Origin of the sequence: uncultured Microbacterium sp. (assembly GCF_963524805.1) — a bacterium.
Classification (GTDB): Bacteria; Actinomycetota; Actinomycetes; order Actinomycetales; family Microbacteriaceae; genus Microbacterium.
Genome location: NZ_CAURGG010000001.1, coordinates 510,631 through 566,207 on the forward strand (window position 1 = coordinate 510,631; position 55,577 = coordinate 566,207).

A 55,577-nucleotide genomic window follows, 5' to 3' on the forward strand; every position below is an offset into this window, starting at 1 on the left:
GGGGCTCGTACACCAGGCAGCACGCCAGAGTCGCCAGCGCCGGCGCATCCAGCTCTTCCCAGATGCCCGTGCGCAGCGATTCGCTCACGAGCAGGTCGCGCTCGCCGTAGATGCGCCTCATGGTCCGCCCGGCGGGGGTGAGAGCGGTCTGACCGTCGTCGTCGATCGCGACGTAGTCGAGGTCGCGGAGCACGTCGACCACGCGGTCGAAGATGCGCGCGACGGTGCCGGTGCGGTTGTCGATTTCCTTGCGGACCTTGTCGACGGTGCGCTTGAGCTTCCAGTACCGCTCGGCCCACCGGGCGTGGTCCTCGCGGTCGGGGCACTGGTGGCAGGGGTGGCGCAGCATCCGGGTGCGAAGGCCGGCGATCTGCTTCTGGCGGGCATCGCGGGTCGACCGCGACGCACCCGCGTCCTTCCGGTTCAGGCGCTCGAGGTCGCTGAGCTCCCGACGGATTCCGGAGTACTCGGTGAAGTCTCCGCGGTCGCACGTCATCGCCGTGGCGTAGCCGGCGAGGGACTGCTCCTGCTCGCGCACCTGGCGGGCCAGACCCACGACCGCGCGGTCGGCCTGGAACTGCGCGAACGAGGACTCCAGGATCTCGCGGGCCCTGGGCCGACCGAACTGGTCGATCAGGTTCACTGCCATGTTGTACGTCGGTCGGAAGCTCGAATTCAACGGATAGGTGCGGCGCGAGGCGAGGGCGGCGACCTGCTGGGGGTCGACGCCTTCGGTCCACTGGATGACCGCGTGGCCCTCCACGTCGATGCCGCGGCGGCCGGCCCGGCCGGTCAGCTGGGTGTACTCCCCCGAGGTGATGGCCACGCGAGCCTCGCCGTTGAACTTCTCGAGCTTCTCCAGCACCACCGTCCGCGCCGGCATGTTGATGCCCAGCGCCAGTGTCTCGGTGGCGAAGACGATCTTGACGAGTTTGCGCTTGAAGAGGTCTTCCACGACCTCCTTGAAGGCGGGCAGCAATCCGGCATGGTGCGAAGCGACCCCGCGCTCGAGGTTGTCCAGCCACTCGTAGTAGCCGAGGACGGCGAGGTCCTCATCCAGCAGCGCCCGGGTGCGCTCTTCCACCAGCGTGCGGATCTCCGCGCGTTCCTCCGGCGTGGTCAGCTTGACCCCCGATCGGCGCACCTGCTGCACTGCGGCATCGCAGCCGACGCGGCTGAAGATGAAGAAGATCGCCGGCAGCAGGTTGGATCGCTGCAGGAGCTTCACGACCTCCGGCCTGTCCAGGCGCTCGATGCGCTGCGCATTCGCCGAACGCACCGGGCGCTGGGCGCCCTTCGGCGGTCGTCGTCCCGAGCCCCGGTAACCCGCGCCCTCGTAGCGGCCTCCGCTCTTGGCGGCGTCGCTGCGCATCGACTGTGCACGCCTGTTGTTCTCGAAGTTCGCACCCTTGAACGAGCGGATGCGCATGAGCTCCTGGTTGACCTGCGCGGTCGCGATGCCGGCTCGGTCATCGAACAGCGGCAGCAGGTCGCCGCGCACCAGAACGTGCTGTTCGAGCGGCACAGGGCGGATCTCCGAGACGATCACCTCGGTGTCCCCGCGCACGGTGTCCAGCCAGTCGCCGAACTCCTCGGCGTTGGAGACCGTCGCACTGAGCGAGATCAGCCGCACCGCCGGCGGCAGGTGGATGATGATCTCCTCCCACACCGCCCCGCGGAAGCGGTCGGCGAGGTAGTGCACCTCGTCCATGACGACGTACCGCAGTCCGCGCAGCGCCGCCGAGTCCGCATACAGCATGTTGCGCAGCACCTCGGTGGTCATCACGACGATGCGCGCGTTCCCGTTGATGTTCGTGTCGCCGGTCAGCAGCCCGACCTCGTCCACGCCGTACACGTCCTGCAGCTCGCGGAACTTCTGGTTCGACAGCGCTTTGATCGGCGTGGTGTAGAACGCCTTGTCGCCGTGCCCGCCGGCCGCGGGCTCGCGCATCGCGAGGTGGATCGCGAACTCTCCGACGATCGTCTTTCCCGCTCCCGTGGGCGCTGCCACCAGGACGCTCCGACCCTCTTCGAGAGCATGACAGCCGGCGATCTGGAACGGATCCAGCTCGAACCGCTGGGATGCCGCGAATGCAGTGGTCAGGGGATGTGAGCGGTCCTGCGAAGCTCGTGCGTACCGCTCAGCCGGGCTCGGTCCCGTCACGGGCGGGATTCGCTCACGCGATGGCCTCCGGCGGGAGGATGGTGGCGGCACGCTTGGCGCGGCGCCGATCGAACAGCATCGACAGCGCTGCGGCGGCGAAGAACAGGACGACGAGCATGCCCGCGAGCATCAGCATGCTCACCACGTCCGCGGCGGGCGTCGCGAGAGCGGAGAACACGATCGCGATCAGGACGGCGACGCGCCAGCCCTTGAGGATCGCCTTGCCGCTCATGACGCCGGCGAGGTTCAGCGCCACCAGGAACACCGGCAGGACGAACGACACCCCCACGACGATCAGCAGCTTGAAGACGAAGTCGTAGTAGTAGCCGGCCTCGAAGAAGGAGGCGCCGCCGTCGGGCACGAAGCCGGCCATCAGCTCGACGATGTGCGGCATGACCAGCAGGCCCACGTAGCAGCCGGCGAAGAACAGCGGAACGGCAGCGCCGATGAAGCCGATCGTGTACTTGATCTCCTTGCGCGTGAGTCCGGGCATGATGAACGCCCAGATCTGCCAGAGCCAGATCGGCGCGGAGATCAGGATGCCGATCGCGAACGACATGCGCAGTCTCAGGTCGAAAGCGCCGGTCACCGTGCTGAACATCAGCTCGACCTTCGCGGTCTCGCCCTCCGTGGCCGCGATCTGGCGAAGCGGCTCGGTGATGAGGTAGATGACCGCGTCGGTGATGAAGAACGCGACGATCATCCCCACGACCAACGCGAGCGCAGCGAACATGAGTCGCTTGCGAAGCTCGACCAGATGCTGGCCGAGCGACATCCGCTTGTCGCGCTTGGGCTCGCCGGGATCGGCGACGCGCGGCGGTCCTACCGTGGCCACGCGCGCGTCAGGACTTGGTATCAGCAGCCCTGCTCGCGTCGGCGCTGGTCGCGGTGACCGATGCTTCGCTTGCGGGGGTTGCGACCGATTCCGTCTTGCCCTCGGTCGTGTCCTCGTCCTTCATGGCCTTCATCTCGCCCTTGAAGACGCGAGCAGACTGGCCCATGCTCTTCGCGAGCGCGGGGAGCTTCGCGGCACCGAACAGCAGGAGGATGACCGCGAGGATGATCAGGAAATGCCATCCTGTGAGACCTTGAAACATGTCGGGCCCTTCCCGTTCGTCATACAAGTGTATCCCGCGCACGGCCCGATAGCTGCCCGGCCGGGGATCGTCACGTCATCTCAACGGTACTGCACGAGGCCGGCCTCGGCCCACGCCGCCGCAGCAGCCCGCGCGGACTCCGGCTCGAGGATCTCCACCGCACCGGCCCGTCGGGCCGCAAGGCGCCGGAGGCTGTTCTCGTCTGCGATGCGCATCGTCGCGGTCGAGACCCCACCGGTCGTCTCCACGAGCGCGCGGTCGAGATACTCCCCCAGCAACGGAGCGACCGATGCCGGGAACCGGATGCGGGCGACGATGTCGCCGCCGCCGGTCTCGAACCATGCCGGGACCGGGTCCTGACCGTGTTCGATCGGGATGTCGGTCAGTTCGATGTCGCTCACGCGGTCCAGGTGGAACGTGCGCATCGCCTCGCGGAGATGGCACCAGCCCTGCAGGTACCACTCGCCCGTCGCGATGAGCACTTTCACCGGGTCGACGGTGCGCGTCGTGGGGGCGGCGTCCGGAGCCTTGTACGTGAAGGACACCGCGACTCCGCGTTGCAGCGCCTCGGCGACCGCATCGCGCACGGCGTCGACCGGCCCGGGCGCGAGGATGACGTCGGCGGGGGCGCTGGACGCGCCGCGCGCGAGCTTGGCGAGAAGGCCGGCGAACAGCTCCGTGTCGCCGACGCCGGGGATGGCACGGGCCATCTGGAGCCCGGTCAGCAGCGCCGCGGCCTCCCGGGCGGTGAGCTTCGGAGCGCGCTCGAGGGCGACCGAGTTGGTGATCACGACGATGTCGCGCTCATCCAGGAGGTCCCAGTCGATGTCGAACAGGTCGTTGGCCATCTGCCAGTAGCCGCCGTCGCCGGGGAGCCCGATGACGGTGAGCGTCTCCACCATCGCTCGCATCTGATCGGAGGTGACGTCGAATTCGTCGGCCGCCTCGGCGATCGACACCTCCCCCTTGCCGATGAGGTACGGCACGAGCTGCAGCATGAGCGCGGCGCGATCGGTCGCCACGAGGGGCTTGCGGGCTTTCATGCGGATCCTCCATGAGCGGCGCGCGCGGCTTCGAGGCGCGCGATGACCTGGGTGCGCAGTTCGACGGGCTCCACGACCCGCACCTCCGGACCGTAGGAGGCGAGCTCGTCGGCGAACACGTGCACATCGACGAAGGGCACGCGGATGCCCTGATCTGCGGGCAGGGCACGCCGGCTGAGGCGGAGCGCGGCCTCGGTGCCCGGTGTCACCTCCAGCAGCGCGTGGCTGCGCTCGGCGACGGCCGTCAGCCCCGCCAGAGCCCTCTCCCCCGCTCCGTCTCGCAATGCGGCATCGAAGTTCTCGCGGGTGATCTCGACGTCGTCCACCACACGCTGGAGCAGGAACGTCCGCTCCGCACCCACTCCCAGATCGACGCCGAAGACGTGCCAGCGACCCTCGTACTCCACCAGGGCGAGAGGCTGCACGCGCCGCGTCCGCGGAGCTCGCTCGCCGGGTTTGAGGTAGCCGAACGTCACGACGCGCGAGAGCTCGATCGCCTGCTGCAGCGCGGCGAAAGCGGGGTCGCGCAGGCTGATCCGCGGCGAGTAGCCGATGATGGGCTCGTCCACGGTCATGCCGAGTGCGCGGATCTTGCGCAGCCCGCTGCGTGCCTGATCCGACATCGAGCTCTCGCTCCACACACCGCCCGCGAGGTTGAGCAGTGCCAGCTCGGCGGAGGTGAACACGATGTCCTCGGGAAGCTCGTACTCCGCGGTGGGGATGCGGTAGCGGGCCTCGCGCAGATCGTCGGGGTCGGCCCAGTCGCCGATCGTCTCGATCGGCACGCCCAGGCGGCGCAGGCTCTCCTTGTCGCGCTCGAACATCTTCTCGAGGGCGTCCTTGGAGGCACCCGCGCCGGACTGCTCGCGATACCCCGAAACCGAGCTGAGGATCGTGTCCTTCGTCAGTCCCTGCTCGGTCGCGACCAGGGCGACGACGAGGTTGACGAGGCGCTCCTCAGGCGGGTTCTTCGCAGAAGCGTTCGCAGGCACGCCCTTCATCCTAGGCGTCGATTCGAAACCGTCGAAGTGCCCTTGACGTCCCCCGCGCGTATGTGCCGCGCGTCCGGACCGACGGCGCGGTCCCGGCTCAGCCCGCGTCGGAGGTCGCGGCAGCCTGGTCGACGCCGAGGATGTCGACGACGAACACCAACGTGGAGTCGGCCGGGATCGGGCCCTGCGCCTGGTCGCCGTATGCCTGATCGGCCGGGATGACCACGAGAACCTGCGAGCCCACCGTCTGACCCTTCAGCGCTTCGGCGAACCCCGGCAGCATCGTGTCGAGATCGACCGACTTCGGCTCGGCATCCCACGTCGTCTCGAACACGCTGCGATCCGCCCAGGTCAGCCCCGTGTAGTGCACGCGAACGGGCTGGTCGCCGGTCACCTCCTCGCCGTCTCCCTTGATGAGCGTCTGGACCACCAGCTCGCTCGGCGCAACGGCATCCGGAATGATCACCCCGGGTCGTCCGTCGGGTGCGCGCACGACACTGGGCAGCCCGTTGCCGGCGTTGAACTGCAGGGCACCCGCGGCCTGAGACAGGAAGACCTTGCGGATGTCCAGGACGGCCACGGCCGAGTCATCGGCGCCCAGCTCGAGGCTCGTCGCGGTGGATTCCTCGACGCCGCCCGGAGGCAGCGCCACGACGATGCGTGAGCCCTCAGTGGCGCAGTCCAGCACGCCGTCCAGACCGGGAAGGACCTCCATCCAGCGCGACGCCGGCGAGACGCGCGAGAGGTCGCCGTCATAGTCGGTCTTGACCAGGGTCTCGCCCGTTTCGCCGCTGGCGATGCTGATGTCCATGACGATCAGCTGGTCTTCGCTGGTGATGCGGGTCCCTTCGCCGACCGCGAGATCCTCGAACGCGGTGTCGGAGGTGCGGAACGGCGTGTAGACCTCGATGTCGGGCGCCGTGTCCGTGTCGCCCGTCACGGAGACCGCGGACAGGGCTGATGCGTCGGATCCCGCCGCCCGGTCGCACGAGCTGGAACCGGGCAGGGAGCAGCCGACGAGTCCGACGGCGAGGAGTCCGAGGACCGCGACAGAAGCGGAGATCTTGCGCACCGGAACAGTCTAGATGCGGCTCCGGCTCCCCACTGCCCCGGTGCCTACTCGACGATCCCGAGATCGGATCCCTCGGCGGAATCGTCCGGTTCCGCGCTTCGGGCGGCGGTCCGCGCTCCGTCAGCCGCCCGCTCGGCCTCACGCACGCGCTTGCGCAGGTTCTTGTCGGTGATCTGACGATCCCCCACTGCGCCGGGCGTCCACAGCTCGACGTCCTCGTCGCCGTAGCTGGACTTCGACGCGCGCCGTCGCTGCTCGGGCGCGATGGCCTCCGGCGCCAGACGGCGCGCCCAGATCAGGAAGCCGGTGTGCGCCACCATGCGGTGGTCGGGTCGCACGGCGAGACCTTCCACGTGCCACCCTCGCACGATGGTCTCATTCGCGTCCGGCTCGGTGAACAGGCCCGTGCCGCGGATGTACTCCGCGACTCGACTCAGCTGGGTGGCCGTGGCGACGTAGCAGAGCACGACACCGCCGGGCTGCAGCGCGTCCGCGACGACGTCGATGCACTCCCACGGCGCGAGCATGTCCAGGACGACGCGATCCACGGATGCCGGTGCCACCGCGCCCGGAAGCTCCGCGACCAGGTCGCCCACCACGAGGCTCCAGTTCTCGGGCACACGCCCGAGGAACGTCTCGACGTTCGCTCGGGCGACATCGGCGAACTCGGCGCGGCGCTCGAACGAGACCAGTCGACCCTCCTGCCCGATCGCACGGATGAGCGAAAGCGCCAGGGCACCGGATCCGACCCCCGCCTCGACGACGACGCTGCCCGGGAACACATCGGCCTGGGCGATGATCTGAGCGGCATCCTTCGGGTAGACGATGGCGGCGCCACGGGGCATCGACATGACGAAGTCGCGCAGCAGCGGCCGCAGGGCGAGGTACTCGTGACCGCCGCTGTTGACGACGACGGAGCCGTCGGGTCGGCCGAGAAGCGCGGTGTGCCGCAGAACGCCGTGATGCGTGTGCAGTTCTCCGTCGGCGCGCAGGGTGATCGTGTGCATGCGGTTCTTCGGACCGGTGAGCTGCACGCGGTCGCCGATCCGGAAGGGGCCGCTCGGGCGGTCGACGGTCATGGTGTCTCTCCTCGGGTGCGGCCGTCCCTGCTGATGACGGTGCCGCGGTGAGCGGAATGGAACAGGGTGACATCCTCGGCGGTGCACCCCTCGAGCGTCGGCCACACCGCATGAGCTCCTGCGCCGGCGATCGAGACCATGAGCGGGACGCCGATCGTGGCGGCTCCCGAGGCGACCGCGGAGCGAAGCCCGTTCGGAGAGTCCTCGATCGCGACGGTCTCGGCGGGGGTGACTCCGAGCGCCGCGCAGGCCTGCAGGTAAGGATCGGGGAAGGGCTTGGGGCGGGTGGAGTCATCGCCGGCGATGATGACGTCGAACGCCTCGAAGTCGATCAGGTCGACGACGGTGGTGGCCATGCGGCGCAAGGACATCGTGACGAGGCCGGTCTGTATCCCGGCGGCACGGAGGTCCGCGAGCAGCTCTTTCGCGCCCGGCCGAAACGGGACGCCCTTGGTGGAGAGCTGACGCATGACGTCATCGGTCAGGTGATCGACGATGTCGTGGATCCCCATGCGCACGCCGGCGTCCTGGAAGATCCGGGCCGAGTCCTCCAGTCCGAGGCCGACCAGCCGCAGCGCCTGTTCGTGCGACCACGTGCCGCCGAAGCTCTCCACGAGCGGGGTCTCGGCCGCCATCCAGTACGGCTCGGTGTCCACGAGCGTCCCGTCCATGTCCCACAGGACCGCTTTCAGAGTGCTCGGGTTCACCGTCTCATGCTAGTCAGCGCCGGCCGATCGCCCTCGCGGGCAGCCCGCGTCGGGGCTCGCCGCGCGCGGACCCGCCCGCGATCGAGGTGCGGAGCCTATTCTGGATGGACCCTGTTCCGGCTCGACGCCGGGGGGCCGAGGAGGTCGTGTGGACGGACTGGGACGCAAGGTGCTCGTGGCCGCCTTCGACGGCTGGAACGACGCGGGCGAGGCGGCATCGGCGGCCGTGGCGCACCTGCGCGACAGCGGCGCCTACGAGCCTGTGTTCTCCGTGGACCCCGAACTGTACTTCGACTACCAGTACACGCGACCGCAGGTCGCGATCGACGGCGAGGGCAGGCGCGTCCTGACCTGGCCGGAGGCCACGATCCTCAAGCCGGTCAAGCCCACTCGCTCGACGCAGCTGTGGCTGCTGACCGGCGTGGAGCCGGCGCGAGCGTGGCAGGCCTTCGCCGGAGAGTTCGTCGACGTCGCGCTGCGCGAGGACATCACCGGATTCGTCGCACTGGGATCGATGATGTCCGATGTGCCGCACACCCGGCCGATCTCGGTGTTCGCCGGCAGTGACAGCGACCAGATCCGCACCTCGCTCGACCTCGAGCGCAGCACCTACGAGGGACCGGTGGGAATCCTCAGCGTGCTCTCCCACGCGGCCGATGCCGCCGGCATCCCCTCGGCGAGCCTGTGGGCGAGCGTCCCCCACTACGTCGCCGGACACACGCCGTCGCCCAAGGCGACCCTCGCACTGCTGGACCGCCTCGAAGACCTGACCGGCGCGCCGATCCCGCGCGGGGAGCTGTCCACCGAATCGGCGGCGTGGGAGGCATCGATCGATGCCGCGGCCGCCGACGACGAGGAGATGACGGAGTACATCCAGCAGCTCGAGCGCACGCGCGACACGTGGGACTCGCCGGAAGCGTCCGGTGATGCCATCGCCCAGGAGTTCGAGAAGTACCTGCGCCGGGGCGGAAGCGGCCCGGGAGGCGGTGCGCCCGGCAGCGGCGACGGGCCCACCAAGCCCGGCCGCGACGACCCGCGCCGCTGACCCGCGTCAGTACGCGGAGATCACTCCCAGACTGAGTAGCACCAGCAGCAGGGTCCCCAGCGCCACGCGGTAGATCACGAACGGCAGGAAGCTGCGCTTGGAGATGTAGGTCATGAAGAACGCGATCACGCCGAGGGCGACGAAGAAGGCGATCACGGTGGCCACCGCCGTCTCGCCGAGAGTGAAGACACCCGGCTCGTTCCAGCTCTTGGCCAGCTGGTAGAAGCCGCTGCCGAAGACGGCGGGGATCGCCAGCAGGAAGGCGTACCGAGCGGCGGCGGCGCGTTCGTAGCCCATGAAGAGCCCGGCGGTGATCGTGCCGCCCGAGCGCGAGACGCCGGGGATCAGCGCGAGCGCCTGCGCGAACCCGTAGATGATGCCGTGCGGAACGGTGAGGTCCTTGAGCTCCCGCTTCTTGGCTCCGACGTGGTCGGCGATGCCCAGCAGCACGCCGAAGAAGATCAGCATGCCGGCGATGAGCCACAGCGAGCGGAAAGTGGTCTCGATCTGGTTCTGGAAGAGCAGCCCGAGCACGACGATCGGGATGCTGCCGATGATGATGAGCCAGCCGAGCTTGGCATCGGAATCCCCCCGGGGGATCTTGCCGAACAGCGCCTGGAACCAGCGCGTCACGATGCGGACGATATCGCGCCAGAAGAACAGCACGACGGCGGCCTCGGTGCCGATCTGGGTGATCGCGGTGAAGGCCGCGCCGGGGTCCTGGGCCGCGGGCAGGAGCTCGCCGACGATGCGCAGATGGGCGCTGGAGGAGATGGGCAGGAACTCGGTGAGTCCCTGCACCAGACCGAGGATGATCGCCTCGATGAGCATGGGCGCGAGCCTTTCGTGCGGAGGTGATACGAGCGTCGTCGGTCGCGGGGGCGGTCGGTGGGGGCGGCGGAGTCAGTACGTGCGCAGCAGGTCGGTGAGGACCCGCTGTCCGAACACCAGGGCGTCGAGCGGCACACGCTCGTCGACGCCGTGGAACATGCCGGTGAAATCGAGCTCCGCCGGCAGTCTCAGCGGGGCGAACCCGAAGCCGGCGATGCCGAGCTCGGCAAGCGCCTTGTTGTCGGTGCCGCCTCCCATCAGGTACGGGATCACGGGCACACCGGGATCGGCGCGGTCCAGGGCCGCCACCATCGCGTCGACGAGGTCGCCGCCGAAGGGCACCTCGAGTCCGATGTCGCGGACCACGATCTCGATCTCGATGTCCTCGCCGACGATCCGGCGGATGTCCTCGAGCGCGGCGTCCTCCGTGCCCGGCAGCGTGCGGACGTCGATGAGCGCCTCCGCGACGTCGGGGATCACGTTGTGCTTGTAACCGGCGGTCAGACCGGTCGGGTTCGTGGTCGTCCGCAGGGTCGAGCGCAGGAACCCCTCGGCGGGGCCCGTGGCAGCGGCCAGAGCGTCGGGGTCCGCGTCGAGGTCGGACTCGCTCAGCGCGGCAAGTCCCGCCAGCATCGTCTCCGTCGTCGTTGTCAGCCGCACGGGCCACTCGGTGCGCCCGAGCGCCGCAACGGCTTCCGCCAGGCGGGTCACCGCGTTCTCGGGGTGCACCCGGCTTCCATGACCGGCACGGCCGCGCGCCCGCAGCCGGATCCAGATGAGGGCCTTCTCCCCCACCTGCAGCAGGTACGCCCGACGATCGCCGACGGCGATCGAATATCCGCCGACTTCGCTGATGGCCTCGGTCGCACCGGCGAACCATTCCGGATGCTGCTCCACGACGAGCTGGGAGCCCTCGATGCCTCCGTTCTCCTCATCGGCGAAGAACACCAGGACGAGGTCGCGTTCGGGCTGCTCACCCGCGCGCAGGATGTCGGCGACAGCGGTGAGGATCATGGCGTCCATGTCCTTCATGTCCACCGCACCCCGGCCCCACAGCATCCCGTCGCGGATCTCGCCGGCGAACGGATCGACCGACCAGTCCGCGGCCATCGCCGGGACGACATCGAGATGCCCGTGCAGCACGAGAGCCGGCTTCTCCCGGTTGCGACCGGGAACGCGGGCCATGACGTTCGTGCGCCGGGGAATCGGCTCGAAGTATTCCGGCTGCAGCCCCAGGGACTCGAGATAGGCGCCGACGTACTCGGCCGCCTCGCGTTCGCCCTCGGACCTGCCGCCGCCCCAGTTGGTGGTGTCGAAGCGGATCAGATCCCGCGCGATGCGAACGACCTCGGGCAGCTCGGAACCGGTCGGCGACATGCGCTCTAACCTACCGGCGACGATGGCGGGCTTTGGAACGGCCTCGTTACCGGTCCGAGTCGGAATGCCCTCGCGACAAAACGCAGAAGGCCCCCCGTGACCGGGGGGCCTTCTGCGTCGTGTGCGCGAGGGGGGACTTGAACCCCCACGCCCGTTAAAGGGCACTAGCACCTCAAGCTAGCGCGTCTACCTATTCCGCCACCCGCGCATGGGTGCGGTTGTCGCCAACCGAAGATCGACATTATCACGTTCGCTGCTCGCCCCGAAAACGGGCGTCACCCCAGCGAGACGCCGAACAGCCACCCCAGGACGTAGGTCACGGCGGCCGCACCGAACCCGATCGCGAGCTGGCGGAGAGCGCGCTTCAGCGGCGGAGCTCCTGACAGAAGTCCGACCATCGCGCCGGTCGCGAGCAGAGCCGCGCCCACCAGCACGAGGGCCGTGACGATCGCAGCCACCCCCGACAGGCCGAAGATCCACGGGAGCACCGGGACGACCGCTCCCGAGGCGAAGAAGAGGAAGCTCGAGATCGCGGCGTTCCAGGCGCCGCCCACGAGTTCGTGGTCGTTCGGCGGGTCCAGGGGCGCTCCGTGGGGCGTCGTTCCCTCCTGCGCCGCCGTGACGACGAGCCGTGCCCGGGCCATCGCCTCGTCGGGGCTCATCCCGCGCGTCCGGTAGACCAGCGCCAGCTCGTTGGCATCCAGGTCGAGGTCCGGCAGCGAGCTGTCCGCGTAATCGTTGGGCTCTGTGGCCGCCAGCAGCTCGCGCTGCGAGCGGACCGAGACGAACTCCCCCGCTCCCATCGACAGCGCGCCCGCGAGCAGCCCCGCGATGCCGCTGAAGAGCACGAACTGCGGCGCCACCCCCGTCGCGCCGATGCCCATCACCAGCGCAAGGTTCGAGACCAACCCGTCGTTGGCGCCGAAGACCGCCGCCCGGAACGTGCCGGACAGTCGCCGGCGCCCGCGCGCGGCGAGACCGCGCACCACCTCGTGGTGGATCTTCTCGTCGGCGGCCATCGTCGGGGTGGCGAACGGCTCGCTCTCGTACGGCGAGCGCGCTTCGGCGTTCTGAGCGAGCGCCAGGACGAAGATCGAGCCGAAGCGACGCGCCATCCAGCCCAGCAGCACCGTTCCGGCCGCGGGGCGCGGCAGTCGTCCAGGCTCACCGCCGAGCAGATTCAGCCAGTGCGCCTCGTGGCGCCCCTCGGCGTCGGCGAGCGCCAGGAGGATCGCCCGCTCCTCACCGTCTCGCCGTGCCGCGAGTTCTCGATACACCCGCGCCTCGGCCCGCTCGTCGACGAGATACTGCGCCCACCGACGTCGGTCGCGGGGGGTGGGTTCTGCGGGCGCGCTCACTGAAGCCTCCGGGGCGGGGGTGCGGGGACTCCTCCACGGTATCCAGCAGCCCGCCGAGGGCCACTCTCCAGACGCCGATTGCCAGCATTTCGGGGCTCCGAAGCAGCGCGGGAGCGACCGGGCCTACGACCGCACCCGGGAGCGCAGCACGTCGATGCGCGCCTGCAGCTGCGCGACCGTGGCGTGCGAGACCGCCGGCCCGCCGCACACGCGCCGCAATTCGGCGTGCACCATGCCGTGCGGATCACCGGTCTGCCGGGCGTAGAGGCCGACCAGGCTGTTGAGAAGCTGGCGCTGCTCCTTGAGCGTGCGGTGCAGCGCCTGCGGCGGTGCCGGCTCAGCGGCCGTGCCTCCGGTCGCGCCCTCGCGGGCCTCCCGCGCCCGCCGGTGCCTGCTCTGCCGCGCCTGGCGCTGCTGCAGCAGTTCGTGGACGTGTTCGGGCTCGAGCAGTCCCGGCAGGCCGAGGAACTCCTCCTCCTCGGGTGTGCCCGGCACGGCCAGCTCGCCGAACTCGCGCCCGTCGTACAGGACGCGGTCGAAGTGGGCCAGCGAGCCGAGCGCCTGGTAGGTGAACTCGTAGGTCAGGGCGTCGGATGCCGATTCCTCACGCTCGGCGGCATCCAGCGCATCCTCGTCGAGCGCCCACTCGTCTTCTGCCGTGCTGTCGCGATCCAGGGCATGATCGCGCTGCCGCTCCATCTCGCCCGCCAGAGCGAGCAGCTGGGGAACGTGGGGCAGGAAGATGCTCGCCGTCTCACCGCGCCTCCGGGCGCGCACGAACCGGCCGACCGCTTGCGCGAAGAACAGCGGCGTGGACGCCGAGGTCGCGTACACGCCCACCGAGAGCCGCGGGACGTCCACGCCCTCCGAGACCATCCGCACCGCGACCATCCAGCGACTCGTGCCCTTCGCGAAGGTCTCGATGCGCGAGGACGCCTCTGCCTCGTCCGAGAGGACCACGGTGGGGGCCTCGCCGGTGAGCCCCTGCAAGATCGCGGCGTACGCGCGGGCGGCGGTCTGATCCGTCGCGATCACCAGTCCCCCGGCATCCGGAACCTGCTCGCGGACCTCGCTGAGGCGGCGGTCCGCGGACCGCAGCACCGCGGGGATCCACTCCCCCTCCGGGTCGAGCGCGGTCCGCCAGGCCTGCGCCGTGATGTCCTTCGTGTTGTCCTGGCCGAGCTGGGCCTCCATCTCGTCGCCCGTGCGCGTGCGCCAGCGCATCTGACCGGCGTAGACCAGGAACATCACCGGCCGCACCACGCCGTCGGCGAGCGCGCGACCGTAGCCGTAGCTGTAGTCCGTGCGCGAAAGGCGGATGCCGTGCTCGTCCGGGTGGTACTCGACGAACGGGATCGGCGCCGTGTCGCTGCGGAACGGCGTTCCGGACAGCAGCAGTCGCCGCGTCGCCCGCCCGTACGCCTCCCGCAGCGCATCTCCCCAGCTGAGCGCGTCACCGCCGTGGTGGACCTCGTCGAGGATGACAAGGGTGCGGGCGTCCCCGGTCAGCCGCTGGTGGACGGCCGCCTTCACCGCGACCTGCGCGTAGGTCACCGCGACCCCGTGGTACTGCCGCGCCGGCGCGAAGTGCCGGTTGCTGAAAGCCGGGTCGAGCCTGAGGGAGACGCGCGCGGCGGCATCGGCCCACTGGGTCTTCAAATGCTCGGTGGGGGCGACCACGACGATCCGGTCGATGATGCGCCGGCGCATGAGCTCGGTGGCAAGACGCAGCGCGAACGTGGTCTTTCCGGCGCCCGGAGTCGCGGCCGTCAGGAAGTCGCGCGGGCCCGCGCCGACCCCGTCGGGACCCTCGAGGCTGAAGTAGCGGTCCAGCGCCTCGGCCTGCCAGGCCCGCAGGCGGTCCGCGGTGCCCCAGGGAGCACGCTGCGGGTACGTCGGCGAGAGGTGCTCCGCTGCGAAGCTGCCCAGATGGGGTCCCGGCGCTTCGAGGAGGGCGTCCTCTTCCATGCACCCTCCCTCATCCCCGGCTCGGCGCCCGGCATCGAGCACAACGAGTGACCACGATAGACGAGCCGGGCGACATCGCCTTCGTCGGCGGGTGTCGGCACGCGCGATAGCCTCGTATCGATCACGAACCGAGGAAGAACGATGCCCACGAGCGACGATCAGACTGTTCCGACCACCAATGTCGGCCCGCACCCCTGGCGGCGCTTCGTCGCGCTCGGAGACTCGTTCACCGAGGGCATCGGCGATCCCGAGCCCGCCTCCCCCGATGGTCATCGGGGCTGGGCCGACCGGGTCGCCGAGGTGCTGTCGCGGCAGGTGGACGATTTCGCGTACGCGAACCTCGCCGTGCGCGGCAAGCTCATCGCGCAGATCGTCGAGGGCCAGGTGGATGCCGCGCTGGAGCTCGAGCCCGACCTGATCACCTTCTCCGCCGGAGGCAACGACGTGATCCGGCCCGGCACCGATCCGGACGAGATCGCCGCGCAGTTCGAGGACGCCGTCGTCCGTCTGAGCCGTGACGGTGCGACCATCGTCGTGTTCACCGCGATCGACACCAACTTCACGCCCGTGTTCCGGCGCTTCCGCGGCAAGGCAGCGATCTACAACGAGAACATCCGCGCGATCGCCGACCGGTACGACTGCATCGTCGCCGATCAGTGGGGATTGAAGGAGGTGCAGGATCCCCGGTTCTTCGACCCCGATCGACTGCACTACAACCCGCTCGGGCACCACGAGGTCGCGCGCATGGTGCTGCGCGCGCTCAACGTCCCCAACGACCTGCAGCCGATGCAGCCCGATCCCCTGCCCGTCCGCACGTGGCGCGCCGCGCGCACCGAGGACTTCGTCTGGGCTCGGACGCACTTCGTCCCGTGGGTGCTCCGGCGGGTGCGCCACCAGTCCTCGGGCGATCAGATCACGGCCAAGCGCCCCGCCCCGACGCCGATCACGACACTCGCACCGGGCCGGGAGTCCTCGGATTCCCCGGACGAACCGGCCTGAGCGGACTAGTCCGGAACCCGCAGGGCCCAGAGTGCGACGGCCGCGGCGGCGGCGACGTTGAGCGAGTCGACACCGCCCGCCATCGGAATCGTCACGACGCTGTCGGCCGCCTGCATCGCCCGACGGCTCAAGCCGTCTCCCTCGGCTCCGAGGAGCATCGCGACGCGATCGGGCCGATCGGCGACGAATTCGTCCAGGCCGACGGCGCCGTCTGCGAGCGCCAGAGCCGCGATGTGGAACCCGAGGTCGCCGAGCAGTGCACGCGCCTCACGCCATTCGGGCAGGCGGGTCCACGGGATCTGGAAGACGGTGCCCATGCTGACGCGGACACTGCGGCGGTACAGCGGGTCGGCGCAGCGCGGCGAGATCAGCACCGCGTCGGCGCCGAGGGCCGCCGCGCTGCGGAAGACCGCGCCGACGTTGGTGTGATCCACGATGTCCTCGAGGATCACCACGGTGCGCGCACCCGCGACGACGTCCGCGACCGACCGAGGCGCGGGCCGGTGCATCGCTGCCAGCGCACCGCGGTGGACCGCGTATCCGGTGAGAGACTCGGCCACCTCCGCCGGGACGACGTAGACGGGCGTGTCGTCGCCGGTGTCGGCGAGCAGGGCGGTGACGTCCGGGACCCACTTCGGCTGCACCAGGATCGACCGGGGCCGATGGCCGGCCGCCAGCGCGCGGCCGATCACCTTCGCCGACTCGGCGATGTACAGACCGCCGTCCGGTTCGAGCACGCGACGCAGCGCGACATCGGTGAGATCCCGGTAGTCGGCCAGCCGGGGGTCTCCGGCATCGCCGATCTCGACGATTCGCATGAACGCTCCCCCTTCGCCGCCGCGCACGGGCCGCGCGGCTCCACTCTCGCAGGTGCGCGGGCGTCCGTAACCTGCCCGTAAAGCGCGCCGCCTACACTCTGAGCACACGGTGAACTCGAGGGGGTGATCGGATGGCGACCGTCGCCGACCAGGACGCCCGCACCGCGGAGTCCATCGCCGGAGCCATCGATGCGCTCGCCGGGCGCCGACTCGCGGTCCTCACCGGCGCCGGCGTGTCGACCGATTCCGGCATCCCCGACTATCGCGGCAAGGGTGCGCCGGTGCGCACGCCCATGACCGTCGACCAGTTCCTGGCCAGCGAAGACGCGCGCCGGCGCTACTGGGTGGGCAGCCACCTGGGCTGGCAGGCCTTCGCGGCCGCATCGCCCAACCCGGGCCACGTCGCCCTGGCCACCCTCGAGGCGCGCGGCATCGCGTCGGGCGTGATCACGCAGAACGTCGACGGACTGCACGTGCGCGCCGGCAGCCGGAGGGTCGTCGAGCTTCACGGCACGATGCGCCGCGTCTTCTGCACGCACTGCGGTCAGGTGTTCGACCGACGCGACCTCGCCCGGAGGGTCGAAGCCGACAATCCGTGGATCCAGGTGCCCGAGAACGTCCCGCTCGGCCCGGACGGCGACGTTCTTCCCGAGAGCACGACCGGCTTCCGCATTCCGGCGTGCACCGTGTGCGAGGGCATGCTGAAGCCCGATGTCGTGTTCTTCGGCGAATTCATCCCCGCCGAGAAGTTCCGCGAGGCCGAGCAGCTCGTCCAGCGCAGCGACGCGCTCGTGATCGCGGGATCGTCCCTCGTCGTCAATTCCGGCATCCGTCTGATGGAACGGGCCCGACGGCGGCGTCTGCCCATCGTGATCGTCAATCGCGGCGCGACGCGCGCCGATCACCGGGCGACGGTGAAGGTGGATGCCGGCACCAGCGAGGTCCTGCAGGCGCTGGCCGACCGCCTGCCCGAGGCCGCGTGAGGCGTCGCGATCTCGAGCGTCCGCGGCGCGCATAGGCTCGACGGGTGACACTGCTGACCCTGGTCCGCCACGGCGAGACCGACTGGAACCGCGACCGGCGCATCCAGGGATCCACCGACATCCCGCTGAATGACACCGGGCGGGCGCAGGCGCGCGCGGCGGCCGCCACGCTCAGCGGTGAGATCATCGTCTCGAGCGACCTGTCCCGTGCGCGCGAGACCGCGCAGATCATCGCGGCCGAACGGGGGCTGCCCGACCCGCGCACCTATCCCGAGCTGCGCGAGCGGTCGTACGGCGAGGCCGAGGGCGTCGAGGCCGCCGACTTCCTGACTCGCTGGGGGTCGTGGCACACCGCCGAGATCCCCGGAGCCGAGCCGTGGCCGCACGTGCGCCGCCGCGCGCTCCGCGCCCTGGCACGGGTGGTGAGCGACGCCCGCCGGGCCACGGCGCCGGGCGCGGCATCCGTCATCGTCGTCACGCACGGCGCTCTCATCCGGGAGCTGCTCCGTCACGCCACCGGCGGTGAGCTGCCGCCGGACGGAGTCCGCCTGCCCAACGGCTCGGCGTACACCGTGCTGTACGAGCGTGAGCGGCTGCAGCTGCTTTCGTACGCGGAGGCGACCCCCTAGGCTCACCCCATGGCAGCTGCGGCGACGGTCGACGAGTACATCGCGGGCTTTCCGCCGGAGGTCGCCGAGCGCCTGCAGCGGGTGCGCGAGGTGATCCTGGCGAACGTGCCCGAGCCCGAGGAGAAGGTGCGCTACGCCATCGCTGCGGTCATGCTGGGCGGGCGTTACGCACTGCACTATGCGGGCTGGAAGAAGCACATCGGCGTGTACCCCGTTCCGGCGCTGGACGAGCCGCTCGAAAGCGAGATCCGGCCCTACCGCGCGGAGAAGGACTCCGTCGTGTTCCCGCACGACAGGCCGGTGCCGTACGAGCTCATCGGCGCGGTCACGCGCGCGATCGTGGCGCGTCGCGCTGCGGCTCAGTCCGGCAGCGACTGACGGCGCGCCAGGACGGCGCGGGCATGTCGCAGCACGGGCTCATCGACCATGCGGCCCTCGAACGTGAACACGCCGCCGTGGGACCGCGCCGCATCCAGGACGCCGTGCGCCCAGGCGAGGGCTGACTCCTCGGGTCGATACGCGCGACGGATGATCTCGACCTGGCTCGGGTGGATGCAGGCGGTCGCGGCGAATCCGGACGCCGCGGCGTCCGAGGCCTCGATCGCCAGCCGCCTGGTGTCCGCGATGTCCAAGTGCACCGCGTCGATCGCATCCTTGCCCCGCGCGCCGGCGGCCAGCAGCACACGAGCCCGGGCGACCCGGGCGACATCGCGATAGCGGCCGTTGGGTTTGCGACTCGAGGTGCCCCCGAGGCTCGCCACCAGATCCTCCGCTCCCCACATGAGGCCGGCGACCTGGTCGTGCGCGGCGAACTTCTCCGCATGCGCCACCCCCCGCGCCGTCTCGCACAGCGGGATGATCGAGAAACGCCGGTCGATGTTCTTGAGCTGCTTCACGCTCTCGGCCTTGGCGACCATGACGGTGCGGTAGTCGGTCTGCGACAGCGTCGCGAGGTCGGCGGCGAAGTCGTCGGTGCCGGGAGCGTTGACGCGCACGATGACACGATCCGGGTCCAGCTCGGACTCGATCACAGCACCGCGCGCAGCGACGCGCGCCGACGGTGCAACGGCGTCCTCCAGGTCGAGGATGACCGCATCGGCGCGCTCGAGCGCCTTGCCGAAGCGGTCCGGCCGGTCGGCGGGGCAGAACAGGATCGCCGGCCCGTGGCGCAGCGCACTCACGACTGCTCCCCCGTCGCGCGCGCCGACGTTCCGGGGCCGTGAGCGGCGGCATCCGCCCGCCACATCAGCGCGACCCGCGTCGCCGTCGCGACGACGGCGGCGTCCTGGTTGCGTCCGGTGTGGCGCATGGTGACGATTCCCTGTCCTGGGCGGGAGCTCGAGGGGCGCGCCTCGAGGATCTCCGTCTCGGTGTACAGCGTGTCTCCGTGGAACAGCGGCGCGGGGAAGGCGATGTCGGACAGGCCCAGCTGGGCCACCAGCGTTCCCTGCGTCAGCTGTGTGACCGATGCGCCGACCATCGTCGCGAGGGTCCACATCGAATTCATCAGACGCTGCCCGAACGGCTGCGTCGCGGAGTAGGCAGCATCCAGGTGCAGGGCCTGGGTGTTCATCGTGAGTGCCGAGAACATCACGTTGTCGGCCTCGGTGGCCGTCCGTCCCGGACGATGGAGGTAGCGCGCACCCACCTCGAATTCCTCGAAGTACAGGCCGCGCTGCACGATCTCACGCGCGTCGCTCACGCGCTCACGCTACCCGAGCGCTCACGACAGGCCCAGAGCCCGTGAGATGACCAGCAGCTGAACCTCGGTGGTGCCCTCGCCGATCTCGAGGATCTTGGAGTCGCGATAGTGACGGGCAACGGGGTACTCGTTCATGAACCCGTTGCCTCCGAAGATCTGGGTCGCATCCCGGGCGTTGTCCATCGCCGCATCGCTCGAGGTGAGCTTCGCGATCGCCGCCTCCACTTTGAAGGGCTTGCCGGCATCGCGCAGACGCGCTGCGTCATGCCATGCCAGGCGCGCGTTGTGCACGCGCAGCTGCATGCGGGCCAGCATGAACTGGATGCTCTGGCGCGTGGAGAGCTGCTCGCCGAACACCGTGCGCTTCTTGGCGTAGTCGACCGCCGCCTCGAGGCAGCCTTCCGCCGCACCCGTGGCCAAGGCGGCGATCGCGATGCGTCCCTCGTCGAGGATGTGCAGGAAGTTGGCGAAGCCGCGGCCGCGCTCACCGAGGAGGTTGGCCTCGGGCACCCGGGCGTCCTGGAAGGTGAGGGGATGCGTGTCGGACGCGTTCCAGCCGACCTTGTCGTACGGCGGCTCCACGGTGAACCCGGGCGTGCCGCTGGGCACGATGATCGTGGAGATCTCCTTGCGGCCGTCCTTCTCGCCCGTCACCGCGGTGACGGTGACGAACCGCGTGATGTCGGTGCCGGAGTTGGTGATGAACTGCTTCGAGCCGTTGAGCACCCAGTGGGAATCCTCCAGCCGGGCCGTCGTGCGGGTGGCACCGGCGTCCGAGCCCGCCTCGGGCTCGGTCAGCCCGAAGCCGGCGAGGGCGGTGCCGGCGAGAAGGTCGGGCAGCAGCTCGGCCTTCTGCGCGTCCGTACCGAAGCGGAACACGGGCATGGCGCCGAGGCTCACCCCGGCCTCGAGTGTGATCGCGACGGACTGGTCGACCCGGGCCAGGGCTTCGATCGCCAGGCAGAGGGCGAAGTAGTCGCCGCCCTGACCGCCGACGTCTTCGGGGAAGGGCAGGCCGAACAGGCCGAGCTCACCCATCTGCGCCACCACGTCCAGGGGAAGTGTGTGCGTGCGGTCGGACTCGTACGAGCGCGGGGCGACCACCTCGTCGGCGAATTCGCGCACGAGGCCGGCGAGCTGCTGCTCGTCGTCGGTGAGGTCGTGGTTGTGCATGGAGATCTCCTGTCTAATCCGTGGCGCCGTCGCCGGCGGCCTCAGTCACGCGGGCGAGCACCTGGTCTCGGCGCACTTGGTCTCCGACGGTCACGGCGATCGCCGCGACGCCGTCGTGGGGAGCGATGACGGGGTGCTCCATCTTCATCGCCTCGATCGTGACCAGCCGCTCCCCTGCCCGCACGCGTGCACCGTCAGCGACGTGGACGGCCACGACCGCACCGGGAATGGGTGCGCGCAGCTCGGGATGCGCCGCCGCTGCCGGGCCGGCGGATGCCGCCAGCCTCAGCTGCATGGCCTCGCGGCGAGTGAGGACCCGAAGCCGGTGCGTCGCGCCGTCCGCGTGCACCCAGATGGCGCCCTCGCGATCGGTCGCGACCGTCGAGGTGGCAGCATCCGTCGCGTCCACTCCCGCGAGGCGGCCCGAGCTGCCAGCCGGGACAGCGACCGAATGGATGCCGCCCGCGTCGTCCTGCAATCGCACGGCGGCCTGCTCCGAGTCTCGGCCGATGCGCCATCCCGGGAGGGACTGCCACAGGGGCGAAGAGCCGGCCGAGAGCGCAGCGTCCCGGCGGACGGCGGCTGCCGCCGCTTCGAGCGCTGCGGAGCTCGGCGCGGGATCCACGAACGGCGGAAGGCGGTCGATCAGCCCCGTGTCGAGGTCGCCGGCACGCACCGCGTCGTCGGACAGAAGCCTCCGCAGGAAGCCGATGTTCGTGTCGAGGCCCAGCACGACGGTGCCCGCCAGAGCGGCATCCAGCCGCTCCCGTGCCTGGACGCGGTCCGCGCCGTGCGCGATGACTTTCGCGATCATGGGGTCGTAGTCGGCGGTGACCGTCGAGCCGGTTGCCACCGCGGAATCGGTGCGCACGTTCTGCGCGGCGCCCCAGGCCAGGACCTCGCCGGCGGCGGGCAGGAAGCCGCGCGCCGGAGTCTCGGCGTAGACGCGCGCCTCGATGGCGTGACCGGTGAGCCGGACGTCGTCCTGCGTCACGCCGAGGCGATCGCCTGCCGCCACGCGCAGCTGCATCTCGACGAGGTCCAGGCCGGTGACGAGCTCCGTGACCGGATGCTCGACCTGCAGCCGCGTGTTCATCTCGATGAAGAAGAACTCGTCAGGCCGACCGGCGGAGACCAGGAACTCGACGGTTCCGGCGCCCTGGTAGTCGACACTGGACGCGGCGGCGCACGCGGCCGCGCCGATGCGGGCGCGCGTCACCGGGTCTACGACGGGCGAGGGCGCCTCTTCGATCACCTTCTGGTGGCGGCGCTGCAGCGTGCACTCGCGCTCGCCGAGATGGATGATCCCCCCGTGCGCGTCCGCCATCACCTGCACCTCGATGTGCCTCGGTCGCTCGATGAGCCGTTCGAGCAGCAGGGTGTCGTCGCCGAATGCCGCAGCGGCCACGCGCCGGGCCGCTGCCAGAGCCTCCGCCAGCTCGTCGGCCGCGCGCACGATCTGCATGCCCTTTCCGCCGCCGCCTGCCGAGGGCTTCACGAGCAGCGGGTAGCCGGCCCGTGCCGCGGCGTCCCCGATCTGGGCGTCGGTCATCCCGGCCGCGCTGAATCCGGGCACGACCGGCACTCCGTGTGCGGCGACGTGCTCCTTGGAGCGGATCTTGTCACCCATGACCTCGAGGGCGCGCCGACCGGGGCCGATGAACACGATGCCGGCCTCGGCGCAGGCGGCGGCGAACTCGGCGTTCTCCGACAGGAACCCGTAGCCCGGATGGATCGCCTGAGCGCCCGCGTGGCGCGCGGCCGCGAGGATCGCGGCTCCGTTCAGATAGGACAGAGCCGCTGCCGCCGGACCGATCCGGTAGGCGGCATCCGCTTCGCTCACGTGCGGCGCGTCGGCGTCGGCGTCGCTGTAGACGGCGACCGCACGGATGCCGAGGGCACGAAGGGTGCGGATCACGCGACGGGCGATCTCGCCCCGGTTGGCGACCAGGACGGTGTGGAAGCCTTCGACGGGCTGAGGGACGGATGCGGCGGACATGTCCATCACATCCGGAAGAGGCCGAAGCGCGGTTCGGGCAGCGGCGCGCGCGCCACCACGTCGAGTGCGAGCCCGAGCAGATCTCGGGTGTCCGCCGGATCGATGACGCCGTCGTCCCACAGTCGCGCGGTGGCGTAGTACGGGTTCCCCTGATCTTCGTACTGGGCGCGGATGGGCGCCTCGAATGCGGCCTGCTCGTCGGGTGACCACTCCTGTCCGCGCTTCTCGAGCTGGTCGCGCTTGACGGTGGAGAGCACCGACGCGGCCTGCGGCCCGCCCATCACGGAGATACGGCTCGCCGGCCACGTCCACAGGAAACGGGGCGAGTACGCGCGGCCGCACATCGAGTAGTTTCCTGCGCCGAACGATCCGCCGACCACGACCGTCAGCTTGGGCACCCTGGTCGTCGCGACCGCCGTGACCATTTTCGCGCCGTCCTTCGCGATGCCCCCGGCCTCGGCATCGCGCCCCACCATGAATCCGGAGATGTTCTGCAGGAACAGCAGCGGGATGCCGCGCTGATCGCACAGCTCGATGAAGTGCGCGCCCTTCTGTGCCGACTCCGAGAACAGCACGCCGTTGTTCGCGACCACACCGACCGGGTGCCCGTGGATACGGGCGAAGCCGGTGACAAGGGTCTCGCCGTAGGCGCGCTTGAACTCGTGGAACGCGCTGTCATCGACGAGCCGCGCGATGACCTCGCGGACGTCGTAGGGCTGATTCACGTCGACCGGAACCACGCCGTACAGCTCAGCCGGATCCGCCCGAGGAGCGGCCGACGCTGTCACGTCCCACGCGGGCGAGAGCGGCGGCGGGAGGGTGGCGACGATGTCGCGCACGAGCTCGAGGGCGTGCTCGTCGTCCTCCGCGAGGTGATCCACGACTCCCGAGCGTGTCGCGTGCAGCTCTCCCCCACCCAGTTCCTCGGCGCTGACGATCTCCCCGATCGCCGCCTTCACCAGCGGGGGGCCGCCGAGGAAGATCGTGCCCTGACCCCGGACGATCACCGTCTCATCGCTCATCGCCGGCACGTACGCCCCGCCGGCGGTGCACGAGCCGAGCACCGCGGCGATCTGCGGGATGCGCTCCGAGGACATGCGCGCCTGGTTGAAGAAGATGCGCCCGAAGTGGTCGCGATCGGGGAACACCTCGTCCTGCATCGGCAAGAACGCCCCGCCCGAGTCGACCAGGTAGATGCACGGCAGACGGTTCTCCAGCGCGATCTCCTGCGCCCGCAGGTGCTTCTTCACGGTGAGGGGGAAGTAGGTGCCGCCCTTGACTGTCGCGTCGTTGCACACCACCATCACGTGGCGCCCGTGGACCAGTCCGATGCCCGCGATCACTCCGGCGCCGGGCGCCTCCCCGCCGTACAGACCGTCCGCGGCGAGCGGGGCGATCTCGAGGAACGGGCTGCCCTCATCGAGCAGCCGCGTGATCCGCTCCCGCGGCAGGAGCTTGCCGCGCGCCACGTGACGCTCGCGGGATGCCGCAGGACCGCCGAGTGCCGCCTGCGCGAGACGTCGACGGAGATCCGCCGTGAGCTGGGCCTGCGCGTCGCGCGTGCGTGCGAAGGACTCGTCATGGACGACGGCGCTCGGCAGAAGCGGGCCGGATGCGGTCATCTCATCTCCATCGACGTCACGATCGGATCACGTCTGTTGTTCCCATGGGATCACCTGGTTATGGTTCACAGAGTGGTTAGGGATCACTAACTGAATGCTCAGGTTAGCGGGGATTAACTGAAATGACAAGCGGTGTCACCGAGCGCGACCGGGCCAAAGCCGATCGCCAGGCCGCCATCCTCCATGAGGCCGCGCGGCTGTTCGCCGAGCGGGGCTTCAGCGGCGTAAGCCTGGAGGAACTCGGTGCCGCGGTCGGGGTGAGCGGACCCGCCGTGTACCGCCACTTCGCCAACAAGCAGGCGCTCCTCGGGGCGATCCTCGTCCGCGTCAGCGAAAGGCTGCTCAGCGGTGGCCGGCAGGTGATCGCGGCCGACGAGACCCCCGCCGCGCGGCTGGCGGGACTCATCCGGTTCCACGTCGACTTCGCCCTCTCCGACGCGGAGGTCATCCGCGTCCAGGACCGCGACCTGGCCAGCTTGAGCGATGACGACCGTCACCGCGTCCGTCGCCTGCAGCGCGAGTATGTCGAGTTGTGGATGGCCGTGCTGGCAGAGACTCACCCCAAGAGGTCCGAGGCGGATCTGCGGGTGCGCGCGCACGCGTGCTTCGGCCTGATCAACTCCACCCCGCACAGTGTGCGCGGTGCCCGTTCAGCTCCGTCGGACAGCACCGTCCGCAGCATCCTGGAGTCGATGGCAGAAGCAGCCCTGACCGCCTGACCACGGTTGCCCGTCCCCTATGCTGGTCGCACCATGCCCAAGGATGCCCCGGGGGGCGGCGCTCACAAGGCGGAGCGTGACGCGCCCGCATCGCGCGAGGACGCTGCGGCGTCCGCCGATCCGGCACGCGACGAGGACCTGTACAGCTCGCGGCGCGACTTCCTCAAAGTGGGCGGCATCGCCGCGGCGGGGCTCGTGGTCGGGGGTGGGGTCGGCGCCGCCGCCGGCGCGTCGACCGGGCACGCCATCGGCTATCGGGAGGGTGCGCAGGACTACGGCGCGCTGAGCCCCCGCTCGGTGCCGGGCTTCGACCACGTCGTGGTGCTCATGGGTGAGAACCGGTCCTTCGACAACATGCTCGGCTGGCTCTACACGCCCGAGAACCTGCCGGCCGGGCAGACCTTCGACGGTCTGGCGTTCGGTGACTACGCGAATGCCGCCCCGACCGGCGAGCGGATCGCCGCGCACGTCTACGAGGGCGCGACGGATGTCGTCATGGGACAGCCGAACCCCGATCCCGGCGAAGAGTATCCGCACGTCAACACGCAGCTGTTCGGCACGGTGCTTCCCGCCGCGAACGCCTCCAGCCAGACCGGTGGCATGCAGGCGCCGTTCAATGCACCGGCCGGCGGCACGGATCCGACGATGGACGGGTTCGTGCACGACTACGTGAACAACATCGTGCGCAGCAGCGGCAAACAGCCCGGGATCGACGTCGTCACGCAGATCATGGGTGGCTTCTCCCCCGAGCAGCTGCCGGTGCTGTCGACCCTGGCGCGAGAGTTCGCCGTCTTCGACGCCTGGTTCGCGGGAGTGCCGTCACAGACGTATTGCAACCGCTCCTTCTTCCACGCCTCCACCTCGCACGGGTTCGTCACGAACAAGCACGGCGCGGGCTACGACAAGTGGTTGGATGCCGAGGCGGTGCCGACGATCTTCAACCGTCTCGATGACGCCGGCATCTCCTGGAAGGTCTACTTCGACGAGATGCAGCTCGTCTCGCTGACCGGAGTGCAGCACGCGCCCTCGCTCGAGAAGTACTGGCGCACCGAGCACTTCGCCCACATGTCCGAGTTCTACGAGGACGCCAAAGCGGGCACGCTGCCGGCCTACTCGTTCATCGAGCCGCGCATGGTCTACAACCACAACGACTTCCACCCCCCGTTCGGGGTGTTCCGCAGCTCGGACGTCGACGGCGAGTCGATCCTCGACTCGGCGGTCTCGGACGTGCGAGCCGGTGAGAAGCTGGTGGCGACCGTGTACGACGCCATCAAGACCAGCGCCACCGCCGACGGCTCGAACGCGATGAACACGCTGCTGCTGATCACCTTCGACGAGCACGGCGGCACGTACGATCACGTCGCCCCACCCAGCGCCACACCTCCGACGGTGGATGCCGAACCCGGCGAGATGGGCTTCACCTTCGATCGGCTCGGATGCCGCGTCCCGGCGATCGCCGTCTCGGCCTACACCCGTTCGAACACGATCATCCACGACGAGATGCACCACGGATCGGTGATCGCGACGCTCTCACGCCTCCACGGCCTGCGTCCGCTGACCCGGAGGGACGCCGGTGCGAACGACCTGTTCTCGGCGGTCAACCTGCAGCAGCCGCGCGATCCGCGCACGTGGCCGGTGGTGCACCCGATGTACGTGCCGGCCAACCCGCAGGCCGACCAGGAGATCGACCCGTCGGCGTCTCCGCACAAGGACAAGCCGCTGAGCCCGCCCGGCCGCGGGTTGCTGGGCCTGCTGCTGGCGAAGTACGGCGGCGACGGCCACGCCGAGCCCGAGACGTTCGAGCAGGCGTACACGCTGCTGCGCAAGCACGGGCTCGGACTGTTCTACCCGAAGATCGAATAAGCCGCGACGCGACGGGCTCAGCCCAGCAGCATCGCCCGCCCCGGCTCGCGCAGGATCTCGCCGACCTCGCGAAGGAACTTGGCACCCTGCTCGCCGTCCACGAGGCGGTGATCGAACGACAGGCTCAGCGTCATGATGTCGCGCAGGGCGATCTCCCCGCGGTGCTCCCAGGGCTGGCGCCGCACCGCCCCGAGGGCGAGGATGCCCGCCTCCCCCGGGTTCAGGATCGGGGTCCCCGCGTCGACGCCGAAGACGCCGACATTCGTGATCGAGAAGGTCCCGCCGCTCATCGCACTCGGGGCCGTCCGGCCCGCGCGGGCGACTTCGGCGAGCCGTCCGATCTCGTCCGCCAGCTCGACGAGCGTCATGCTCTGCGCGTCGGTGATGTTGGGCACCACGAGGCCCCGCTCGGTCGCCGCGGCGATGCCGAGGTTGACGTAGTGATGCTGAACGATCTCGCCGGCTTCGGCATCCCACCGCGAATTGAGGCTGGGGTGACGTCCGAGCGCGAGGCACACCGCTTTGGCGGCGACGGCCATGATGCCGATCCGGTGCCCCTCCAGCGCGCGGTCGGATCGCAGCGACGCGATCAGCTCGCTCGTGGCCGTCACATCGACCGTGACGAAAGTCGTCACGTGCGGCGCGGTGAAGGCGCTTCGCACCATGGCGTCCGCCGTGTGCTTGCGCACCCCGCGGATGGGGATGCGCGTCGTGCGCTCACCCTCGGAACGGGGCGCGAGGGCGGGAACGACCGTCGGTTCGGTCGGGGTCACGCGTGCCGCGTACGACTCGACGTCGGCCCGGGTGATCAGCCCCGTCGCGCCGCTCGGTTGCACCAGAGCGAGATCGACGCCGAGTTCCTTCGCGAGCTTGCGCACCGGTGGAGTGGAGCGCGGGCGCTCGCGCAGCGCCTCGATCGGCTCGGGCGTGTGGATCACGTCGTGGGGTGCGGCCTCCAGGACCGCGGTGTCGACCCCGACGGCGGGGCGCATCTGCCCCCGGGCGCGGCGCTGCGGGCGTGCCGAACCGCGCGGCGCGGCGCCGTAGCCCACGAGGTTGGGCTGGGCCCGGTTCTCCTCCGCGCTCGGTTCCGCGGTGGCCCGAGAGGCGGTTTCTGCACCGGGAGCCGTCGGCTCCTCCCCCGCGATGTCGAAGGAGATCAGCACGGCGCCGACCTCCACGACGTCGCCGGCAGCCGCGTGGAGCGAGGTGACCACGCCGGCGTGCGGCGAGGGAAGCTCCACGATCGCCTTGGCGGTCTCGACCTCGGCGATCGTCTGGTTGAGCGCCACGGTGTCGCCCTCGGCGACGAGCCATTGCACGAGCTCGGCCTCGGGGAGACCCTCGCCGAGATCCGGGAGGCGGAAGTCGATGGTCACGAGCCCACCTCCACGCCGGTCAGGCTGTTCGGCCGGTCGAGCACACGGTCGACGGCATCCAGGATCCGATCCAGATCGGGCAGATGATGCTTCTCGAGCTTCGCGGGCGGGTACGGGATGTCGTGTCCCGTGACGCGCACGGGCGGCGCCTCCAGGTAGTGGAAGCACTGCTCCGTGACGCTCGCGACGAGCTCGGCGCCGACGCCTGCTTCGCGCGCGGCCTCGTGGGTGACCACGACCCGACCGGTCTTGCGCACCGACGCCGCCACCGTGCGGTAGTCGACCGGAGAGATCGACCGCAGGTCGATGACCTCGATCGAGATCCCGTCGTCCTCGGCGGCGACCGCGGCGTCCAGGGCGGTCGCGACCTGTGCCCCGTAGCTCAGCAGGGTCACATCGCTGCCCTCGCGGGCGATGCGCGCGAGGCCCATCGGGGGCGCATCCGCCAGATCGACTCCGAGATCGACCTCGCCCTTCTGGTGATAAAGCCGCTTGGGTTCGAAGTAGACCACCGGATCGTTCGAGGCGATCGCCTGACGCAGCATGACGTACGCGTCCTGCGGGTTCGAGACCGCGACGACGCGCAGCCCGGACGTGTGCACGAAATACGCCTCGGGCGATTCGGAATGATGCTCGGCGGCCCCCACGCCGCCGGCCCACGGGATGCGGATCGTGATCGGCATCGTCACGTTTCCGCGCGTGCGGTAGTGCAGCTTCGCCACCTGGCAGACGATCTGGTCGAAGGCGGGATAGACGAATCCGTCGAACTGGATCTCGACCACCGGTCGGAACCCGCGGAAGGCGAGGCCGACGGCCGTGCCCATGATGCCCGACTCCGCCAGCGGGGTGTCGATGACCCGCTTGGCGCCGAATTCGTCGAGCAGTCCGTCCGTGACGCGGAAGACGCCGCCGAGCTTGCCGATGTCCTCCCCCATGATCAGCACCTTCGGGTCATCGGCCATCGCGCGGCGCAGACCCTCGTTGATGGACTTCGCCATCGTCAGCTGAGTCATCGTGCCGCACCTTCCGGGGCGGCATCCGCGAACCCGTCGAGATAGGCCGCGTACTGCGCGCGCTGCGCGTCCAGCCCGACGTGCGGCTCGGCGTACACGTGGTCGAAGATCTCGATCGCTGGCTTGGTGACGGCGGACAGGCATGCCGAGCGCACATCAGCGCCCCAGCGGTCCGCCTCGGCCGCGATCTCCCGCTCGAAGTCCTCCGAGAACTCGCCGCGAGCGCGCAGATGCGCCTGCACCCGTGCCAGCGGATCGCGCCGGCGCCAGTGCTCGACCTCGTCCTTGTCCCGGTAGCGCGTCGGGTCGTCCGAGGTGGTGTGCGGACCCATCCGGTACGTGACGGCTTCGATGAAGACGGGACCGTTGCCGGTGCGGGCGTGGTCGACCGCCCAGCGCATGGCCGCGAGGCACGCCAGCACGTCGTTGCCGTCCACGCGCAGACTCGGGATGCCGAAGCCCGGCGCGCGGCCGGCGATGGGGAACTTGGCCTGGACGGTGACCGGCTCCGAGATCGCCCACTGGTTGTTCGTGCAGACGAACACGACAGGTGCGCGGAAGGACGAAGCGAAGACCATCGCCTCGTTCACATCGCCCTGGCTGGTCGCGCCGTCGCCGAAGTACGCGGCCGCGACCTGGTCGGTCCCGTCGAACTGGATGCCCATCGCGTATCCGACGGCGTGCAGCGACTGTGCTCCGATGATGATCTGCGGGCTGGCGGTGTTGATGGCGTACGGGTTGTAGGTCGAGTGCGCCTCACCGCGCCAGGCGAGGACGAAGTCCGAGGCCACGGCGCCGCGCACGAAGTTGACGCCGATCTCGCGGTAGCTCGGGAACACGAAGTCATCGGAGCGGAAGGCGCGCGCGGTGCCGACCTGCGTGGCTTCCTGGCCCTGGCACGGCGCCCACAGCCCGAGCTGGCCCTGCCGCTGGAGGGCAACGCCCTCGCTGTCGATGCGGCGCACCAGGCTCATGTCGCGGTACAGGCCGCGAAGCGCGTCCGCATCGATGTCGGCCACCCACGGATCCAGTTCGCGGTCGGCGATGCGTTCGCCCTCGGGTGTGATCAGGCGGGCCACATCGTCGATGTCGGTCGCGGGTTCGGCCGTCGGGCTCAGGGTGTGCATCATCGTCATCCCTCCTCGGTGCGAACCTCCCTCGTGAGGTGGTCCGTCGCGGATCGCCGGCAGCGTCGCCGACGAGACCGAGAGTACGTCGATATTGCACCTAGCTCAAGCATCGTCATTCCCATTGAGCATGTTGCACACTATTGCCAACGAAGCCGTGCTAATCTTTCGCACTATGAACGCCCTCGACCACGTCGATCTCGAGCTGCTCGCAGCGCTCGCCGCAGACCCGCGAGCCACCGTCGTGGCGCTGGCCGAGCGGCTGGGCATGTCCCGCAATACGGTGCAGGCGCGCATGGCCCGGCTCGAGCGCTCGGGCGTCTTCCTCTCCTACGAACGGGCCATCTCCTCGATGGCGCTGGGCTTCCCGATCGAGGCCTTCATCAGTGCGACGGTGCGTCAGGCCGACCTTCCCCGCATCACGGCGGAGCTCGCGCAGGTTCCCGAGATCGTTCAGGCGCACGGGCTGAGCGGTCAGGTGGACCTGCTCGTGCGCGTGGCATGCCGCGACACGCAGCACCTCTTCGACACCGACGCCCGCATCCTCGCGATCGAGGGCGTCGAGCGCACCGAGACCTCCCTCGTGATGGGCGAGGTCATCGGCTATCGGGTGACCCCGCTCATGGCGCTGGCACGCTCGGAAGGCTAGCCCGCTCGCGCGGGGTCGACGAGGACTGGGCATCCGCCCGCACCAGGACGACGCCCACGAGGATGAGTGCTCCTCCCGCGAACTGGATGGGTGCGGGCACCTCGGCGAGGAAGAGCCATGCGAATCCGAGGGCGAAGAGGACCTCGGACAGACCGACGAAGGATGCCACCCGCGATCCGATGCGCGGCACCGCCATGACACCGAACGCGTACCCCACTGTCGTGGCGACACCGGCGACCCACAGCAGCGGGACGAACCACGGCACCTCGATGCCGGCGAGCACCACCGAGACCGCGGGCGCCTCGAACGGCATGATCCCCGTCAGGCAGAGCACAGCCATGAAGATGGCGCCCGTCAGCAGTCCGCCGGCCGCCAGTGCGAGAGGCGGCAGATCCGCGCCGGCGCGCTCGGAGATCACGAAGTAGACGCAGACGCACACGGCAGCGGCGAGGGCGAACAGGGTGCCGAGCAGGTCGAAGGACGCACCGGAGATGTCGACCACCAGCACGAGGCCGACGATCGCCACCGCCGAACCCCACAGCACCAGCGAGGAGGGTGCCCGGCGGGTGCGCATCCAGACGAAAGCGACGAGCATGACGGGCGCGAGGTACTGGATCAGCAGCGCGACGGCCACCGGCATCCGCTGCATCGCGGAGAAGAAGAACAGCTGGCACCCGAGCACGGGGATGAGCCCGAAGCCGAGGATGATCATCGCGTGGCGGCGGAGGAAGCCGCGCTGACGGCGGATCGCGAGGAAGAGCGCCGGCGACAGGATCAGTCCGGCAACGCCCATCCGTACGAGCAGGGCGGCACCGAGCGACCAGCCGGCCTCCAGAAGGGGCTTGATGAACGGTCCGCTCGAAGAGAAGGCCAGCGCCGAGGCGACCGCCAGGACCAGCCCGGAGGTGCTCACCCGGTGGGTCGGGGCCGCCGCGATGCGAGGAAGGGATGCGGAGGGAGCTGCCATGGGATTCGGCCGTCTTCGGTGTCATGAGTCAAATGCGCTTACACTGGTGACGTTACAGGCCTTACCCGTCAGGAGTCAATATGGTTTTCATTCGTGACACCGAGCAATCCCTCAGAGCGGCCGTCTACCTGGTCAACACGCTGCCCGGGTTCGATGACGATGACACTCTGCAGACGGTGGCCGACTTCGAGGCCTATCTGCAACTGAACCCGTACACCGGTCTGATCCGCCGGGACGAGACCGAACTGGCCGCGATCCGCGCGATCCGCCCGCGCCTTCGGCGGCTGTGGGACGTCGACCGCGATGGCGCGGTGCCGCTGGTGAACGACATGCTGCGCGATGGCCGTGCGCTCCCGCGGCTCGTCAGCCACGACGATTACGACTGGCACATCCATGCCACCTCGGACGACGCCCCGTTGGCGACCCGCATCCTGGTGGAGGCGGCGATGGCGTTCGTCGATGTCATCCGCTCCAACGAATACGACCGCGTCCGCATCTGCTCGGCCGATGACTGCACCTCGGTCTACATCGACTACTCCCGCAACGGATCGAAGCGTTACTGCGACACCGGCAACTGCGGAAACCGCATGAACGTCAACGCGTACCGGGAGCGGAAGGCGCAAGGAACCGCCTGATCGCCGCCGCCGCCGGCGCGGGCGTCTCGTAGTGGATCAGATGACCCACATCGGGGATCTCGACCAGTTCCGCATCCGGGAAGAGCGTCGCGAGGTGGCGCTCCGCCTCGATCGGGGTGATGTCGTCGCGGACCGCGGCCACCAGGAGCGTCGGCTGCGGGATGCGAGGGGCGAACTGCCGTACGTCGTGCGAGACCGACGCCAGGAAGGCGTCGTGGAGCACGTCGCGATCGGCGAAGCGCGAGAAGTAGGTGTCGTGCTGGTCGTGGATGAAACGGCGCAGGTCGGCGTCGCGCGTCTTGGCCATCGACACGCTCATCACCCGGACGACTGCCCCGTTTCGCAGCAGTGCATCGCCGATCCGCCGGGGCAGGCGGGCACCGGCCCAGTAGTAGAAGACCGCCAGCCGGGTCAGGATGCCGCGGGGACCCTCGAGCGCGGGTGCGCCGATCGGATTGACCAGGATCACCCGCCGCGTCTGCAGACCCGCCGCGACCGCGGCAGCCACCACGATCGAGCCGAACGAGTGTCCGAGGATCACGGCGCCCGGAGCAACCGCGCGCGCGAAGGCGGTCAGCCAGTCGATGTACAGGCCCAGGTCGTGCCGCCGGCCGGGAAGCGGCGGTGTCTCGCCGAAGCCCGGCAGGTCGGGCGAGATCACGCGCACGCCCTCGAGGTGCGCGACGACGGGTTCCAGACCGTGGTGCTCACCGCGGAAGCCGTGGACCGCGATGATCGTCTGCGTCGCCTCGGCGGGCCCGTACACCCAGTACGCGGTCGTTCCACCGAGCACCGCGACCTCGCGGCGCTGCACCGGGATCGTCTCCAGCAGGGCGGAGTACGGATTCGGCGCGGGCATCCCCCGAGTCTACGAGCGCAGGCGGTCAGGGCGATGTCCGACGTGGCGCATACCGTTACGGGCATGGAGCCGTCACCAGAGGTCCGGACAACCCTCGAGTCCGAGCAGGAGCGCCCGTCGTGGACGCGTGTGATCGGCGTCTTCGACCTCGAGACGACCGGCGTCGACGTGACCGCCGACCGGATCGTGACAGCCCACGTCGGCTTGCTGGACGCGCAGGGCTCGGTCATCCTCGCCAGGGACTGGATAGCCGACCCCGGCATCGAGATCCCCGACGCGGCCGCGGCCATCCACGGCGTCACCACCGAACACGCGCGCGCTCTCGGTGCACCGGCGGGCGATGTCGTGGAGCAGATCGTCGACGTGCTGCGATCGCTGCTGGATGCCGGCATCCCCGTCGTCGCCTACAACGCGGCCTACGACTTCTCGCTGCTCGCCGCCGAAGCCGTGCGTCATGCGGTGACGCCGCTGCGCGACCCCTCGCCGGTCATCGACCCGCTGATCATCGACAAGACGTACGACCGTTACCGCCGCGGAAAGCGGACGCTCGCGGCGGTGGCCGAGCACTACGCCGTCCCGCTCGTTGACGCGCATCACGCGTCCGCCGATGCCGTCGCCGCCGGCCGGCTGGCCCAGGCGCTGGCCGCGCGCTTCGCGGGATTGCTTCCGCCCCGCGCCGAGGAGCTGCACACGCGGCAGATCGCCTGGGCTCGCGCTCAGGCGGCGAGTCTGACCGAGTACTTCATCCGCATCGGCCGGCTTGATCCTCAAGACCAGGTCGACGGCGGCTGGCCGATCCGGTGATCAGCCGACAGAGGTCGCATACGCGAAAGGCCCCGCCGGAGCGGGGCCTTTCGTGGGGGCTGCGAGTCAGTTGCTCGAGGAGCCGCCGAAGTTCTTGAAGCGCTGGTTGAACTTCTCGACGCGACCGGCCGAGTCCATGATGCGCTGCTTGCCCGTGTAGAACGGGTGCGAAGCCGACGAGATCTCGACGTCGATGACGGGGTACTCCACACCGTCGAGCTCGATGGTCTTGTCGGAGGTGACCGTCGAACGGGTCAGGAACGTCTCGCCCGAGCCGAGGTCGCGGAACACGACGGCCTGGTAGTCGGGGTGGGTGTCAGTCTTCATGGTGATCCTCTGAGGAGTGGTGCACTGGATTTTGCCAGGGCGTCAAAGTCTGCGGTGCGAACGCACCAAGGATCGATTCTATCAGCCCCGAGCCCGCACGCGGAATCGCGTTCGCCGTCGCCGCTACGACGTCGCCGCTACGAGGTCGCCCTGGCGGTGTAGCGACCGGCGTCGGCCGTCAGCGTGATCGGCACTCCGAAAGCCTCCGTGAGGTTCTCCGAGGTCAGCGCCTCCGCGAGCGGACCGGCCGAGACCACACGTCCGTCGCGCAGGAGGAGCACGTGGGTGAACCCCACCGGAATCTCCTCGACGTGGTGGGTCACCATGACCATCGCGGGCGTCGTCGGAGCCTGCGCGTACCCGCCGAGAAGGATCAGCAGCTCTTCGCGGGCGCCGAGGTCGAGGCTCGCGGCGGGCTCGTCCAGCAGCAGCAGCTCAGGGTCGGTCATGATCGCGCGAGCGATCTGCACCCGCTTCTGCTCGCCGTCCGACAGCGTCCCGAAGGTGCGGTCGGCGAGGTGGTCAAGCCGCCACTCCGCGAGGACGCGGAGCGCACGGCGCTCGTCGATATCCTCGTACGCCTCGTTCCACCGGCCCACCACGGAGTACGCAGCGGTGAGCACGACGTTCAGCACGGTCTCCTCGGCCGGCACGCGCCGAGCCATCGCCGACGAGGCGAATCCGATGCGCGGACGCAGCTCGAACACGTCGGTGCGGCCGAGCTGTTCGCCCAGGATCGTGACCCTCCCGGACGTGGGGTGGACCAGCGTGTCGGCCAGCTGCAGCAGCGTGGTCTTGCCTGCGCCGTTGGGCCCCAGGATCACCCATCGCTGGTCGTCCTCGACCGACCAGTCCAGGTGGTCGACGATGTTGCGGGCGTTTCTGCGGACGACGACGTCGGAGAACTCGAGCACCTGCGGCATGCTTCCAGCCTATCGGCGGATGCCGGCGACCTCCGCGTACAGGGCCGCCGTGGCGTCGGCGATCGACCCCCAGCTGAAGTCGTTCGTCGCCCTCGCGCGGCCGGCGGCTCCGTACTGCGCCGCGCGCTCCGGATCGCTCACCACCTCGGTCAGGACCCGCGCGAGATCCTCGACGTACCGGTCGGGATCCAGCGGAGTGCCGGTGCCGTCCTGCACCTGCTCGATCGGCACGAGCCGCCCGGTCACCCCGTCGAGGACGACCTCGGGGATGCCGCCGGTCGCCGTCCCGACGACGGCGGCGCCGCACGCCATCGCCTCGAGGTTCACGATGCCCAGCGGCTCGTAGATCGAGGGGCAGACGAAGGTCGTCGCGGCGGTCAGCACCGCGCACAGCTCGTGGCGCGGCAGCATCCGGTCGATCCACACGACTCCCTGCCGGGTCTCCTGCAGCCGGCGCACCAGACCTTCGACCTCAGCCATGATCTGCGGAGTATCCGGCGCGCCCGCACACAGGATCACCTGCACGTCCGCGGGCAGGCGCCCGGCGGCGCGGAGGAAATACGGCAGTCCCTTCTGCCGGGTGATCCGCCCGACGAAGACCACCGACGGCTTGGTCGGGTCGATCCCGAGCTGAGTGAGCAGTGCAGGATCCTCGACGGGATGCCACGCCTCGACGTCGATGCCGTTGTAGATCACCCGCACCTTGGCCGGATCCAGACCGGGGTAGCTGCGCAGGATGTCGGTGCGCATGCCGTCGCTGACCGCGACGATCGCCGCAGCCCCCTCGTAGGCCGTCTTCTCGATGTAGCTCGACACGGCGTAGCCGCCGCCGAGCTGTTCCGCTTTCCACGGCCGGAGCGGCTCGAGACTGTGCGCCGTGACGATGTGAGGGATCCCGTGCAGAAGCGAGGCGAGGTGGCCGGCGAAATTCGCGTACCAGGTGTGACTGTGGACGACATCGGCGCCGGCGACGTCGGGGACGATCTCCAGATCGATGCCGAGCGTCTGGATCGCGCCGTTGGCCTCGGCGAGCTCGGCCGGCACACCGTAGGCGGTCGTGGCGTCCTCGTCGCGCGACGCGCCGAAAGCGCGGACCCGCACGTCCATCTGCTCGCGAAGGGCTTTGACGAGCTCGGTGACGTGCACTCCGGCCCCGCCGTAGATCTCCGGCGGATACTCCTTGGTGATGATGTCGACTCGCATGCCCTCACGCTAGTACCCGGGTCGAACTGCGGCATAGGGTGGTGCCATGCCATCAGCGCCGAAGGTTTTCGGAATCATCCTCGCCGGCGGCGAGGGAAAGCGACTCATGCCTTTGACGGCGGATCGGGCCAAGCCCGCCGTGCCGTTCGGGGGTCAGTACCGGCTCATCGACTTCGCGATCTCCAACCTGATCAACTCGGGTCTGAGGCAGCTCGTCGTGCTGACCCAGTACAAGTCGCACAGCCTCGACCGGCACATTTCGCAGACGTGGCGCATGTCGCCGCTGCTGGATTCGTACGTCGCCTCCGTTCCCGCGCAGCAGCGCCTGGGCAAGCGCTGGTTCTCCGGCTCCGCGGACGCGATCCTCCAGAGCCTGAACCTCATCAACGACGAGAAGCCCGACATCGTCGTGGTGATCGGCGCGGACCACGTCTATCGCATGGACTTCCGGCAGATGCTGGACAGCCACATCCAGTCCGGGGCACGGGCGACGGTCGCCGGCATCCGGCAGCCGCTGTCGCTGGCCAACCAGTTCGGCGTGATCGACGTCGACGAGAAGGACCCCGCGAAGATCCGCGAGTTCCTCGAGAAGCCTCAGGATGCGCAGGGACTCAGTGACGCGCCGCACGAAGTGCTCGCCTCGATGGGCAATTACATCTTCGACACCGACGCTCTGATCGAGGCCGTCGAGTCCGACGGCGAGCTGCCGACGTCGAACCACGACATGGGCGGCGACATCATCCCGTATTTCGTGGGGCGCGGTGAAGCAGGCGTCTACGACATGAAGCGAAACGACGTGCCGGGCTCGACCGACCGCGACCGCGACTACTGGCGGGATGTGGGGACGATCGACTCGTTCTTCGACGCCCACATGGACCTGATCTCCACACTGCCGATCTTCAACCTGTACAACATGCAGTGGCCGATCCACTCGCAGACGGTCAACTCCCCGCCGGCGAAATTCGTCCGGGATTCGGTCGGGCGGATCGGAAACGCGATCGACTCCGTCGTCTCGCTCGGCTCCGTGCTTTCCGGCACGCACCTCGAGCGCAGCGTCGTAGGGCCGTGGACGCTCGCCGGCGGCGGCTCGACCATCACGGATTCCGTGCTGTTCGATCACGTGCGCGTCGGCCAGGGCGCGCGCATCCACCGCGCGATCCTCGACAAGAACGTCAGCCTCGCGGACGGCGCGACGGTCGGTGTGGATCGCGACCGCGACATCGCACGCGGGTTCACCGTCACCGACAGCGGACTGACGGTGGTGGGCAAGGGCGTGCGCGTCGAGGCCTGACGCGCACCGCTAGCGTGGAGGCGTGCCCACGCCCGCCGCGCGCTTCCTCGTCGTCCTGGACGCCGATTCCACCCTCATCCGCAACGAGGTCATCGAGCTTCTGGCGGACGAGGCCGGCCGCGGCGCGGAGGTCGCTGCGGCGACCGAGGCCGCGATGCGCGGCGACGTGGACTTCGCCACCAGTCTGCGGGCCCGCGTCGGCGTGCTGAGCGGTGTTCCGACCGCGGCCTTCGGCCGGGTTCTGGCCCGCATCGAGCCGACGCCCGGTGCGCGGGAGCTCATCAGCGCCGTGCACGAGCGCGGCGGCCGCGTCGGAGTCGTCTCCGGCGGATTCCACGAGATCCTCGACACGATCGCGCCGAGCCTCGGTGTCGACGTGTGGCGCGCGAATCGCCTCGCCACACGGGACGGCGCGCTCACCGGTTCGGTCGACGGCGCAATCGTGGATGCCGAGGCGAAGGCCGCCGCACTGCGGGAATGGGCGGCCGAGGCGGGGCTCGCCCTGAACCGGACCATCGCGATCGGCGACGGCGCCAACGACCTGCGCATGATGGCCGCGGCGGGCCTGGGACTCGCGTTCAACGCGAAGCCCGCCGTGCGCGATCGCGCGCACCTGGTGATCGGCCGCGTGGATCTGCGCGAGGTCCTCCCGCTGCTCCCGTGACGATGTCGGCACCGCTGGCTAGGGTCGGCTCATGGATATCATCCTCGTTCCCGGGCTCTGGCTCGATGCATCGTCGTGGGCCGACGTCACCCCCGCACTGGAGAAGGCCGGCCACACCGTCCACCCGCTGACCCTGCCCGGCGTGGGCGCCCCTCAGGGCGATTCCGCCCACCTCGGCATCGCCGATTGGGTCGACGCGGTCGTCGACGAGATCGACGCGCTGCCCGGACTGGTCGTGCTCGTCGGCCACAGCGGCGGGGGCAACGTGGTCTACGGTGCCGCCGACGCGCGGCCCGAGCGCGTGGCGCGCGTCGTCTTCGTCGACACCTTCCCGCCCGGCGACGGCGGATCGATCTGGGAGTTCCCCGTGGTCGACGGCGTGGTGCCCTTTCCGGGCTGGGACTTCTTCGAGGAGCAGGAGGTGGCCGACCTCGATGAGGAGACGCGCGCGAGGGCAGCGGCCGGCGCGAAGTCCGTTCCGGCCAAGATCCCGACCGACCCGCTGCTGCTGACGGACACGCGCCGCCGGCAGGTGCCGGTCACCATGCTCACGGGAACGGTGCCCGCGGAGGAGATCCGCGGCATCATCGCCTCCGCGCCGGACTGGGCGGGCGAACTCGTGGCGGTGCAGAACCTCGACATCATCGAGCTGCACTCCGGGCACTGGCCGCAGTTCTCACAGCCCGAGAACCTGGCGTCCGCGATCGTGACCGCGGTCGGGCGCTGAGAGGGCTCCCGGCTCAGTGACCCATCCCGAGGCCGCCGTCGACCGGGATGACGGCTCCGGAGATGTACGCGGCATCGTCTGAGGCGATCCACGCCACGACCCCCGCGACCTCGTCCGTGGTCGCGAAGCGCCCCGCGGGAATGTTCTTCTTGTACTCCGCCTGCGTGGCCTCCGGCAGCGCGGCGGTCATGTCGGTCTCGATGAAGCCCGGGGCGACGACGTTCGCCGTGATGCCGCGGGCGCCGAGTTCTCGGGTGAGCGAGCGCGCGAAACCTACCAGGGCGCTCTTGGAGGCTGCGTAGTTGATCTGGCCGGCGGATCCGTACAGGCCCACGACGCTCGAGATGAGGACGACCCGCCCCCAGCGTGCGCGCAGCATGCCCTTCGAAGCGCGCTTCACGACGCGGAAAGCGCCTCCGAGGTTCGTCGCCACCACGCTGTCGAAGTCGTCCTCGGTCATCCGCATCAGCAGGGTGTCCTTCGTGATCCCCGCGTTCGCCACCACGATCTCGACCGGACCCAGCTTCGCCTCCACTTCGGTGAACGCGGCATCCACGGCGGCGGCATCCGTCACATCCGCCCGTACGGTGAGCGTGCCCGCGGGTCCGTCCCCGGAACGGGCCGTGATCGCGACGCGATAGCCCTCGGCGACGAAGCGCTCGGCGATGGCGCGGCCGATGCCGCGGTTGCCGCCTGTGACCAGGACGACGCGATCGGTGGACATGATTCTCTCCCGGAGGGCGGTGCCCGGTCGGAGGCAGGGTGGACCGGACCAGCCTAGCGGGGCACGGTTTGACAGCCCCGGCACGCACTGCGACGCTGTAAGCGCATCCGACGAAAGGCTCTCCCGTGACCGATCCGAACAACGACGGCAGCACTCCGGTTCCGCCTCCGGCGCCGCCCGCCTACGATGCACCGCCCCCCGCGGCGGGCTATGGCGCCCCGCAGCCCCCGGCTTACGGGTCAGCGCCCGCGTACGGCCAGGCGCCTCCGGCATACGGCGCGTCGCCGGCGTACGGCTCGGCCCCCGGTTACGCGGCGCCGTACGGTGCCTACGCCCCCGTCAAGACGAACACGCTCGCGATCATCTCGCTGGTCGCCTCGATCGTGGGCTTCATCTGGATCCTGCCCTTCATCGGGTCGCTCGCGGGCGTCATCATGGGACACATCTCGCTGCGTCAGATCGCGGCGAACGGTGAGAAGGGCCGCGGCATGGCCCTGGCGGGTCTCATCGTCGGCTACGCCGGACTCGCTCTGTTCGTGATCGGGGTCATCGCGTTCATCGCCTTCTTCGCGTTCGCCGCCTCCCAGGGTGTGTCGTACAGCAGCTGAGCCGCAGGCTGCTCATCGATACGCTCGGAAGCGGCCGCGTCTCCTCTCAGCGGGCGTAGCCTTGACTCACCGTGAAGAGCACGCCGAAGGCCCAGTCTGCGACGTCGTTGCCGGAAGCACCGCGCGACGACGAGCATCGGCGTTCCAGTCGATATCTGGTGATGATGGGCATCCGCATCGCGTGCTTCATCCTCATGGTCGTGATCACTCCGTACGGCTGGTACACGTGGGTGTTCGGCATCGCCGCGTGCGTGCTGCCCTACTTCGCCGTCGTTCTCGCGAATGTCGGATCGGACGTCGCCCGCACCGCGGTGGTCAACCCGGAGCGGGCGCTGCCGGCGACGCCGTCCGAGCGATTGGAGCCGACCGACAGCGGTGCTCCGGTCATCCGCATCGAGGAGTCCCGCGCGATCGGGGAACGACGCGACAGCGCGGACGGGGCGGCGTGACCGAAGGGCGGGAACCGGCGTTCGGCGTGCCCGCCGAGGTTGATCCTCCCGCCACGTGCTCCCGCGCGGGCTGCCGCGAGGCGGCGTCGTGGCGCGTGGAGTGGCGCAATCCTCGGATCCACTCCCCCGAACGACGCAAGGTCTGGGTCGCGTGCGACGAACACCGCGACTTCCTCCGGGATTACCTCGCCGCGCGGGACTTTCCGGTAGCCGTCCTTCCGCTGCCCGCAGCAGCCGGAGGCACGTCGTGAGCCGCCGCGCCGCGGCGCCCGCCGCCGTGCGATGGACCGCCTATGTCGGGGTCGCTGTGGTGTTCGCGATCGCCTGCGCGTTCCTGTCGAATTGGCAGTTCACCCGCAACGCCGACCGATCGGCGCAGCTGGAGCTCGTCGCGCGCAATTACGATGCCCAACCGGTGCCGCTCGCCGAAGTCATCTCCGCCGGCGGGGAGCTCGCCCCGGGCGATGAGTGGCGTCCGGTTCAGCTGGAGGGCGAGTACCTCGCCTCCGACCAGCTCCTCGTGCGCAACCGGCCGCACGGGGGGACGGCGGCGTTCGAAGTGCTGGTGCCCTTCCGGCTCGACGACGGCCGGGTGCTCCTCATCGACCGCGGCTGGGTGCCGCCGGGCGAGGACCAGCCGCTTCCGGATCGGATTCCCGCACCGCCGTCCGGCGCCACCACTGTGGTCGCGCGCCTGCGTCCGGCCGAGCCCCTCCCGTCTTCGGGGCGGTCCGCGCCGGAGGGGCAGGTCCCGTCGATCAACACGGATCTGGTGGTCGACGCGATCAGCCCCGCCGGCAAGGATCTGGAGCGGAGCGCGTACGCGATCATGGTGAGCGAGGATCCCGCGCCGACGACGCGGCCGGCTGCGCTCTCCGCCCCCTCCGAGGATCCCGGACCGCATCTGTCGTATGCGATCCAGTGGATCCTGTTCGCCATCATGGGCTTCGTTTTCATCGGATACGTGATCCGCACCGAACGCCGGCACCGCCGCGAGGATGCGGAGGATCGGGCACGAGGCGTCGAGCCTTCCGCACGCGATCGTGCACCGGCCGCGCGGACGGACCGGGACATGCAGGACGAGGACTCGATCCTGGATGCCGCTGGTCGCTGACCACGTCGACGCCAGCGAGATCGGTCTTCACAGGCATTGCCCGCGCGGTTGTCGAGTAGCGAGCGTCAGCGAGCGTATCGAGACACTTGATCACGCGAGCGTGATCAAGTCCTGGTAGTCGCGGTTCCAGAGGTCCTCGACGCCGTCGGGGAGGATCAGCACGCGCTCGGGGTTCAGCGCTTCGACGGCCCCCTCATCGTGCGAGACGAGCACGACGGCGCCTTCGTAGTGCGAGAGCGCCCCGAGGATCTCTTCGCGGGAGGCGGGGTCGAGGTTGTTGGTCGGCTCGTCCAGGAGCAGCATGTTGGCGCTGGAGACCACCAGCGTCGCGAGCGAGAGCCGCGTCTTCTCACCGCCGGAAAGCACTCCGGCCGGCTTGAGCACGTCGTCGCCGGTGAAGAGGAACGAGCCCAGCACCTTCCGCGCCTCGGTGGCGTTGATGTCCGGGGCGGCCGACATCATGTTCTCGAGCACCGAGCGCGACACGTCCAGGTTCTCGTGCTCCTGCGCGTAGTAGCCGATCTTCAAGCCGTGGCCGGGCTCGAGCTGCCCCGTGTCGGGCTTGTCGACCCCGGCGAGGATGCGCAGCAGCGTCGTCTTTCCCGCACCGTTCAGTCCCAGCACCACGACCTTGGAGCCGCGGTCGATCGCGAGGTCAACATCGGTGAAGATCTCCAGTGACCCGTACGATTTCGACAGCCCCGAGGCCATGAGCGGCGTCTTGCCGCACGCGGCCGGCTTCGGGAAGCGCAGCTTGGCGACACGTTCCACCTGACGCACTTCGTCCAGGCCCGAGAGCATCTTCTCGGCCCGCGCAACCATCTGGTGGGCGGCGGCCGCCTTCGACGCCTTGGCGCCGAATCGCGCAGCCTGCAACTGCAGCTGAGTCGCCTTCTTCTCGACGTTGACGCGCTCCTTCTTGCGGCGCTCCTCGTCGGCCACCCGCTGGCGGAGGTAGTTCTTCCAGTTCATGTTGTAGACGTCGATCACCTGGCGGTTCGCATCCAGGTAGAACACCCGGTTGACCGTCTCGCCGACCAGCTCCACGTCGTGGCTGATCACGATCAGCCCGCCCTTGTAGTTCTTCAGGAACTCGCGCAGCCACACGACGCTGTCCGCGTCCAAGTGGTTGGTCGGCTCGTCCAGGATCATCGAATCGGCATCCGAGAAGAGGATCCGAGCCAGTTCGATGCGGCGACGCTGACCACCGGAGAGCGTTTTGAGCGGCTGGTCCAGGATGCGGTCGGGAAGCGACAGGTTATGCGCGATGGAGGCCGCCTCGGCCTCCGCCGTGTAGCCGCCGAGGGCTTCGAAGCGCTCGGTGAGGCTGCTGTACCGCTTCATCGCCTTCGCGGCGACGTCGGCGTTCTCGTCGCCCATCTGCAGCGATGCCTCGTGCATGCCGATCGCGAGCGAGCCGAGGCCGCGCGCGTCCAGGATGCGCGTGCGTGCGAGCATCTCCGGATCCCCCGTGCGCGGGTCCTGAGGGAGATACCCCAGCTCGCCGGAGCGGTCGACCCGGCCGTTCGCCGGGAGCAGGTCTCCGGCGAGGACTTTGGTCAGCGTGGTCTTTCCCGCGCCGTTGCGGCCGACCAGACCCACCTTGTCGCCGTTGCTGACACGGAAGGACACATCCGCCATGAGCACGCGTGCGCCCACGCGGATCTCGAGATCGTGCACGGCGAGCACAGCGAAGGTCCGTTTCGTAGAGGGGTGTGCGGCCGAGGGGCCGATCTCCCAGTCTACGGGGACCCGCCTGGGCGATCGCCCGATGCTCAGTCGGCGACCGAGATGGCAAGCTGAGCCGATGCACCGCGATACGTGGTCCAGTTCAGCGTGTAGTCGCCGTCCGCCGGGGACGGCACGGTGAAGCAGAGGGGGTAATCGTCGATCCCCTCGTTGATGTCGAAGACCGTGTACACGGTCCCGATCTGCGCGGCGGCCGTGCCGTCCGGCAGTGTGAGAGATGCGGCCAACGGAGTGTCGCCGCCGACGATGGAGACGGCTTCGCTGATGTCGCCCCAGATCACGAGGGCCGCCTCGTCTTCGCCGCCGGGCTCATACCAGAAGCGACCTGATTGGGCCGGACCGTAATCATCCACGTCCGCGCACGCCCAGGGCAGGACCTGTGCTGAGGTCGCCGTGAACGTGAGCCCCCCGCCGTCGGCAACACCTGAGGCGATGACATCGAACGGCTCGGTGCCCTCCGGCTCCGAGTCGTCCCCGAGCGGCACCGACCAGGTGGCATAGCCCGGGCCGCCCAGCACGAGTCGGGCACGGGACAGGTCGACGGCGGCGTCCGGAGCGAGCTGGAAGGTCAGGTCGATCGACGTCGACGACGAGGGGACCGCCACCGATGAGATGACGGAGACCGGCGTCGGAGCGCCCCCGCCCGTGTCGAGCAGGACGTACTCCGCGAGGTCGGCGCCGAAGGACTCGGTATTGGCGGTGTTCTCCACAACTGTCGTGAGGACCACTTCTCCCGTCGCCGGGTCGTAGGCGGCGGCATCCACCGTCACGTGGTTTCCCGCGAGCCACCCGGCCGCTCTCGGCGCGGTCGACTGCGCCACGGGGCCGGACTCAGGGGTCGGAGAGGCCGAGGCCGACGGTTGCGGTGCGGTATCGGTCGCGGGCGCGCCGGCGCAGCCGGCGACGGCGAGGACCACGCCGCAGGTGATGGCTGCGGCGACCGTCGCGCGATGCGCGCCGGCTCGGCGAGGCATGCGACGGCGTGCAGGTTCATGAGACATGGGCGTTCCTCCGACTCGGAGGAGCACGAAGCCCGGCCGTTGATACACCGGGACCGCTGGCATCCGGGGGCGCGATGGCGCAGGCGGATGCCGTCGGCCGCCTCGCCCTGCCCTGCGCGGCGGCTCGGAGGGCCGGCTCTAGGATGAGTCGCGACAACGCTGCACCAATGCCGGCCCGCGTGGCCGCCCGCCGAAGGAGACCCATGTCCTCGATCGCCGCCGTTCCGGCACTGCCCGCTCGTCGGCGAGTGCTCGCCGACGTCATCGCGCGTCCGTCGAGCCGAGCACGCGCGTTCGCCGTCGACGCGGCCCTCGTGCTGGCCGGCGCGGCCGTCGTCGCTCTGCTCGCTCAGGTCGAGATCCCGCTGTGGCCCGTTCCGATCACGGGTCAGACGCTGGGCGTCATCATCGTCGGCGCGTCCCTGGGCGCATGGCGAGGCGCCGCCGCCCTCACGACGTACATGGTGCTCGGACTGGCTGGGCTGCCGATCTTCGCGGGCTTCACCGGGTCCCTGCTCGCTGTCGCCAAGCCCAGCTTCGGATTCGTCATCGGCTTCATCTTCTCTGCGTTCGTCGCAGGCTGGTTCGCCGAGCGGGCGTGGGATCGTCGGCCGGCGCTGGCGTTCGTGGGCTTCGCGGCCGCGAGTGCCGTGCCGTTCGTGTTCGGCATCCCGTATCTCGCGTTCGTGCTGAACGTCACCCTGGGCCTGGATCTCTCCTTCGTCGAGATCCTGCAGGCGGGCCTCTTCCCGTTCATCCTCGGCGGCCTGGTCAAGGCGGGAATCGCCGCGCTGGTCATCCCCGGAGCGTGGGCACTCGTGCGCAAGGCGGACGCCGCGAAGAAGGGCTGAACCTCGGCGGGATTCGCATCCTCTGCGGTCGCTAAGTAAGGTAAGGGTTACCTAACACGCTTACCGATGCTGATCGACACGGAGGATCTCGTGCCCCGCACCCGTACCGCCGCCGCCCTCGCGGTCGCCGCTCTGACCACCCTCGTCCTGACCGGCTGCGCGGGACAGAGCACCGCCGACGCGGAAGCCGTCGACGTCGCCGCCGCTGCCGATGGGGACTTTCCCGTCACCGTCGAGCACGCCTTCGGCCAGACCACGATCGACGCGCAGCCCGAGCGCATCGCCACCGTGGCATGGGCCAACCACGAGGTGCCCCTCGCGCTCGGCGTCGTTCCGGTCGGCATGAGCAAGGCCACCTGGGGCGACGATGACGGCGACGGTGTGCTGCCCTGGGTGGAGGACCGGCTCGACGAGCTGGGAGCTGACACGCCCGTCCTGTTCGACGAGACCGACGGGATCGATTTCGAAGCGGTCGCCGACACTCAGCCGGATGTCATCCTCGCGGCCTACTCGGGACTGACGCAGGAGGAGTACGACACCCTGTCCAAGATCGCCCCGGTCGTCGCCTACCCCGACGTCGCGTGGGGGACCTCGTACGAGGACATGATCCGGCTCAACTCCGCCGCGATCGGACGCGCTGACGAAGGCGATCGGCTGATCGAGGATCTCGACGCCGAAGTCCAGACCGCGCTGGCCGAGTACCCCGAGCTGGCCGCGTCGAAGGTCCTCTTCTCCTTCCTCGACCCCGCCGACTTCAGCCAGATCGGGTTCTACACCTCGCTGGACACCCGACCCGGGTTCCTCACCGCCCTCGGGCTGCCGGAACCGTCGGTCGTCGCACAGGAGTCCGCCGGATCTGACCTGTTCTACCTGTCGGTCAGCTCGGAAGAGGCAGACCGCTTCGCGGATGTCGACGTGTTCGTGACCTATGGCGACCCGGACGGCGACATCGTCGCGCAGCTGCAGGCGGACCCGCTGCTCTCGCAGATCCCGGCGATCGCCGACGGCCGCATCGCCGTGCTGGAGAACTCCACACCGCTCGCCGCCTCGGCCAACCCCTCGCCGCTGTCGATCGGCTGGGGCATCGACGAGTACTTCGCGCTGCTCGCGGCTTCCCTGCGCTGAAGCCGTGACCCTCACGCCGACCACGACGCCGTCGCCGGATGCCGCTGCACTGCGGCGCCCGGCGGCGGTGCGGGCCGCCTGGCTCGCCGGAGCCACCCTGACACTGGTCGTGCTGTGCATGCTGTCCGTTGCGCTGGGAGCCCGCGAGGTGACGCTGCCGGAGATCCTCGGCGGACTGACCGGTGATGTGCGTGGCGTCTCCGAAGCAGCCGTCGTGGCCCGGGTTCCTCGCACGGTGCTGGCGCTCCTGGTCGGCGCCTCCCTCGGCCTCGCCGGCGCCGGCATGCAAGCGGTCACACGCAACCCGCTCGCCGATCCCGGCATCCTCGGGGTCTCCGGGGGTGCGGCCCTGGCCGTGGTCATCGGGATCGTCTTCTTCGGCCTCACCGACCCGACCGTCTACCTGTTCGTCGCCATCTCGGGCGCAGCCGTCGCTGCCGTGTTCGTATACGGGGTCGGCTCGCTGGGCGGCGGGGGGGCGACTCCGCTCAAGCTGACCCTCGCCGGTGCGGCGATCTCCGCCGCATTCGCCTCACTCACCAGCGCCCTCCTGCTGCCGCGGGTCGATGCCATGGAGACCTTCCGGTTCTGGCAGATCGGAGGGGTAGGCGGCGCCACGTGGGATCGCATCACGCTGGTGCTTCCCGCGCTGCTCGTCGGCGCGCTCGTCTGCTTCCTCTGCGCCCGCGGCATGAACTCCCTCGCCCTCGGGGACGACCTGGCGGCGGGGCTCGGCGAGAACGTGTTCCGCACGCGCCTGATCGCTGCCGCCGGCGCGGTCATCCTCTGCGGCGCGGCCACGGCCGTGGCGGGCCCGATCGCCTTCGTCGGTCTCGTCATTCCCCACCTGTGCCGCCTCCTCGTCGGCACGGATCACCGGTGGCTGCTCCCGTTCTGCGCGGTCGCCGGTGCCGCACTTCTGGTCGCCGCCGACGTGATCGGGCGCGTCGTCGCTCGCCCTGAGGAGATCGAGGTGGGCATCATCACGGCCTTCATCGGCGCTCCGGTCTTCATCTGGATCGTCCGCCGCCAGAAGGTGCGCGAACTGTGAGCGTGCAGAGTGTCCTCTCCTCACCGACGGATATGCGGGCCGTCCGTACGGGAGCACGCCTGCGTCGTCGGCATCTCGCCGGCATCACGACGCTGCTGACCATCCTCATCGTGGTGATTTTCGCGGTGACGCTCATGATCGGCGGCACCTTCTACAGTCCTGCCGACGTGCTCAGGGTGCTGCTGGGCGAGTCGGTGCCGGGCGCATCGTTCACCATCGGCGAGCTGCGCCTCCCCCGCGCCACTCTGGGCCTGCTGGCCGGATTCGCCTTCGGAATCGCAGGGGTCACCTTCCAGACCATGCTCCGAAACCCGCTCGCCTCACCCGACATCATCGGCATCAGCTCGGGAGCGAGCGTCGCCGCGGTGTTCGGCATCATCGTCCTCGCCCTCGACGAGACCGCGGTGTCCCTCCTCGCGCTCGCGGGCGCACTCGCCACCGCCGCGGTGATCTACCTGCTCTCCCACCGCGGCGGCTTCGCCGGCATCCGCCTGATCCTCATCGGCATCGGCGTCGCGGCGATGCTGGACAGCGCTGTGACCTACGTCCTGTCCCGCGCTGCGGCGTGGGATCTGCAGACGGCGATGCAATGGCTGACTGGCAGCCTGAACGGCGCCACCTGGCCGGGCATCCTGCCGCTGGCAGCGGCGAGTGCGGTGATGGTTCCGCTCCTGCTGTCCCAGAGCCGAGGACTCGGGATGCTGCGCCTCGGCGATGACACCGCGATGAGTCTCGGCGTCGATCTCACGCGCACGCGCGTGCTGCTCGTCGTCTCCGCGGTCGCCCTCCTGGCATTCGCCACCGCCGCGAGCGGCCCGATCGCGTTCGTCGCCTTCATGGCCGGTCCGATCGCCGCGCGCCTGGTCGGCGCCGGCGCCACCCCCCTGCTGCCCGCGGGGCTCATCGGGGCTCTTCTGGTGCTGGTGGCCGACCTGGTCGGTCAGTTCGCGTTCGACACCCGCTACCCGGTCGGCGTGATCACCGGCGCGATCGGGGCACCGTATCTCGTCTTCCTGCTCATCAGGATCAATCGCTCGGGAGGGTCACGATGACCGAACCACACAGCCTGTCTGCCGAGGCGCTGCGGCTCGGATACGGCGAGCGGACGATCGTCGACGGCCTCGACCTGCACGTGCCCGCCGGGCGCATCACCGCGATCGTCGGCGCGAACGGCTGCGGTAAATCGACGCTGCTGCGCGCGCTCGCCCGCCTCATCGTTCCGCGCGCGGGGCGGGTCGTCCTGGACGGCAAGGCACTGCACGACCGTCCGACCAAGGAGGTGGCGCGGATGCTGGGCCTCCTGCCGCAGGCGCCGGTCGCGCCCGAGGGGATCGTGGTGTCCGACCTCGTCGGGCGAGGCCGGCATCCCCATCAGCGCCTGCTCGCCCGCTTCACCGCCCACGATTACGACATCGTCGCCGAGTCGCTCGCCGCGACCGGCATCTCCGAGTTCGCCGATCGGCCCGTCGACGAGCTGTCCGGCGGCCAGCGTCAGCGCGTCTGGATCGCGATGGCACTCGCGCAGCAGACCGACATCCTGCTGCTCGACGAGCCGACCACGTTCCTGGACCTCGCCCACCAGGTCGAAGTGCTGGATCTGCTCACCGATCTGAACCGCCAACGCGGCACGACGATCGTCATGGTGCTGCACGACCTGAACCTGGCCGCACGCTACGCCGATCACCTCTTCGCGATGCGCGACGGGGCCATCGTGGCAAGCGGCGCACCCTCCGCGATCGTGACGAGCGGGCTGATCCGAGAAGTCTTCTCTCTCGACGCGGTCGTCGTGCCCGATCCTGTCTCGGGAACGCCCATCGTCGTTCCCCGCGGACGCCACCACCTGCTCACCCCACCGATCGAGGAGCATCGTGCCCACCACCGCTGAGCCCATCGCCGCCGACACGACGGCTCCGCCGACGATGCGGTTCTTCCGGTCGCGCGTGTCCGCCATCACCGACCTGACCCCGAGTTTCCGTCGCTTCACCTTCACGGGCTCCGACATGGCCGATTACGGCGACCCGGGCTTCGACCAGCGGGTGAAGGTAGTCTTCCCCACCGACGCGATCGGCCTCGAGGCGATGCCGACGGGTGATGACTGGTACACCCGGTGGCGGGAGCTGCCGGAGCACGAACGCCCGCCGTTTCGCACCTACACGACGCGCCGTGTCCGCGGGCAGGCGGGTGAAGTCGACATCGACATGGTCGCGCACGATGTGGCAGGCCCGGCGTCCGTCTGGATCGACCGCGCCGTCGTCGGCGGCGAAGTCCTGATCCTGGCACCGACCACCGCGCACACCGGCGTCAGCTACGGCATCGACTTCGTGCCGCCGGCGCGCACCGATTCCCTGCTGCTCGCCGGCGACGAGACCGCCGCGCCGGCGATCGCCGTCATCCTCGAGCAGCTTCCGGTCGATGCCACCGGAGTGGTCGTGCTGGAACTCCCCCACCCCGACGACATCGGCTACCTGCCGCATCATCCCGGTTTCGAGTACCGCATCACCGCGCGCGGCGACGCTGAGCGCCACAGTCACCTGGTCCCGGCGGTGCGGGCCGCCGCGGCGAGGCTCGTGCCACCCGGTCACGGCAGCGCGGTCGAAGAAGTCGACATCGATGCCGGCATCCTGTGGGAGGTGCCGCGGACGGCGAAGGGCGGCGCCGCCCTCAAGAGCGCACCCCTCTACGCCTGGCTGGCGGGCGAATCGGCCGCGATCAAAGCGCTGCGTCGCCACCTGGTCGCCGAGCGCGGGGTCGACCGGCGCGCCGTCGCCTTCATGGGCTACTGGCGTCTCGGTCGCGCGGAGAATTGACGCGCGTCGGATCAGTCGCGCCGGGACACCTCGTGCGCGTGCCCCAGCCGCAGCCCGGGGATCAGCGCAAGCACGGACAGGCCCGCGGCGAGCAGGAAGACCACGGGGAATCCGACACCCGTGCCGGTCAGCGCCACGAACGTGAGTCCCATCGCGGCGATCGCGACGGAGGCGCCGATCGCGTCGGAGATGGACAGCGCAGAGGAGTTGAAGCCCTGGTTCTGCGGGGTCGAGTAGGCGAGCGTCAGAACGGTCAGCCGCGGATACATCAGCCCCATGCCGGCGCCGGCGAGCCCCCATCCGGCGACGAGCGCCGCGGGCGGCAGATGCGCCCAGGCGGTCGTGGCGGCCGCCGCCAGCGCCGTGAACAGCAGCGCGCTGCCGATCAGCGTGATCCGCGTGTTTCCGATGCGATCTCCGAACGTGCCCTGCACCCACGCCGCGGCCGCCCACAGCAGCGCCGCCGCCGTGAGGCCCAGACCCGCCCACGTCGGGGAGAAGTCGTAATCGGCGATCAGCAGGTAGGGCACGTAGATCTCCGCACCGAAGAGCGCGCCGGCGATCAGTCCGCGCATGAGGATGACGCTGGGCAGCCCGCGCGCCGCGATCAGGGTGCGACGCGGCAGCAGCGGCCGTGCGGCCAGGGTGATCACGACGAGGGATGCCGCCACGGCGAGCCCCGCCCACGCGCCGAGCTCCCCCGCCAGGCTGAGGACCAGTGCGCCGAGGGCCAGCGCCACCGCACACGCGAGGCGACCGGCCACACCGCCGCCGGACGGGTGGTCGGTGTGCAGCGGGAGTCCGTGCAGCCGGACGGCCACCATGGCGAACGCGATCACGGTGAGCAGCGCGACACCGAGGAACACCCAGCGCCAGTGGAGGTACTCCGTGACGGCGCCGGCGAGGAATGGTCCGATCAGCGAGGGCACCACCCACGCCGCCGAGAATGCCGCGAAGACCCGCCCGTGCAAAGCGGACGGGTACACCCGCGCGACGACGACGTAGAGCGCCACGGTCTGCCCGCCCGTGCCGAGCCCCTGCACCAGTCTGCCGGCGACCAGCATCGGCATCGTCGTGGCGAACCCGGCGACGACCAGTCCGATCACGAACAGCGCAACCGATGCGTACAACGGTCCGCGCGGCCCCGACCGGTCGCTCCACGCGCCGGCGGCGACCATGCCGATCACACTCGTGGCGAGCGTTCCCGCGAAGGCGACGGCGTAGAGCGCCTCACCGTCCAGGTCGGCGCTCACGATCGGCATGACCGTCGTGACCGCGAGCGACTGGATCGCCGCGAGGAAGATGAGCGCCACCGCGCCGACGGTCACCCAGACGTAGCGCGCCGACCAGACGCCGGCATCCGGCACGATGGTGCCCACCGGCTCGGTCATGGCGCCACGAGCGACCCGATGCGTTCGACCGCCTGGGTCAGCACCTCCGGCGCGCAGCCGAAGTTGATTCTCACGTGCCCGCGACCCTCCTCGCCGAACAGGGGTCCCAGATGCAGCGCGACCTCGGCCTCGCGCCGGATGCGCGCCGCGGGGTTGTCCCCCCAGCCCAGCTCGGTCAGATCCACCCACGCCAGGAAGCCCGCGTCGGGAATCCGGTAGCGCGCGCCCGGCACGTGCTCCCGAAGCAGGTCCGCCAGAAGCCGCCGGTTGTGATCCAGCGCGGCCAGCAGAGCGTCGAGCCACTCGTCGCTCTCCGGCGAGAAGGCCGCGACGCCGGCGATGGCGCCGAACAGCCCGGTGCGCCACTCGATCTCATCGGGCAGCCCCCGCACCACGGCAGCTGTCTGCGGGTCGGCGGTCACCATGAGTGCGCACTTGAGGCCGGCGAGGTTGAAGGCTTTGCTCGCGCTGGTGACGGTGTAGCCGACCCGCGCCGCGGACGGCGAAGCATCCAGGAAGGGCGTGAATCGCCGGTCGGCGTGCACGAGCGGTGCGTGGATCTCGTCGCTGATGACGGTCGCGCCGTGCCGGGCCGCGATCTCGGCCAGGGCAGCGAGGCTCTCGCGCGAATGCGCGGTGCCCGTGGGATTGTGCGGGTTGCACAGCAGCACGGCCCGCGCGCCGGCGGCCATCGCGTGCTCGATGCCGGCGAGGTCGAGCTCCCACCCCGCGCCCGTGTCGGTGAGGGGCACCCGCTCCACGACCGCGCCCGCTTCGGGGACGCACTCGTAGAACGGCGGGTACACCGGAGACGTCACGACGACGCGGTCACCGGGTTCTGTCACCCGGCGCAGGATCTCCACGACGCCCATCATCACATCGCACGTGGTCCGCACGCGCTCGGGATCGACGGTCGACCCGAATCGGCGCTCGGCGAACTCGGCGTAGGCTCGCGCGATCCCGGGATCGGGCGGCGTGTACCCGGTGTCCCCGAGGTCCACCGCACGGCGGAGAGCCCGCGTGATCGCGGGCGCCGGCGCGAAGTCGGTCTCGGCCACGAAGAGGGGCAGGATCTCCGGCGGGTACTTCTGCCACTTGGTGCTCGAACGCTGTCGCAGCTGATCCAAGGGCAGAGCAGAAAGGGGGGTGACGCTCACGCTTCGAGCCTATCCACGGGGGCGGATGCCGCCGCTTCGTGCGTCAGAGAGGGAAACGAGACGCTCAGATGGCGAAGCCGAGCGCCCGCATCATGTCGCGGCCGTCGTCGGTGATGCGCTCCGGACCCCAGGGCGGCATCCACACCCAGTTGATGCGGAACCGCTCCACGACATCGTCCAGCGCCTGCGCCGTCTGCTCCTCGAGCACGTCGGTGAGCGGGCAGCCGGCGCTCGTGAGCGTCATGTGGATGACGAGGGCATCGTTCTCGTCGTCCCAGCCGAGGTCGTAGATCAGGCCCAGGTCGACGACGTTGATGCCCAGTTCGGGGTCCATCACGTCCTTGAGGGCTTCTTGGACCTCGTCGTACTTCTCGGGTGCGAGCGTCGCGGTCATGACGGGATTCTACGCTTCGCCTTCTGCGGCCGCTTCGAGAACGGGGTCGATGAACCGGTCGTAGCCTTCGTCCTCGAGGCGCTCGGCCAGTTCAGGACCGCCCTCCTCGACGATTCGGCCGGCGATCATGACGTGCACGAAGTCCGGGTGGATGTAGCGGAGGATGCGCGTGTAGTGCGTGATCAGCAGCACACCCAGATCGGTCTGCTCCTTCGCGCGGTTGACGCCCTCGGAGACGATCTTGAGCGCGTCGACGTCCAGACCGGAGTCGGTCTCGTCGAGAACGGCGATATGGGGGCGCAGCAGCTCGAGCTGCAGGATCTCATGGCGCTTCTTCTCGCCGCCGGAGAACCCCTCGTTGACGTTGCGCTGGGCGAACTTCGGATCCATGCGCAGGTTCTTCATGGATTGCTTGACGTCCTTGGTCCACGTGCGGATCGCGGGCGCCTCGCCGTCGATCGCGGTCTTCGCGGTGCGCAGGAAGTTCGTGACCGTCACCCCCGGGATCTCGACGGGATACTGCATGGCCAGGAACAGGCCGGCGCGAGCGCGCTCGTCGACGGTCATCGCGAGGACGTCCTCACCGTCGAGGGTGATCGTTCCGCCCGTGACGGTGTACTTGGGGTGGCCGGCGATCGTGTACGCGAGCGTCGACTTGCCGGAGCCGTTCGGTCCCATGATCGCGTGGGTCTGACCCGTCTTGATCGTGAGGGTGACGCCGTTGAGGATGGGCGTGGTTCCGGCATCCGTCTCGACCGTCACGTGGAGGTCGCGGATTTCGAGGACTGACATTTCAGACTTCCTTCTTCACAGCTGCTTCGTGACCGCGGGATCGATGAGGACATCGTCGCCGTCGATGGTGACCGCGAACACCGGGACCGGCTCGTACGCGGGGAGATTGAGGGGCTTTCCGGACAGCAGCGAGAACGCCGACCCGTGGGCCCAGCACTCGATCGTGTCGCCGTCGACGAAGCCTTCGGCCAGCGAGATGTCGCCGTGCGTGCACACGTCGCCAATCGCGTGGATCTCGTCGTTGGAGTCCTTGACGACGCAGATCGCGACGCCGTCGACCTCGACGCGCAGAGCGGAGTCCTGCTCGAGCTCGCTCAGAGCGCAGACGCGGGTTGCGGTCACTGCGCCGCTCCTTCCAGGGATGCCGGGGGGATCTCGCGGAGCTCGCGCTCGATCGCGCCGTGCAGCTCTTCCTCCAGAGCGGGGATGCCGAGCCGCTGCACGATGTCGCTGAGGAAGCCGACGACCACGAGCCGGCGGGCCTCGTCCTCGCTGATGCCGCGCGACTGCAGATAGAACAGCTGCTCGTCGTCGAAGCGTCCGGTCGCGCTCGCGT

Annotated in this window: 58 protein-coding genes and 1 tRNA gene (2 of these 59 only partly in view); 23 read left to right on the plus strand and 36 right to left on the minus strand. The window is 69.7% G+C overall.

Annotated elements, in window-relative coordinates; genetic code table 11:
• The 8 genes from RWQ91_RS02485 to RWQ91_RS02520 all read right to left on the minus strand — a co-directional run.
• Positions 1-2,164, minus strand: the 5' portion of a protein-coding gene (locus RWQ91_RS02485; RefSeq protein WP_314502440.1) for a DEAD/DEAH box helicase. 362 nt of this gene lie to the left of the window's left edge; the window shows 2,164 of its 2,526 coding nt (coding positions 1-2,164); it begins with the start codon at positions 2,162-2,164; its stop codon lies off the left edge, out of view.
• A 13-nt stretch (positions 2,165-2,177) separates the two neighbouring features.
• Positions 2,178-2,939: a twin-arginine translocase subunit TatC gene (gene tatC / locus RWQ91_RS02490; protein ID WP_314502910.1), complete on the minus strand. Its 762-nt coding sequence runs from the start codon at positions 2,937-2,939 to the stop codon at positions 2,178-2,180.
• 67 nt (positions 2,940-3,006) lie between these two features.
• Positions 3,007-3,261: a twin-arginine translocase TatA/TatE family subunit gene (gene tatA, locus RWQ91_RS02495; RefSeq protein WP_314502441.1), complete on the minus strand. Its 255-nt coding sequence runs from the start codon at positions 3,259-3,261 to the stop codon at positions 3,007-3,009.
• An 80-nt stretch (positions 3,262-3,341) separates the two neighbouring features.
• On the minus strand, positions 3,342-4,304 hold the full coding sequence (locus tag RWQ91_RS02500; protein ID WP_314502442.1) for a WYL domain-containing protein: 963 nt from the start codon (positions 4,302-4,304) through the stop codon (positions 3,342-3,344).
• Positions 4,301-5,296 carry a WYL domain-containing protein gene (locus RWQ91_RS02505; RefSeq protein ID WP_314502443.1) on the minus strand — a complete coding sequence of 332 codons (996 nt, stop codon included), beginning with the start codon at positions 5,294-5,296 and terminating at the stop codon, positions 4,301-4,303. The genes RWQ91_RS02500 and RWQ91_RS02505 overlap by 4 nt, the downstream gene beginning before the upstream one ends.
• Before the next feature lie 97 nt (positions 5,297-5,393).
• A complete protein-coding gene (locus RWQ91_RS02510; protein WP_314502444.1) occupies positions 5,394-6,368 on the minus strand; it encodes an FKBP-type peptidyl-prolyl cis-trans isomerase in 975 nt (324 codons plus the stop codon).
• A gap of 44 nt (positions 6,369-6,412) precedes the next feature.
• Positions 6,413-7,447: a tRNA (adenine-N1)-methyltransferase gene (locus RWQ91_RS02515; RefSeq protein WP_314502445.1), complete on the minus strand. Its 1,035-nt coding sequence runs from the start codon at positions 7,445-7,447 to the stop codon at positions 6,413-6,415.
• Positions 7,444-8,154 (minus strand): HAD family hydrolase, encoded by a 711-nt coding sequence (locus tag RWQ91_RS02520; RefSeq protein ID WP_399545715.1) that lies wholly within the window; start codon positions 8,152-8,154, stop codon positions 7,444-7,446. Before RWQ91_RS02520 ends, RWQ91_RS02515 begins: the two co-directional genes overlap by 4 nt.
• Positions 8,155-8,302: 148 nt before the next feature.
• Here RWQ91_RS02520 and RWQ91_RS02525 point away from each other — a divergent pair, with 148 nt between their 5' ends.
• On the plus strand, positions 8,303-9,199 hold the full coding sequence (locus RWQ91_RS02525; protein WP_314502446.1) for a PAC2 family protein: 897 nt from the start codon (positions 8,303-8,305) through the stop codon (positions 9,197-9,199).
• Positions 9,200-9,205: 6 nt separating this feature from the next.
• Here RWQ91_RS02525 and RWQ91_RS02530 read toward each other — a convergent pair whose 3' ends face one another.
• The 5 genes from RWQ91_RS02530 to RWQ91_RS02550 all read right to left on the minus strand — a co-directional run bounded on the left by RWQ91_RS02530 (position 9,206) and on the right by RWQ91_RS02550 (position 14,733).
• On the minus strand, positions 9,206-10,030 hold the full coding sequence (locus RWQ91_RS02530) for an undecaprenyl-diphosphate phosphatase (protein ID WP_314502447.1): 825 nt from the start codon (positions 10,028-10,030) through the stop codon (positions 9,206-9,208).
• Positions 10,031-10,102: 72 nt separating this feature from the next.
• Positions 10,103-11,407 (minus strand): M20/M25/M40 family metallo-hydrolase, encoded by a 1,305-nt coding sequence (locus tag RWQ91_RS02535; protein ID WP_314502448.1) that lies wholly within the window; start codon positions 11,405-11,407, stop codon positions 10,103-10,105.
• 122 nt (positions 11,408-11,529) lie between these two features.
• Positions 11,530-11,615, minus strand: a tRNA-Leu gene (locus RWQ91_RS02540).
• Positions 11,616-11,682: 67 nt separating this feature from the next.
• A complete protein-coding gene (locus RWQ91_RS02545) occupies positions 11,683-12,765 on the minus strand; it encodes a VIT1/CCC1 family protein (RefSeq protein ID WP_314502449.1) in 1,083 nt (360 codons plus the stop codon).
• Between the two features lie 123 nt (positions 12,766-12,888).
• On the minus strand, positions 12,889-14,733 hold the full coding sequence (locus RWQ91_RS02550; RefSeq protein WP_314502450.1) for a DEAD/DEAH box helicase: 1,845 nt from the start codon (positions 14,731-14,733) through the stop codon (positions 12,889-12,891).
• Positions 14,734-14,874: 141 nt separating this feature from the next.
• Here RWQ91_RS02550 and RWQ91_RS02555 point away from each other — a divergent pair, with 141 nt between their 5' ends.
• Entirely contained in the window at positions 14,875-15,732 is an 858-nt protein-coding gene (locus RWQ91_RS02555) for an SGNH/GDSL hydrolase family protein (protein WP_314502451.1), read from the plus strand.
• A gap of 5 nt (positions 15,733-15,737) precedes the next feature.
• Here RWQ91_RS02555 and RWQ91_RS02560 read toward each other — a convergent pair whose 3' ends face one another.
• Positions 15,738-16,550 carry an RNA methyltransferase gene (locus RWQ91_RS02560; protein WP_314502452.1) on the minus strand — a complete coding sequence of 271 codons (813 nt, stop codon included), beginning with the start codon at positions 16,548-16,550 and terminating at the stop codon, positions 15,738-15,740.
• Positions 16,551-16,681: 131 nt separating this feature from the next.
• On the opposite strand from RWQ91_RS02560, the gene RWQ91_RS02565 reads away from it, so the two are divergent.
• The 3 genes from RWQ91_RS02565 to RWQ91_RS02575 are packed head-to-tail and all read left to right on the plus strand — an operon-like array spanning position 16,682 to position 18,540.
• Positions 16,682-17,533, plus strand: coding sequence for a Sir2 family NAD-dependent protein deacetylase (locus RWQ91_RS02565; RefSeq protein ID WP_314502453.1), 852 nt, complete (start codon positions 16,682-16,684; stop codon positions 17,531-17,533).
• A 44-nt stretch (positions 17,534-17,577) separates the two neighbouring features.
• On the plus strand, positions 17,578-18,162 hold the full coding sequence (locus tag RWQ91_RS02570) for a histidine phosphatase family protein (protein ID WP_314502454.1): 585 nt from the start codon (positions 17,578-17,580) through the stop codon (positions 18,160-18,162).
• A 9-nt stretch (positions 18,163-18,171) separates the two neighbouring features.
• Positions 18,172-18,540 carry a DUF1801 domain-containing protein gene (locus RWQ91_RS02575; RefSeq protein WP_314502455.1) on the plus strand — a complete coding sequence of 123 codons (369 nt, stop codon included), beginning with the start codon at positions 18,172-18,174 and terminating at the stop codon, positions 18,538-18,540.
• On the opposite strand, the gene RWQ91_RS02580 is transcribed toward RWQ91_RS02575, so the two are convergent.
• The 5 genes from RWQ91_RS02580 to RWQ91_RS02600 are packed head-to-tail and all read right to left on the minus strand — an operon-like array spanning position 18,522 to position 24,658.
• Complete coding sequence (locus RWQ91_RS02580) at positions 18,522-19,334, minus strand: CoA ester lyase (RefSeq protein WP_314502912.1); 813 nt, start codon at positions 19,332-19,334, stop codon at positions 18,522-18,524. The genes RWQ91_RS02575 and RWQ91_RS02580 overlap by 19 nt on opposite strands.
• A 5-nt stretch (positions 19,335-19,339) precedes the next feature.
• Positions 19,340-19,864, minus strand: coding sequence for a MaoC family dehydratase (locus RWQ91_RS02585; protein ID WP_314502456.1), 525 nt, complete (start codon positions 19,862-19,864; stop codon positions 19,340-19,342).
• Positions 19,865-19,885: 21 nt separating this feature from the next.
• On the minus strand, positions 19,886-21,037 hold the full coding sequence (locus RWQ91_RS02590; protein WP_314502457.1) for an acyl-CoA dehydrogenase family protein: 1,152 nt from the start codon (positions 21,035-21,037) through the stop codon (positions 19,886-19,888).
• A 13-nt stretch (positions 21,038-21,050) separates the two neighbouring features.
• On the minus strand, positions 21,051-23,036 hold the full coding sequence (locus RWQ91_RS02595) for a biotin carboxylase N-terminal domain-containing protein (protein ID WP_314502458.1): 1,986 nt from the start codon (positions 23,034-23,036) through the stop codon (positions 21,051-21,053).
• Positions 23,037-23,041: 5 nt separating this feature from the next.
• Positions 23,042-24,658: a carboxyl transferase domain-containing protein gene (locus RWQ91_RS02600; RefSeq protein ID WP_314502459.1), complete on the minus strand. Its 1,617-nt coding sequence runs from the start codon at positions 24,656-24,658 to the stop codon at positions 23,042-23,044.
• Positions 24,659-24,780: 122 nt separating this feature from the next.
• On the opposite strand from RWQ91_RS02600, the gene RWQ91_RS02605 reads away from it, so the two are divergent.
• Positions 24,781-25,377 carry a TetR/AcrR family transcriptional regulator gene (locus RWQ91_RS02605; protein WP_314502460.1) on the plus strand — a complete coding sequence of 199 codons (597 nt, stop codon included), beginning with the start codon at positions 24,781-24,783 and terminating at the stop codon, positions 25,375-25,377.
• Positions 25,378-25,410: 33 nt separating this feature from the next.
• Positions 25,411-27,240, plus strand: a complete 1,830-nt coding sequence (locus RWQ91_RS02610; protein ID WP_314502461.1) for an alkaline phosphatase family protein — start codon at positions 25,411-25,413, stop codon at positions 27,238-27,240.
• Between the two features lie 17 nt (positions 27,241-27,257).
• On the opposite strand, the gene RWQ91_RS02615 is transcribed toward RWQ91_RS02610, so the two are convergent.
• From RWQ91_RS02615 to pdhA, 3 genes are read right to left on the minus strand one after another with little or no spacing between them, the layout of a single operon-like run.
• Positions 27,258-28,619, minus strand: a complete 1,362-nt coding sequence (locus tag RWQ91_RS02615) for a dihydrolipoamide acetyltransferase family protein (RefSeq protein WP_314502462.1) — start codon at positions 28,617-28,619, stop codon at positions 27,258-27,260.
• Positions 28,616-29,632 carry an alpha-ketoacid dehydrogenase subunit beta gene (locus tag RWQ91_RS02620; protein WP_314502463.1) on the minus strand — a complete coding sequence of 339 codons (1,017 nt, stop codon included), beginning with the start codon at positions 29,630-29,632 and terminating at the stop codon, positions 28,616-28,618. The genes RWQ91_RS02615 and RWQ91_RS02620 overlap by 4 nt, the downstream gene beginning before the upstream one ends.
• On the minus strand, positions 29,629-30,768 hold the full coding sequence (gene pdhA / locus RWQ91_RS02625) for a pyruvate dehydrogenase (acetyl-transferring) E1 component subunit alpha (RefSeq protein WP_314502464.1): 1,140 nt from the start codon (positions 30,766-30,768) through the stop codon (positions 29,629-29,631). Before pdhA ends, RWQ91_RS02620 begins: the two co-directional genes overlap by 4 nt.
• 166 nt (positions 30,769-30,934) lie before the next feature.
• Here pdhA and RWQ91_RS02630 point away from each other — a divergent pair, with 166 nt between their 5' ends.
• Positions 30,935-31,408, plus strand: coding sequence for an Lrp/AsnC family transcriptional regulator (locus RWQ91_RS02630; protein ID WP_314502465.1), 474 nt, complete (start codon positions 30,935-30,937; stop codon positions 31,406-31,408).
• Here the strand turns inward: RWQ91_RS02630 and RWQ91_RS02635 are convergent.
• The gene (locus tag RWQ91_RS02635) at positions 31,380-32,375 is read right to left on the minus strand and encodes a DMT family transporter (protein ID WP_314502466.1); all 996 of its coding nucleotides are present in this window, start codon (positions 32,373-32,375) and stop codon (positions 31,380-31,382) included. The two genes, RWQ91_RS02630 and RWQ91_RS02635, sit on opposite strands and share 29 nt — an antisense overlap.
• Before the next feature lie 80 nt (positions 32,376-32,455).
• Between RWQ91_RS02635 and RWQ91_RS02640 the strand changes: the two genes are divergently transcribed.
• Positions 32,456-33,010: a CGNR zinc finger domain-containing protein gene (locus RWQ91_RS02640; RefSeq protein WP_314502467.1), complete on the plus strand. Its 555-nt coding sequence runs from the start codon at positions 32,456-32,458 to the stop codon at positions 33,008-33,010.
• Here RWQ91_RS02640 and RWQ91_RS02645 read toward each other — a convergent pair.
• Entirely contained in the window at positions 32,970-33,869 is a 900-nt protein-coding gene (locus RWQ91_RS02645; RefSeq protein ID WP_314502468.1) for an alpha/beta hydrolase, read from the minus strand. The two genes, RWQ91_RS02640 and RWQ91_RS02645, sit on opposite strands and share 41 nt — an antisense overlap.
• A 63-nt stretch (positions 33,870-33,932) precedes the next feature.
• Here RWQ91_RS02645 and RWQ91_RS02650 point away from each other — a divergent pair, with 63 nt between their 5' ends.
• Positions 33,933-34,673 (plus strand): exonuclease domain-containing protein, encoded by a 741-nt coding sequence (locus RWQ91_RS02650; protein WP_314502469.1) that lies wholly within the window; start codon positions 33,933-33,935, stop codon positions 34,671-34,673.
• A 66-nt stretch (positions 34,674-34,739) separates the two neighbouring features.
• Here RWQ91_RS02650 and RWQ91_RS02655 read toward each other — a convergent pair whose 3' ends face one another.
• The 3 genes from RWQ91_RS02655 to glgA all read right to left on the minus strand — a co-directional run bounded on the left by RWQ91_RS02655 (position 34,740) and on the right by glgA (position 37,126).
• Entirely contained in the window at positions 34,740-35,000 is a 261-nt protein-coding gene (locus RWQ91_RS02655; protein WP_314502470.1) for a type B 50S ribosomal protein L31, read from the minus strand.
• Between the two features lie 137 nt (positions 35,001-35,137).
• Positions 35,138-35,923, minus strand: a complete 786-nt coding sequence (locus RWQ91_RS02660; RefSeq protein ID WP_314502471.1) for an ABC transporter ATP-binding protein — start codon at positions 35,921-35,923, stop codon at positions 35,138-35,140.
• A gap of 9 nt (positions 35,924-35,932) precedes the next feature.
• Positions 35,933-37,126: a glycogen synthase gene (gene glgA / locus RWQ91_RS02665; protein WP_314502473.1), complete on the minus strand. Its 1,194-nt coding sequence runs from the start codon at positions 37,124-37,126 to the stop codon at positions 35,933-35,935.
• Positions 37,127-37,172: 46 nt separating this feature from the next.
• Here glgA and glgC point away from each other — a divergent pair, with 46 nt between their 5' ends.
• Genes glgC through RWQ91_RS02680 form a run of 3 tightly spaced genes read left to right on the plus strand, consistent with a single transcriptional unit; the run spans position 37,173 to position 39,808 of the window.
• Positions 37,173-38,417, plus strand: a complete 1,245-nt coding sequence (glgC, locus tag RWQ91_RS02670; protein WP_314502474.1) for a glucose-1-phosphate adenylyltransferase — start codon at positions 37,173-37,175, stop codon at positions 38,415-38,417.
• A gap of 22 nt (positions 38,418-38,439) precedes the next feature.
• Positions 38,440-39,081, plus strand: a complete 642-nt coding sequence (serB, locus tag RWQ91_RS02675; RefSeq protein ID WP_314502475.1) for a phosphoserine phosphatase SerB — start codon at positions 38,440-38,442, stop codon at positions 39,079-39,081.
• Between the two features lie 31 nt (positions 39,082-39,112).
• Complete coding sequence (locus RWQ91_RS02680; protein ID WP_314502476.1) at positions 39,113-39,808, plus strand: alpha/beta hydrolase; 696 nt, start codon at positions 39,113-39,115, stop codon at positions 39,806-39,808.
• 13 nt (positions 39,809-39,821) lie between these two features.
• Here the strand turns inward: RWQ91_RS02680 and fabG are convergent, their stop codons facing one another.
• Positions 39,822-40,532, minus strand: a complete 711-nt coding sequence (gene fabG, locus RWQ91_RS02685) for a 3-oxoacyl-ACP reductase FabG (RefSeq protein WP_314502477.1) — start codon at positions 40,530-40,532, stop codon at positions 39,822-39,824.
• Positions 40,533-40,657: 125 nt separating this feature from the next.
• On the opposite strand from fabG, the gene RWQ91_RS02690 reads away from it, so the two are divergent.
• The 4 genes from RWQ91_RS02690 to RWQ91_RS02705 all read left to right on the plus strand — a co-directional run bounded on the left by RWQ91_RS02690 (position 40,658) and on the right by RWQ91_RS02705 (position 42,703).
• The gene (locus tag RWQ91_RS02690) at positions 40,658-41,140 is read left to right on the plus strand and encodes a DUF4190 domain-containing protein (protein WP_314502478.1); all 483 of its coding nucleotides are present in this window, start codon (positions 40,658-40,660) and stop codon (positions 41,138-41,140) included.
• 71 nt (positions 41,141-41,211) lie between these two features.
• Complete coding sequence (locus RWQ91_RS02695; RefSeq protein WP_314502479.1) at positions 41,212-41,589, plus strand: DUF3099 domain-containing protein; 378 nt, start codon at positions 41,212-41,214, stop codon at positions 41,587-41,589.
• Positions 41,586-41,840: a hypothetical protein gene (locus tag RWQ91_RS02700; RefSeq protein WP_314502480.1), complete on the plus strand. Its 255-nt coding sequence runs from the start codon at positions 41,586-41,588 to the stop codon at positions 41,838-41,840. Before RWQ91_RS02695 ends, RWQ91_RS02700 begins: the two co-directional genes overlap by 4 nt.
• A complete protein-coding gene (locus RWQ91_RS02705; protein ID WP_314502481.1) occupies positions 41,837-42,703 on the plus strand; it encodes an SURF1 family protein in 867 nt (288 codons plus the stop codon). Before RWQ91_RS02700 ends, RWQ91_RS02705 begins: the two co-directional genes overlap by 4 nt.
• A 90-nt stretch (positions 42,704-42,793) precedes the next feature.
• On the opposite strand, the gene RWQ91_RS02710 is transcribed toward RWQ91_RS02705, so the two are convergent.
• Both RWQ91_RS02710 and RWQ91_RS02715 read right to left on the minus strand, forming a co-directional pair.
• Positions 42,794-44,392, minus strand: a complete 1,599-nt coding sequence (locus tag RWQ91_RS02710) for an ABC-F family ATP-binding cassette domain-containing protein (RefSeq protein ID WP_314502482.1) — start codon at positions 44,390-44,392, stop codon at positions 42,794-42,796.
• 86 nt (positions 44,393-44,478) lie between these two features.
• A complete protein-coding gene (locus tag RWQ91_RS02715) occupies positions 44,479-45,453 on the minus strand; it encodes a hypothetical protein (RefSeq protein WP_314502483.1) in 975 nt (324 codons plus the stop codon).
• A gap of 203 nt (positions 45,454-45,656) precedes the next feature.
• Here RWQ91_RS02715 and RWQ91_RS02720 point away from each other — a divergent pair, with 203 nt between their 5' ends.
• The 6 genes from RWQ91_RS02720 to RWQ91_RS02745 all read left to right on the plus strand — a co-directional run bounded on the left by RWQ91_RS02720 (position 45,657) and on the right by RWQ91_RS02745 (position 51,287).
• On the plus strand, positions 45,657-46,304 hold the full coding sequence (locus tag RWQ91_RS02720; protein WP_314502484.1) for a biotin transporter BioY: 648 nt from the start codon (positions 45,657-45,659) through the stop codon (positions 46,302-46,304).
• Positions 46,305-46,370: 66 nt separating this feature from the next.
• Entirely contained in the window at positions 46,371-47,429 is a 1,059-nt protein-coding gene (locus RWQ91_RS02725; RefSeq protein WP_314502485.1) for an iron-siderophore ABC transporter substrate-binding protein, read from the plus strand.
• A 4-nt stretch (positions 47,430-47,433) separates the two neighbouring features.
• Positions 47,434-48,480, plus strand: coding sequence for an iron chelate uptake ABC transporter family permease subunit (locus tag RWQ91_RS02730; RefSeq protein ID WP_314502486.1), 1,047 nt, complete (start codon positions 47,434-47,436; stop codon positions 48,478-48,480).
• A gap of 32 nt (positions 48,481-48,512) precedes the next feature.
• Positions 48,513-49,532, plus strand: coding sequence for an iron chelate uptake ABC transporter family permease subunit (locus tag RWQ91_RS02735; RefSeq protein WP_314502913.1), 1,020 nt, complete (start codon positions 48,513-48,515; stop codon positions 49,530-49,532).
• Positions 49,529-50,365: an ABC transporter ATP-binding protein gene (locus RWQ91_RS02740; RefSeq protein ID WP_314502487.1), complete on the plus strand. Its 837-nt coding sequence runs from the start codon at positions 49,529-49,531 to the stop codon at positions 50,363-50,365. Before RWQ91_RS02735 ends, RWQ91_RS02740 begins: the two co-directional genes overlap by 4 nt.
• Before the next feature lie 34 nt (positions 50,366-50,399).
• Positions 50,400-51,287: a siderophore-interacting protein gene (locus RWQ91_RS02745; protein WP_399545853.1), complete on the plus strand. Its 888-nt coding sequence runs from the start codon at positions 50,400-50,402 to the stop codon at positions 51,285-51,287.
• Positions 51,288-51,298: 11 nt separating this feature from the next.
• Here the strand turns inward: RWQ91_RS02745 and RWQ91_RS02750 are convergent, their stop codons facing one another.
• The 6 genes from RWQ91_RS02750 to sufD all read right to left on the minus strand — a co-directional run.
• Complete coding sequence (locus RWQ91_RS02750; protein ID WP_314502489.1) at positions 51,299-52,678, minus strand: MFS transporter; 1,380 nt, start codon at positions 52,676-52,678, stop codon at positions 51,299-51,301.
• Positions 52,675-53,835, minus strand: a complete 1,161-nt coding sequence (locus RWQ91_RS02755; protein WP_314502490.1) for an aminotransferase class I/II-fold pyridoxal phosphate-dependent enzyme — start codon at positions 53,833-53,835, stop codon at positions 52,675-52,677. The genes RWQ91_RS02750 and RWQ91_RS02755 overlap by 4 nt, the downstream gene beginning before the upstream one ends.
• Positions 53,836-53,899: 64 nt before the next feature.
• On the minus strand, positions 53,900-54,229 hold the full coding sequence (locus RWQ91_RS02760) for a metal-sulfur cluster assembly factor (RefSeq protein WP_314502491.1): 330 nt from the start codon (positions 54,227-54,229) through the stop codon (positions 53,900-53,902).
• Between the two features lie 9 nt (positions 54,230-54,238).
• Entirely contained in the window at positions 54,239-55,021 is a 783-nt protein-coding gene (gene sufC / locus RWQ91_RS02765) for a Fe-S cluster assembly ATPase SufC (RefSeq protein WP_314502492.1), read from the minus strand.
• Between the two features lie 15 nt (positions 55,022-55,036).
• Positions 55,037-55,363: a non-heme iron oxygenase ferredoxin subunit gene (locus RWQ91_RS02770; RefSeq protein ID WP_314502493.1), complete on the minus strand. Its 327-nt coding sequence runs from the start codon at positions 55,361-55,363 to the stop codon at positions 55,037-55,039.
• Positions 55,360-55,577 carry the end of a Fe-S cluster assembly protein SufD gene (sufD, locus tag RWQ91_RS02775; RefSeq protein ID WP_314502494.1) on the minus strand. It continues 1,003 nt past the right edge of the window, so only the last 218 of its 1,221 coding nucleotides appear in the window; its start codon lies off the right edge, out of view; it ends in the stop codon at positions 55,360-55,362. The genes RWQ91_RS02770 and sufD overlap by 4 nt, the downstream gene beginning before the upstream one ends.

Coding starts and splice junctions, on each gene's coding strand:
- RWQ91_RS02745 (WP_399545853.1), top strand. CDS start 50,400: ATGCGGTTCTTCCGGTCGCGCGTGTCCGCCATCACCGACCTGACCCCG.
- RWQ91_RS02735 (WP_314502913.1), top strand. CDS start 48,513: ATGCGGGCCGTCCGTACGGGAGCACGCCTGCGTCGTCGGCATCTCGCC.
- RWQ91_RS02555 (WP_314502451.1), top strand. CDS start 14,875: ATGCCCACGAGCGACGATCAGACTGTTCCGACCACCAATGTCGGCCCG.
- RWQ91_RS02650 (WP_314502469.1), top strand. CDS start 33,933: ATGGAGCCGTCACCAGAGGTCCGGACAACCCTCGAGTCCGAGCAGGAG.
- RWQ91_RS02750 (WP_314502489.1), bottom strand. CDS start 52,678: ATGACCGAGCCGGTGGGCACCATCGTGCCGGATGCCGGCGTCTGGTCG.
- RWQ91_RS02610 (WP_314502461.1), top strand. CDS start 25,411: ATGCCCAAGGATGCCCCGGGGGGCGGCGCTCACAAGGCGGAGCGTGAC.
- RWQ91_RS02605 (WP_314502460.1), top strand. CDS start 24,781: ATGACAAGCGGTGTCACCGAGCGCGACCGGGCCAAAGCCGATCGCCAG.
- RWQ91_RS02560 (WP_314502452.1), bottom strand. CDS start 16,550: ATGCGAATCGTCGAGATCGGCGATGCCGGAGACCCCCGGCTGGCCGAC.
- RWQ91_RS02660 (WP_314502471.1), bottom strand. CDS start 35,923: ATGCCGCAGGTGCTCGAGTTCTCCGACGTCGTCGTCCGCAGAAACGCC.
- RWQ91_RS02725 (WP_314502485.1), top strand. CDS start 46,371: ATGCTGATCGACACGGAGGATCTCGTGCCCCGCACCCGTACCGCCGCC.
- RWQ91_RS02740 (WP_314502487.1), top strand. CDS start 49,529: ATGACCGAACCACACAGCCTGTCTGCCGAGGCGCTGCGGCTCGGATAC.
- RWQ91_RS02590 (WP_314502457.1), bottom strand. CDS start 21,037: ATGCACAACCACGACCTCACCGACGACGAGCAGCAGCTCGCCGGCCTC.
- RWQ91_RS02720 (WP_314502484.1), top strand. CDS start 45,657: ATGTCCTCGATCGCCGCCGTTCCGGCACTGCCCGCTCGTCGGCGAGTG.
- RWQ91_RS02630 (WP_314502465.1), top strand. CDS start 30,935: ATGAACGCCCTCGACCACGTCGATCTCGAGCTGCTCGCAGCGCTCGCC.
- tatA (WP_314502441.1), bottom strand. CDS start 3,261: ATGTTTCAAGGTCTCACAGGATGGCATTTCCTGATCATCCTCGCGGTC.
- RWQ91_RS02655 (WP_314502470.1), bottom strand. CDS start 35,000: ATGAAGACTGACACCCACCCCGACTACCAGGCCGTCGTGTTCCGCGAC.
- tatC (WP_314502910.1), bottom strand. CDS start 2,939: ATGTCGCTCGGCCAGCATCTGGTCGAGCTTCGCAAGCGACTCATGTTC.
- glgA (WP_314502473.1), bottom strand. CDS start 37,126: ATGCGAGTCGACATCATCACCAAGGAGTATCCGCCGGAGATCTACGGC.
- RWQ91_RS02715 (WP_314502483.1), bottom strand. CDS start 45,453: ATGTCTCATGAACCTGCACGCCGTCGCATGCCTCGCCGAGCCGGCGCG.
- RWQ91_RS02535 (WP_314502448.1), bottom strand. CDS start 11,407: ATGTCGCCGACCGGTTCCGAGCTGCCCGAGGTCGTTCGCATCGCGCGG.
- RWQ91_RS02515 (WP_314502445.1), bottom strand. CDS start 7,447: ATGACCGTCGACCGCCCGAGCGGCCCCTTCCGGATCGGCGACCGCGTG.
- RWQ91_RS02500 (WP_314502442.1), bottom strand. CDS start 4,304: ATGAAAGCCCGCAAGCCCCTCGTGGCGACCGATCGCGCCGCGCTCATG.
- RWQ91_RS02645 (WP_314502468.1), bottom strand. CDS start 33,869: ATGCCCGCGCCGAATCCGTACTCCGCCCTGCTGGAGACGATCCCGGTG.
- RWQ91_RS02595 (WP_314502458.1), bottom strand. CDS start 23,036: ATGTCCGCCGCATCCGTCCCTCAGCCCGTCGAAGGCTTCCACACCGTC.
- RWQ91_RS02640 (WP_314502467.1), top strand. CDS start 32,456: ATGGTTTTCATTCGTGACACCGAGCAATCCCTCAGAGCGGCCGTCTAC.
- RWQ91_RS02600 (WP_314502459.1), bottom strand. CDS start 24,658: ATGACCGCATCCGGCCCGCTTCTGCCGAGCGCCGTCGTCCATGACGAG.
- RWQ91_RS02680 (WP_314502476.1), top strand. CDS start 39,113: ATGGATATCATCCTCGTTCCCGGGCTCTGGCTCGATGCATCGTCGTGG.
- RWQ91_RS02550 (WP_314502450.1), bottom strand. CDS start 14,733: ATGGAAGAGGACGCCCTCCTCGAAGCGCCGGGACCCCATCTGGGCAGC.
- RWQ91_RS02760 (WP_314502491.1), bottom strand. CDS start 54,229: ATGACCGCGACGCTCGCACCCGAGAAGTACGACGAGGTCCAAGAAGCC.
- pdhA (WP_314502464.1), bottom strand. CDS start 30,768: ATGACGATGATGCACACCCTGAGCCCGACGGCCGAACCCGCGACCGAC.
- RWQ91_RS02575 (WP_314502455.1), top strand. CDS start 18,172: ATGGCAGCTGCGGCGACGGTCGACGAGTACATCGCGGGCTTTCCGCCG.
- RWQ91_RS02635 (WP_314502466.1), bottom strand. CDS start 32,375: ATGGCAGCTCCCTCCGCATCCCTTCCTCGCATCGCGGCGGCCCCGACC.
- RWQ91_RS02620 (WP_314502463.1), bottom strand. CDS start 29,632: ATGACTCAGCTGACGATGGCGAAGTCCATCAACGAGGGTCTGCGCCGC.
- RWQ91_RS02530 (WP_314502447.1), bottom strand. CDS start 10,030: ATGCTCATCGAGGCGATCATCCTCGGTCTGGTGCAGGGACTCACCGAG.
- fabG (WP_314502477.1), bottom strand. CDS start 40,532: ATGTCCACCGATCGCGTCGTCCTGGTCACAGGCGGCAACCGCGGCATC.
- RWQ91_RS02565 (WP_314502453.1), top strand. CDS start 16,682: ATGGCGACCGTCGCCGACCAGGACGCCCGCACCGCGGAGTCCATCGCC.
- sufC (WP_314502492.1), bottom strand. CDS start 55,021: ATGTCAGTCCTCGAAATCCGCGACCTCCACGTGACGGTCGAGACGGAT.
- glgC (WP_314502474.1), top strand. CDS start 37,173: ATGCCATCAGCGCCGAAGGTTTTCGGAATCATCCTCGCCGGCGGCGAG.